The sequence below is a fragment of the Kosakonia sp. genome, assembly GCF_032052965.1.
Lineage (GTDB): Bacteria > Pseudomonadota > Gammaproteobacteria > Enterobacterales > Enterobacteriaceae > Kosakonia.
This window is the reverse complement of the sequence record NZ_DAMBVN010000024.1, coordinates 1-57671: the sequence shown is the minus strand read 5'-3', so window position 1 is coordinate 57671 and position 57671 is coordinate 1. Positions and strand designations below refer to the sequence as shown.

Here is a 57671-nt window from a genome sequence, read left to right as displayed (position 1 = left end):
ATGATCGAGGGCAATGCTGGTCACTACCGCCACATCGGCATCGACCATATTGGTGGCGTCAAGACGACCGCCCAACCCCACCTCGAGGATCACCACATCCAGTTGCGCCTGCTTAAACAGCCACAATGCAGAGAGTGTGCCGTATTCAAAATAACTCAGCGAGATATCTCCGCGCACGGCTTCAATTTCAGCAAAAGAGGCCGTATGGGCTGATTCATCCAGCTCCCCGCCCTGCACACGGACACGCTCGGTATAGCGGACAAGATGCGGTGAACTGTAAACCCCCACGCGGTAGCCCGCTGCTAATAGCACCGATTCCAGCGTCCGGCAGGTGGTGCCTTTGCCGTTGGTGCCTGCGACCGTAAAAACGAATGGCGCGGGGCGCAACACATCGAGACGTGCAGCCACCTGGCTTACGCGCTCAAGGCCCAGATCGATGGTTTTACTGTGCAGGTTTTCCAGATAAGAAAGCCACGCGGCCAGGGGCGACGTGGCTTGCGGAATACGTTTCGTTTCCATGGTGCCCGTTGGTATGTCCGGTTTGAAAAGCAAAAGGGCAGTGCCTGGTGGCCCTGCCCTTCGGTATTATCAGGCTTCGCCTTCCTGAGCGACCGGTGATGGGATCACCGTTCCGGTTTGTACGTCTTCCGGGTCTGGCGCAGGCAGATTCATCAGCTTCGCCAGAATGCGCGCCAGTTTCAGACGCAGTTCCGGGCGACGAATGATCATATCGATCGCGCCTTTTTCGATCAGGAACTCACTGCGCTGGAAGCCCGGCGGCAGTTTTTCACGCACGGTTTGTTCAATAACACGCGGGCCGGCAAAGCCAATCAGCGCTTTCGGCTCAGCAATGTTCAGGTCGCCCAGCATTGCGAAGCTGGCGGAAACACCGCCCATAGTCGGGTCGGTCAGAACAGAAATATAAGGCAGACCGCGCTCCTGCATTTTTGCCAGCGCCGCAGAGGTCTTCGCCATCTGCATCAGCGACATCAGCGCTTCTTGCATACGCGCACCGCCGGAAGCGGAGAAGCAGATCAGCGGGCAGTTATCTTCCAGCGCCTGCTCAACCGCACGCACGAAACGCGCGCCAACCACAGAACCCATTGAGCCGCCCATAAAGGAGAACTCGAATGCTGCAGCCACGACCGGCATGCCGTGCAGCGTGCCTTTCATTACCACCAGCGCATCTTTTTCGCCCGTTTCTTTCTGGGCAGACGCCAGGCGGTCTTTGTATTTTTTAGAGTCGCGGAACTTCAGCACATCTTTTGGCTCAAGCTCGCTACCCAGTTCCACCAGTGAACCTTCATCCAGCAGGCTATGCAGGCGATTACGCGCTGTCATACGCATGTGGTGGTCACATTTCGGGCAGACCTCAAGGTTACGCTCCAGCTCGGCGCGGTACAACACCTGGCCGCAGCTATCGCATTTTGTCCACACGCCTTCAGGAATGCTTGCCTTACGGGTGGGGGTAATGTTGCTCTTAATTCTTTCAATCCAGCTCATTGATAACCTTTATACATGAACCTGGTAGCCCATAAATGGTGCACATTAAAACATAACGGTTCGCAACTTGGGATAAAAAAGTGGTCGAACCGCCGTTGACTTCTTATTTTGCCTGCCGCGACGCGGCGCGACGGTGGCGTATTATCTCATACACACCGGGAAGTATAGACATCACGATGATTGCCACAATCAGTAGCTTAAGATTCTGCTGAATCGCCGGAATAGTGCCGAAGAAATACCCGGCGTAGGTAAACAGTAATACCCACAGCAGCGCTCCCACCACGTTGAACATGGCGAAATGGCGATATGACATATGCCCCATGCCCGCGACAAAAGGGGCAAATGTACGCACAATCGGTACAAAGCGCGCCAGAATAATTGTTTTTCCGCCGTGTTTCTCATAAAACTGATGCGTTTTATCAAGATAGCTACGACGGAAAATTTTTGAATTAGGATTGCTGAATAATCGCTCGCCAAACAAGCGCCCAATGGTGTAATTCACCGCATCGCCGAGAATAGCGGCAATTAACATCAACAACACCATGGTATGTACGTTCAGGTCGTTGGTTTCCAAAGACGCCAGCGCCCCGGCAACAAACAGCAGCGAGTCTCCCGGCAGGAATGGCGTTACCACCAGCCCGGTTTCGCAAAACAAGATCAAAAACAGAATGCCGTACACCCACATGCCGTATTGAGCGACCAGTTCTGCCAGGTGAACGTCAATGTGCAGGATGAAATCAATCAGAAAGCGTATTAAGTCCATGTGTGCTTATGCCTTTTTCATTTGCGACTAGTCCGCCAGGAACAGCGGGCCCATTGGCATGACGGGAAGGGCAAAATGCGATGGATAATCCACCGACACCAGATAGAGCCCTTCCGCTTTCGCCGTTGCTGCCGCCAGCGTTCTGTCCTTTACCGCCAGCAGCTCTGCTATCCAGCTCTCCGGCTGGTTGTGGGCGCCTACTTCCATCAGGCTGCCAACAATATTCCTGACCATATGATGTACAAAGGCATTGGCTTTGATATCGACCACCACATATGCGCCATGGCGACTGACGTTGATATGCATCAGATTGCGCCACGGTGTACGGGACTGACACTGCACCGCGCGAAACGAGGTAAAGTCATTCTCACCGATAAGACACTGTGCGGCACGGTGCATCCGCTCCGCATCCAGCGGATGATAATAGTGTGTCACGCCCTGGCCTAACACCGCCGGGCGCAGTCGATGATTATAAATGACGTAGCGGTAACGGCGGGCCGTTGCGCTAAAACGGGCATGAAAATCATCGGGCACATCTTTGACCCAACGCACCGCAATGTCACCAGGCAAATTCGCATTTACACCCAGTGTCCAGGCGGCATCTTTACGCCGGGCTGTGGTTTCAAAGTGCACCACCTGCCCGGTCGCATGCACGCCCGCGTCGGTACGCCCGGCGCAAAACACGGTGATTGGTTCATCCGCTACCTGCGAGAGCGCTTTTTCCAGCTTCTCCTGCACGCTGCGAACTTCCTGCTGACGCTGCCAGCCATAATATTTGCTACCGTCGTACTCAATGCCAAGAGCGATTTTGTACACCGGCGCTTTTAGCTCGTCCTGCATCAGTACAGATACTCCTGCACCAGTTTTTCGGCGATTTTTACCGCCATCAGCGCCCCGCCAAAACGAACGTTATCGGCAACGGACCAAAACTGGATCTGCTCAGGCATACCGTAATCATTACGTACACACCCTACAGAGAGATGGGCCTGGCCGGATGCATCGCCGACCTGCGTCGGGAACGCATTCTCCTCTGACAGCGCGATATCTTCAAAACGGCCGAACGCGTCCCGTGCTTCTTCAGCCGCCAGTGGACGCAGAGCTTCAAAGCTGACCAACTGCGCATGACCATAAAACACCGGAGACTGTACGCAGCTGGCAGAGATCATCAGGCCGTCATCCTGCAAAATTTTGCGCGTCTGATCGATGAGGGTACGTTCTTCACGCACACTGCCCTGGCTGTCTGCCAGCAACGGCAACATATTGAATGCCAGCTGGCGGCCAAAATAGTCATCTTCATCAATCGGAATACCATTCAGCAATTTCGCACTCTGCCCGGCGAGCGCATCCACAGCTTGTTTCCCGTTACGGGAAACAGACAGCATGGCGGTGACGCCAATGCGCGATAATCCGCCTTCGTCAATCAGCGGCTTCAGCGCCGCCAGCAACTGGCTGGTCAGGCTGTCCGGCACGGCAACGATATTGCGGTTACGGTAATCAGCCAGCACAAAGGGGTTAACATCCGGCATGACCAGCGGCACATCCGGCTCCAGCGCGAACAGACCGCTGGTGTCGATCACCAGACAACCCGCGTTGGTCGCTTCTTCAATATAGGTGGCAGAAGCCTGCGCCCCAGCGACAAAAAACGCCAGCTGCGCCTGCGTCCAGTCAAACTCAGCCGCATCTTCCACACGCACGGTTTTACCGGCGAAACGCAGGTTCTCGCCTGCGCTTTCACTGCGCGCCAGTGCGTAGAGTTCGCCTACCGGGAACTGGCGCTCCGCCAGCGTTTCGAGCAAGGCTTCTCCGACAGCGCCCGTTGCGCCAAGAACGGCAATATTCCAGCCTTCAGACATGGTGAATTACTCCAGAAAAAAGCGTCCTTGCCGGAGCATCCGGCAAGGAGCATTAAGAAGATATTAACGAACCGGGGTATAAACGGCGTTGAAACCCAGCTGGTTTAACAACGCGGCGGCGCTGGCGTCATCACACTGTACATACAAGGACGACCACTCGCGGCGCTCAAGATAATTTTTACGCAATTTATCGAACTCACCCGGTGTGCCCGCTACTTTTCGCAGCAATGCATCGTCGCGGCGCACATCATACACCAAATGAACCAGCCTTTTTAGCGTTGACTGATCGAGAGGGCCATGCAGCGTAATGCGCCCAAACTCCGGTGCCGGCAGTAGCGTGTCGAGCGCGACTTGCTGACGTTGACCAATAAATTCGCTATAAGCTTCAAACACCTGCGTGGTGCCGCGTGCTTTACCTTCGAGGGTATACCCGGCGATATGGGCAGTGCCAATGTCCACCCGGTTCAGTAGCTCAACATTGAGATCCGGTTCGGGCTCCCAGACATCAAGCACCACGTTCAGTGCCTGCCCCGCCTGTAATCGTTGCAACAGCGCGGCGTTATCCACTACCGGCCCGCGACAAGCATTAATCAGAATAGTGCCAGCCTGCAGACGAGAGAGCAGCGCATCATCTACCAGGTGCAGCGTTTTATACGGGCCATCTTTGAACAGCGGCGTATGGAAAGTCAGCACATCCGCTTCGCGCACCAGCGTATCCAGGCTGTGGAAGTCACCCGCGTCGCCGCGATCGGCACGCGGCGGATCGCACAGCAGCGTGCGGATACCCAGCGCCTCCAGTCGCGCCTGCAAGCGCCCGCCAACGTTACCCACCCCGACGATGCCCACCGTGCGATCGCGAAGCGCAAAACCATCGCGTTCTGCCAGCATCAGCAGTGAGGAAAATACATACTCCACCACCGCAATGGCATTACAGCCAGGCGCGGCAGAAAAGGCGATGCCCGCCTGCTGAAGAGCGGCTTCATCGACATGATCGGTGCCTGCCGTTGCCGTGCCGACAAATTTGATCCCCGTTCCCTGCAATAATGCCGCATCCACTTTCGTTACCGACCGCACCATTAATGCGTCGGCATCGGCCAGTTCCGCTACCGGGATCGGGCGACCAGGAACCGCCTTCACTTCACCCAGGCGACTAAAAAGATCGCGGGCGTAAGGCATATTTTCATCGACAAGGATTTTCACTTGAGTACCTGTTTGAGAACGGGAGTTGAGCGCGCAAGTGTGCCATAATCTGGCGGCCAGGCATACCCGCAATGCCGACTACCGCCACGCGAGAGTAAGAGGATTTTCATGATGCAACCCATTCAGGGTGCCCCCGCGCGCCCTCCCGGGCAAGAGCCGCTCCAGACAGGTAATGTTCCCGGCGAACAGCCTTTATCCAGCGTGCAGCGCACGGTTCTGGAACGACTGATTATTCGCCTGATCGCCCTGACGCAACAGCAAAGCGCAGAGGTGTGGGCCGGTGTGAAGCACGATTTAGGGCTGAAGAATGATGCCCCCTTGCTGTCCCGCCACTTTCCAGCGGCAGAGCAGAACCTTAATCAGCGTGTTGAAACCGCAACGCAGAACCACACCACACGCCAGGTCCTGACCCAACTGACAGAGCTGCTCAGTCAGGGGAATAACCGCCAGGCGGTGAGCGATTTTATCCGCCAGCAATTTGGCCAGACGGCGCTCAGCCAGTTGACGCCTCAGCAGTTAAAAACAGTGCTGACCATGCTGCAGAATAATCAGATCACCATTCCGCAGCCGCAACAGCGCCCGGCCACCGAGCGCCCGCTATTGCCCGCAGAGCATAACTCGCTTAACCAGGCAGTAACCAAACTGGCGGCAGCCACGGGAGAATCCGGGAAGCTTATCTGGCAATCAATGCTGGAACTCTCGGGGGTGAAGGCAGGGGAACTGATCCCGGCAAAACACTTCGCCCCACTGATGACCTGGCTGCAGGCCCGGCAGACGTTAAGCACGCACCCCGCACCCACGTTGCATACGATCCAGACGGTGTTAAAACAGCCGATGGATAATAGCGAAATGCGCAGTATCACCGAATATGCCCAGCAGACCTGGCAGGCGACGCCGCAAACGGTGCTAACCACTGCGCAGGTGCAGGATATTCTCAATCATGTCTTTTTACGCCGTACTGAGCGCTCGCCGGCTGCGCTGGAAATCCGCAATATCCAGCCGATTTACAGCCCGTTCGTTGCGCCCATTATGGAGACAATGAAAACGATCTCTACCCGTCCGGGCCTGTTCTTTATCGCCCTGTTAGTGGTGGTACTGCTGTTCTGGCTGGTTAGCTAAAAAAATGCCCGATGGCGCTAACGCGTATCGGGCACAGACGCTTTATGCATTGATACACGGCAAGCCGCTAAGGCCGATACGGCTTGCCGTGCAAGTCAGATATTCTCGCCGTTATGTTTAATCACGTCCTGATACCACCAGAATGATTTTTTGCGGCTGCGTTCCAGCGTGCCCTTGCCTTCGTTGTCTTTATCGACATAGATAAGCCCGTAGCGTTTTTTCATTTCACCCGTGCCTGCGGAGACCAGGTCAATACAACCCCACGGGGTATACCCCATTAAATCGACGCCATCTTCCACTACTGCTTTTTTCATTTCGCGGATATGGTTGCGCATATATTCAATACGGTATTGATCGTTGACGATGCCATCGCTTTCCGGCTGATCAATAGCGCCAAAACCGTTCTCGACAATAAACAGCGGGAGTTGGTAAAGATCGTAGAAATAATTTAACGAATAGCGCAGACCAACCGGGTCAATTTGCCAACCCCAGTCCGATGCTTTGACATACGGGTTTTTCACCAGGCTTTTCGTTTCGTCATAATCCAGTTGCGGATTATCTTCCATCGCTTTGGTAACGAAGGACATATAGTAGCTAAAGCCGATGTAGTCGACGCGACCGCGCGTCAGGATCTGCAAGTCCTCTTCGGTGATGTCGAGTTTAAATTCCCGGCGGGCGAAATAATTGAGTAAGTGCTGAGGGTAATAACCACGAACGTGAACATCGGTAAACCAGTAGCGCCGGTGCATCGCCACCACTGACATCATCATGTCGTTCGGATCGCAGGTTAACGGGTAAATTGGGCACATGGCGATCATGCAACCGATTTTAAATTCCGGGTTGATTTTATGCCCGGCCTCGACCGCCAGCGCGCTGGCCACCAGTTCATAATGCGCCGCCTGGTACATGATCACTTCACGATCTTCGCCGGGTTTATATTTCACCCCTGAGTTGGTAAACGGCGCAAAATCTTCATGGTAGTTGGCCTGGTTATTAATTTCGTTAAACGTCATCCAGTATTTCACTTTACCGCGATAGCGGGTGAAAACGGCATTAGCGAAACGCACAAAGAAGTCGATCAGTTTACGGTTGCGCCAGCCGCCATATTCGGTGACGAGGTGATAAGGCATTTCGAAATGGGAAAGCGTGATCACCGGTTCAATATTGTACTTCAGACACTCGTCGAACAGATCATCATAAAATTGCAGCCCAGCTTCGTTTGGCTCCAGCTCATCCCCTTTGGGAAATATGCGCGTCCAGGCAATGGAAGTACGGAAACATTTAAAACCCATCTCGGCGAACAGCCTGATATCGTCTTTGTAGCGATGGTAAAAATCGATGGCTTCATGGTTAGGGTAATTCTTACCGGGCAAGACGCCATCGGTAATCTCACGCGGCACGCCGTGCGCACCGGCTGTCATCACATCGGCAACGCTTACCCCTTTGCCGCCTTCCTGCCAGCCGCCTTCCAGTTGGTGCGCCGCGACCGCCCCACCCCATAAAAAATCCGCTTTAAACCCAGACATATCTCTCTCCTTTCGCAAATGGTGACGAAAGAATAAACAAGCCAGCGGTGACATGACATCACCGCTGTTCTGTTGTGTGAAACCGGTTGCAAAGAAAGTTATTGATTGCGATTTTCAGACATTATTTACGAGGCCGAAAGGCGATAACGGTTACCACTATCCCGGTTACGGCCGCGAGCGCCCCGGCCAGAAATACGGAAGGATAGCCGAGCGAGGTCGCCAGCAACCCCGTTAGCGGGCCGGTAAAAGCATACGAGATATCCTGAAACGCGGCATAACCGCCAAGCGCCGTACCACGTACTTGCGGCGGCACGCGTTTCACCACTTCCACACCCAGCGCAGGGAAAATTAACGAGCAACCGCTGCCGGTTAATGCCGCGCCAAGCAATGCCAGCCACGCACCGTGCGCCTGCCACAGCAGCACCAGCCCGACGGTTTCAATCACCAGCGAGGCTATTGCCACGCGCACGCCACCAAAGCGATCCGGCATCCAGCCAAACAAGATACGCATCAGCACGAATGCGCCGCCAAAAGCCGTGAGGGTAAAGCCGGCCATCGGCCAGCCGTTGCTGGCGAAATAAAGTGAAACAAAGGTGCCAATCACTGCAAAACCCACACCCTGTAACGCCAGGCCCAGTCCGGGCTGCCAGATAAGCCCCACCACACTCCATAACGACGGTCGGCTGTCGGAATGCGCCGGAACCTTGCGCACGCTGCCATTGAAGGCCCAGGCGACAAACGGCAGCAGAATCGTGGTAACCGCCAGCGCAGCGAAACCATAATGGCTATGGATCAGCAGCCCCAGCGGCGCTCCTGCGGCCAGCGCGCCGTAAATCGCCATTCCGTTCCATGACATCACTTTGCCGGAACGTGCAGGACCAACCAGCCCCATCCCCCAGGTCAGCGTGCCGGTCAGCAACTGGCTTTCGCCAAAGCCGAGGATCAAGCGCCCGACGACCAGTAAAGCGAATTTGGCCATCGGCTCTACTGGCAACAGCGCCGCCAGCAGCCAGGCCACACCAGCCAGCGCGCAGGCAAACATTCCCTGTAACGCCGAGCGCTTAGCGCCAAACTGATCGGCCAGTCGTCCGGCGTAACCCCGCGTCAGCACCGTTGCCAGAAACTGAATGCCGACAGCAATACCGACCATGGTGTTGCCATAGCCGAGTTCGTTGTGCACAAACAGCGGGATGACCGGTAACGGCAGTCCGACGGTCATATAGGTCAGAAACACCGCAAAAGCGATGCGAAACAGCGAGACATTCGCTGATGAAGAACTCATGGATTGTGTTTCTACAGACATGCATTACTCCATAACGCAGAGTAAGGCGGGAATTTGAAGTGCCACGCCCCCTCTACCTGAGTGCCAGGATTAAGGTGCGTTGGATAACGTTAAACGCTTACGCATTATCGTGATGATAATGTTGCGCAGGGAGTTTGCCTGTCGCGGCAACGGCTTGTCAACGGATAAAAAAAGGGAGCCTGCGGCTCCCTTTTCGATTTATTTACCGTTACTTCAGTTTACGCATAACGAGCGTGGCGTTGGTACCGCCAAAACCAAAGCTGTTGGACATTACAGTCGTCAGTTTGGCGTCAGTCGGTTTGGTAACGATATTCAGGCCAGCCGCCTGCTCATCCAGCTCTTCGACGTTGATGCTCGGGGCAATAAAGCCGTGTTCCAGCATCAGCAGAGAGTAGATCGCTTCCTGTACACCAGCAGCGCCCAGCGAGTGGCCGGTCATGGCTTTGGTCGCAGAAATAGCCGGGCTGTTATTGCCGAATACTTCACGAATCGCGCCCAGTTCTTTCACGTCACCGACCGGGGTGGACGTTCCGTGAGAGTTGAGGTAGTCGATCGGCGTATCCACACCGTGCATGGCCATCTTCATGCAACGGACTGCGCCTTCACCTGACGGTGCGACCATGTCTGCGCCATCGGAAGTTGCGCCGTAGCCAACGATTTCAGCATAAATATGTGCACCACGTGCCAGAGCATGTTCCAGCTCTTCAACAACAACCATACCGCCGCCGCCTGCGATAACAAAACCGTCGCGGTGCGCATCGTAAGTACGGGACGCTTTTTCCGGCGTTTCGTTGTATTTGGTGGAGAGCGCGCCCATCGCGTCAAACTCACAGGCCATTTCCCAGCACAGCTCTTCGCCGCCGCCAGCAAATACGATGTCCTGTTTGCCCAGTTGGATCTGCTCTACGGCATTACCGATGCAGTGCGCAGAAGTCGCACAGGCAGAGCTAATGGAGTAGTTCACGCCGTGGATTTTGAACGGCGTCGCCAGGCACGCGGATACCGCAGAGGCCATGGCTTTGGTCACGACATACGGGCCTACCGCTTTCAGGCCGCGCGGGCTGCGCATTGCGTCAGCGCCGAAAACCTGTGATTTGGAAGAACCGCCAGAACCGGCAATCAGGCCCACGCGCGGGTTATTCTGATAGACCTCATCTTTCAGGCCGGCATCTTCAATCGCCTGCTGCATGGAAAGATAGGAATAGATAGAGGCATCGTTCATGAAACGCACCACTTTACGGTCAATCAAACCCGTGGTGTCCAGTTTAACGTTACCCCAAACGTGGCTGCGCATGCCGGAATCTTTGAATTCCTGAGAGAATGTGATCCCTGAGCGTCCTTCACGCAGAGATGCCAGGACTTCCTGCTGGTTGCTACCAATGCTGGAAACGATGCCCAGGCCAGTAATCACTGCACGTTTCATTCAATACCCCTAAAGTCGCACTATTTAAGTTTCGAGTCGCAAGATAGCGTACACTTGTACGCCGAACAAGTCCGATCAGCCAATTTCCGATGAAATTTGCGCCTTTCCTTGACGACCGTTAAGATCGTGCCACTGCCTGATGGACGAGTAACTTACGTGAAACAAACCGCTATACAATCCGCCAACCTCGAATTCAACGCTGAGGGTACACCTGTTTCCCGAGATTTTGACGACGTCTACTTCTCTAATGATAACGGGCTTGAAGAGACGCGTTATGTTTTTCTCGGTGGCAACCAGCTTGAAACGCGTTTTGCGGAGCATTCCCGCTCGCTATTCATCGTTGCGGAAAGCGGGTTTGGCACCGGGCTCAACTTCCTGACCTTATGGCAGGCATTCGCGGAGTTTCGCGCTGTCCATCCCGACGCTACCCTGGAAAGATTACATTTCATCAGTTTTGAAAAATTTCCGCTGACTGCAGACGATCTGCGTAAAGCCCATGCCCACTGGCCGGAGCTGGCGCCTTGGGCGGCTCAATTACAGGCACAATGGCCGTTACCTTTTGCCGGGTGTCACCGTCTGATACTGGATGAAGGCCGCGTTACGCTTGACTTGTGGTTTGGCGATATCAATACGCTGACCCACGAACTGGATGATTCATTGAACCAGCGCGTAGATGCCTGGTTTCTGGATGGCTTTGCCCCCGCCAAAAACCCGGAGATGTGGACACCGGAGCTTTTTCAGGCAATGGCCCGCCTCGCCAGGCCTGGCGGCACGCTGGCAACCTTTACCTCTGCGGGATTTGTTCGTCGTGGTTTACAGGAGGCGGGTTTTGTCATGCATAAGCGCAAGGGCTTTGGCCGTAAGCGTGAAATGCTGACCGGAACACGGGAACAAATGGAGGCACCCGCGCTACGCGCACCGTGGTTTGCCCGTAGTGGAACAGTTACGCGCGAGGTGGCATTGATTGGCGGTGGTGTGGCCAGTGCATTGTTAGCGCTGGCGTTGTTACGACGTGGCTGGCAGGTGACGCTCTATTGTGCTGATGAGGACCCGGCAGAAGGGGCATCCGGCAATCGCCAGGGGGCGCTTTATCCGTTACTAAGCGCGCACGATCCGGCACTGGCACACTTCTTTCCTGCGGCGTTTACCTTTGCCCGCAGGCTGTACGACGCCCTGCCGTTAACCTTTGATCACCAGTGGTGCGGCGTGACGCAACTGGGATGGGATGAGAAAAGCCAGCGTAAAATAGACCAGATGCTGACGCTGGATTTGCCCCCAGCACTGGCACAGGCGGTGGATGCTAAAGCGGTACAGGCCATCACCGGCGTCGAAACACGGTGCGGCGGCATCACGTACCCGGCTGGCGGCTGGCTCTGTCCGGCGCAGTTAACGTCAGCGGCTATCGCACGGGCCTGCGAGCAGGGGTTGCAGGTCCACTATTTGCACGATCTGCAAAAACTCAACCACAGCGACAACGGCTGGATGTTGCATTTCCCCGGCGGTAAGATCCGCCAACACGCGGCGGTTGTACTGGCAAACGGGCATCGCATCCATCGGTTCCCGCAAACCGAGAAATTGCCGGTCTACCCCGTTGGCGGCCAGGTGAGCCATATTCCGACAACCCCCGCACTCGGCCAGTTACGGCAGGTACTTTGCTACGACGGTTATCTGACACCACAAAACCCGCATAACCATTATCACTGCATCGGCGCGAGTTATCATCGGGGGCAGGAACAGGCGGCGTATAGCGAGCAGGATCAACAGCAAAACCGCCAGCGCTTATTGGACTGTTTCCCGCAGGTTTCATGGGCACAAGAGGTGGATGTCAGCGCAGGTGAAGCCCGTTGTGGCGTACGCTGCGCCACGCGCGATCATCTGCCGATGGTGGGCAATGTCGCGGACTATGAGGCGACGCTTGCCGCCTACGCCCACCTTGCCGACGCGCCAGAAAATGCCATCAGCGCACCGGTTTATCCGGGGCTGTTTATGCTGGGCGCACTCGGCTCTCGGGGGTTATGCAGCGCACCACTGGCGGCAGAGATCCTCGCTTCGCAAATGAGCGATGAGCCGATCCCACTGGATGGCGAAACACTTGCGGCACTGAACCCGAACCGGTTATGGGTCCGGAAATTAATCAAAGGAAAAGCGGTGAAGTAAGGTTACAACAGGACCCGGCCAAGTTTGCCCAGTTCCCGTTTGAGGGCGCGTTCAATGTGCCCTGACGCGATTTTTTCGCTCTGTTCATCGGCCGCGAGCACGGCCGCCAGAAGCGCCACATTGCGGATGCTGGCACCGGTAAGATCGGTACGGACGGCGAGTTTGGCGAAATCCACATCATCTGCGACCTTCAGCGTTGCTGGCCATATTTTTTGCCACATCTGTTCGCGCAACTCCGCATCCGGATACGTAAAATGAGTGATGAACGTGAAGCGGCGGCTAAACGCGGTGTCAAGATGCCCACGATTGTTGGTGGCGAGGATCACTAAGCCGGGGTAATTTTCCAGCCGTTGCAGCAGGTAGGCAACTTCAATATTGGCATGGCGATCGTGCGCATCCTTGGTTTCACTGCGTTTACCAAACAGGGCATCTGCTTCATCAAAAAAGAGTACTCCGCTGTCAGCTTCCGCCAGATCGAAAACCTGCGACAGATTTTTCTCCGTCTCGCCAACGTATTTGCTGACCACCGTAGAGAGATCCACTTTGATCACATCTACCCCCAGGTGTTGGGCCAGCACTTCAGCGGCCAATGTTTTCCCGGTGCCGGAGTCGCCATAAAACAACGCGCTGATCCCCGTCTTTCCGCCGGTTTTGTGGGCAAAATGTTTAATGGTGACACTTTCTCGCAGCCGGATGGCGACCAGAATTTCGTTTAACTGTTTTTGCACCGAGGGCGACACCACCATATCGTCGAACCCGCGAACAGGCACAATGCGCTGTGCTAATTTGCCAAAATTTTTCCGCGAACGAAAAAGCAAGGTTTGACGCAGATCCTCAGTGTCCAGCGGCGCTGCCCGATCCCTGAGTTGCCGATAATAGTCTGCTTCCATCATCAATAATGGAATGTCCGCAGGATGAAACGCGTAACGCTCGGCCAGGGCCTGTAATGCCTGTTTATCCCGCTTATTATGTTGCGGTTCTGGCCAGCCAAGATGGAGGCTATGGGCTATTTCGGCAATCGTGGCATGGGGCACGGAAACGTGCACGCAGGCGACGGCCTGCAATGGAGGAAAATCAGTAAAGACGTCGGGTAAAATAAACACCGGTAAATGCGTCAGGGGCAGCAGTCTGTCCAGCGTATGGGCAACACGCTGGTTGACGGCCGAATCTGTAGACCAGTTTCCCAACAGTAAGGCGCAGTTATCCAGCAGGGCATCGCGAATGATCTCTGTCAGTGTCTGCCGTTGTTGCATCTCTGCAAGGGATGCCAGTTCGAGGATCTCAAGATGCAGCACACCCTGCAGGTACTTTGCCAATGTGTTGGCCAGATCTTGCGTTCTGCCATTACCCCCTGGTCCATCAAGTACGATAACGGGGGGGGTCTGGACGCCGGAGTCGAGACACAGACGGTAAATGTGCTCGCCCACCCAGGCAGGAAATTGCGAAACGCCCTGGGCTTCAATGTGGCGAGGATAAGGAAAACTGTATTTTGCCAGTGATCCATTGCCACAAAAGAAATGCCACACTGACTCGCTGACGGTATAAAACGTCAATGCCGTTTTGCTGCTGGTGATCGTCTTTTTATTCAATAAAGCAAACTGAAACAGTGGCGAGGCGGGGTGCAATGCCGACAACAATAGCTGATATTCCGTGCCGGAGGTGCCAAGCATTTGCAACAAGCGTTGCTGGCTTATGCCTTCTGCAATGCCGCTATCCGGCAAGGCCGCATAGTGATCGCTTAGTCTGGGCAACAGGCACGCCAGTAATATATCGCGCTCTGTTAGCGTTAAGTCGAAACGGTTTATCAGGTTGTTCATTCTCTGCGTCAGCGCAGCGCAGGATCCCGGCAAATGGCTGGCAGGCATTGATAACCACGCCGGTTCCCCCTGTAAAAAGGTCAACCGCGAGCCAACGCTTTCTGGCGGTAAGAAATACAGGGAAAAGTTGTCCGGTATTCTCCCCTCTCCCTGCCAGTACACGTGTTGGAAAAGCAGATCAATTCGCTCCAGGCTGTAATAAAAGTTGTCATCATCATTGCTCACACCCTGCGTGGACACACCGTCAGACCCGGAATAGAGAGACATAATATTTCCTTCAGGTTATGAAATGACAAAATAACAGAACAGGTATGAAGCGAAAATCCTGTGCGACTTTTATTAAAGCCAATCACTCTTCGTTCATATTTATTCACATAAAAAGGTTATTTAAGAATAGGGCAACAAGCATCCACTGACCAGCGTTTAAATAATGATGATTATAATAGGGTGGGTATCCTGAGGTTACAATTTTATGAGCAAGTCCCTTCTACATGGTTGACATATTGCGCAGTCATTTATTTTATCTAATTATTCAATGGAATAACAATCTGACATTTCTCTTCTCACCAGGCTTTTCTCACCTATGGAGATCCAGTTAACGTTATTTACATTACTGAATGCTGGCAATTTTCTGATGAATTAAGAACGAATCGTCCAATAAGAGAAATATACGCACAATCCTCCTGTGAATAATAAACCCGCCGACACGCTACCGCCCTCTTTTATTAAAAAGAGTAAGCCGATGAACGTCAAACTGTTAATGATATATAAACTTAGGCTTAGTCAGGTACAGAAGCAAAGCAAAGGGAGGGAATTAAGACATTTCACCTGCATATATTATGGTGAGATTGCACAGCGCCATAAAAAGCCAGCATACGAAGCGAAAAGAAGCATTCGTTATGAAGAGGGATACGGTATAAAACATCCCCTTACCCGGCGGGAAAGGGGATCCGCCTGTTAATGTGCTTTCGCCTGCTGGAACAGGTTGTCCCACATGCCGAGTACCAGCGCCTGATCGCGCGGCGACAACTCGCCGGCCTGGATTGCCGTTTCAAGGCTATTAGTGACTTTGGCATACACGGCTTCGTGCGAGTGGTCATCGCCACCTTCCAGGTCGGCTACCGCCAGCGTCAGGTGGCCTCGCAGATAACCGCCAGCAAACAGTTCATCATCACTGGCGTGCTCCACCATGTTGTCTATTAACGCCAGAATGCGTGATTCAAACTCCGCGATCATCTCTCTTCCTCTCTTGAAAACATGGCCTTACAAATCTTCCGGCCACGGGAACTGTTCTGCCGCAAGGGGCGGCGTTTGGTAATAATCCTGTAATGCTTTAATAAATCGCGCGGGACGTTCAGGGATGCCCTGATCAAGATAGTGCATGACCTGCGCGTGAACGCGACGCTGAAAAACAATGCGATCCGGTTCGAAGTCCCCTTCCAGGTTGTCACAGCTGACGTTAAACGGGAAACCCGCCGCAACGCAAAACAACCAGTCAAACGCCTGGGGTTTGACTTCCACATCTTCAAATTGCCCCTGGGTTGCCGCATCACGCCCGTCCGGGCAGTACCAGTACCCGAAATCAACCAATTTGCGGCGTTCCGCGCCGGCAATGCACCAGTGCGAAATCTCATGCAGCGCGCTGGCATAAAAACCGTGAGCGAAGACGATGCGGTTATACGGCACGTCCGCATCAGCAGGAAGATAGATCGGTTCGTCGTCGCCTTTAATCAGACGGGTATTAAAATCGCTGGCAAAACAGCCATCAAAAATATCAATTAACTGTTGGTAATGGTGTGTCATACGTTGAGCCCCAAAAACTGGAGGATCTCCTGGCCGTGACTGTCATAGAGAAGTTTGGCGCTCATCACCGCCGAGACAATCACAATCATCGGACGGATAAGCTTTTGCCCTTTACTCAGAACCAGACGCGAACCTAAGCGCGCGCCCAGAAATTGCCCGGCCAGCATCACGAAACCGGTCGCCCACACCACTTTGCCGCCAATAATAAACAGCAGTAGTCCACCGATGTTCGAGGTCGCGTTTAACACTTTGGCATGCGCGGTCGATTTCGCCAGGTTAAACCCGGCCAGCGTGACAAACGCCAGTGCGTAAAACGACCCGGCGCCGGGGCCGAAAAAGCCATCATAGAAACCGACACAGCCCCCTGCCACCAGTGCAAAAGGCAAGCCGTACAGCCGGCGCTGACGATCCTCTTCCCCCAGTTTGGGCATTAGCAGGAAATAAAGACCGATGCAGATCACCAGAATGGGCAGGATCTGGCGAAGTACATCCGATTGCACATACTGCACCAGCAACGCACCGGTGGTGGATCCAATAAAAGTCATCAGAATATTGAGTTTCTGATCGGCAATATTGACGACTTTGCGGCGAATAAAATAGAGCGTCGCAGAGATGGAACCGCCGCAAGCCTGCAGCTTGTTGGTGGCCAGCGCCTGCGCCGGAGACATCCCCGCCGCCAGCAACGCGGGCACCGTGAGCAGCCCGCCGCCACCGGCCAGTGCATCTATAAACCCGGCCAGCAGAGCGACAAAAAAAAGCGCCACCATGACCAGTGGCGACACCATAAAAAGTTGTTCAATGGTTTCCATTACAATGCGTGCTCATCCAGTAGAGCCTGGCAAGACGGCGGCAATGGCGGCGGCGTCTTTTTCTCAGGCGGGGTGCTGCCCGGCTTCGCCGGTTCAAACCAACTCTGTAATTCCGCGCCGCAACCGTCGCCTGGCGGCGGCAGAGGCTGATCTTCACACTCAAGGCTGTCTGCCGGGCAACGCAGGCGCACATGCATATGCGCCCGGTGCTGGAACCACGGACGCACTTTACGCAGCCAGTCACGATCGGTTCCGGCATCCTGGCAGAGTTGCTGTTTAATAGCCGGGTTGACGAAAATACGCGTCACGTCGTCATCCTGCGCCGCCAGTTTGATCAGGCTGCTGATTTCCGGTTTCCACAGCGCCTGCACCACCTGTTTTCCGTCGCGCGAAACCAGATCCAGCGCCTGCGGTTTGAGCAGTTGCGCTGCGCTCCAGCGTGCTTTCGGTAGTTGCAGAAAGATATCGACATCCAGCCCGGATTGATGACTGGCATGACCGCCATTAAAACGCCCGCCCGCTGGCATGCCCATATCGCCCACCAGCACGGTGCCAAGCCCCAGATTATGCACCTGCGTACTCAGACGCTGAATAAACAGGACCAGGTCCGGATGACCGAAATAGCGGCGCTGGTCAGTACGCATGACCTGATAAGTGTCCGACTGGAGCGGCAACGCCTGCGCGCCAACGATACAGCCATTAGCAAAGGCGCCGATGGACTGTGGGGTACCCTCGACGGGGTGAGTCAGTTTTTGCCAGGGTGTCGCCGCCGTCGCGGCGGCGCTTATCAGCAGCGCAAACAGCGCTATTGCCGTTTTGTTCATCGTTTACCAGCGTGGAAGAGTGGTCGTAACATCGGCGTTCTGCGCGCGCTGGCGCAGGAAGTGATCCATCAGCACAATCGCCAGCATCGCTTCGGCGATTGGCACCGCACGAATGCCCACGCACGGATCGTGACGGCCTTTCGTGATCATCTCCACTTCTTCGCCAAAGCGATTAAGCGTCCGCCCCGGAACGGTAATGCTGGAGGTCGGTTTCAGTGCAATATTGGCTGTAATTTGCTGACCGCTGCTAATACCGCCCAAAATGCCGCCTGCGTGATTGCTCTGAAAACCCTGTTTGGTGATTTCGTCACGGTTTTCGCTTCCGCGCAGTTTCACCACCTCAAAACCGTCGCCAATTTCAACGCCTTTGACTGCATTAATGCTCATTAGCGCGTGAGCGATATCGGCATCCAGGCGGTCAAATACAGGCTCACCAAGACCAGCGGGTACTCCGTCAGCCACGACAGTCACTTTCGCGCCGATGGAGTCGCCCTCTTTTTTCAGGCCGCGCATCAGTTCATCCAGCGCGTCGATTTTAGCGGGATCCGGGCAGAAAAACGGATTCTGTTCAACCTGCTCCCAATCCTTGATCTCCAGCGGAATGTCGCCCATTTGGGTCAGGCAACCGCGGATAACGATGCCGAATTTCTGCGCCAGGTATTTTTTGGCGATGGCCCCTGCGGCAACACGCATGGCGGTTTCACGGGCGGAAGAACGACCGCCGCCGCGATAATCGCGCACGCCATACTTCTGCTCATAGGTGTAATCGGCGTGCCCCGGACGGAACAGGTCTTTAATGGCGCCGTAATCCTGCGATCGCTGATCGGTATTTTCGATCAGCAGGCCAATGCTGGTCCCGGTGGTTACCCCGTCAAACACGCCGGAGAGGATCTTCACCTGATCCGGCTCGCGACGCTGCGTGGTATAGCGGGATGTTCCCGGACGACGACGGTCCAGATCGTGTTGCAGATCCGCTTCGCTCAGGGGAATACCAGGCGGTACACCATCGACAATACAGCCCAGCGCCAGGCCGTGCGATTCGCCGAAAGTGGTTACGCGAAAGAGTTGTCCAATTGTGTTTCCTGCCATCACGGCTCCGTTGTCGTTGTCGTTGTCGTTGTTGGTGTTGAGCGTTGATTTAATCTTTATAAATGCTGAAATGTTCCTGCGCTGCGATGAGTTGCGCTTTGGTCAGCATGAAAACGCCGTCCCCGCCGTTGTCGAACTCCAGCCAGGTAAACGGCACATCCGGATATTGTTCAATCAGATGTACCATGCTGTTGCCGACTTCACAAATCAGGATACCGCTGTCGGAAAGATAATCCGGGGCGCAGGCCAGAATTCGGCGCGTCAATTTCAGACCATCGCTACCGGACGCCAGACCCAGTTCAGGTTCATGGCGGTATTCCGACGGCAGGTCGGACATATCGTCTTCATCCACATACGGCGGGTTAGTCACAATCAGGTCGTATTGCACTTTCGGCAACTCGCGGAACACATCAGAACGGATCGGCGTGACATGATGAATCAAACCATGCTCTTCAATGTTGTGTTCTGTCACCGCCAGCGCATCGGTGGAGATATCTACGGCGTCGACTTCCGCCTCCGGGAAAGCGTAGGCGCAGGCAATAGCAATACAGCCGCTGCCAGTACACATATCCAGAATATGCTGCGGCTGCGTCTGGATCAGCCCGGCAAAACGGTTATTGATCAGCTCACCAATCGGTGAACGCGGCACCAGAACGCGCTCGTCAACGTAGAATTCGTGCCCGCAGAACCAGGCTTTATTCGTCAGGTAGGCTACCGGAATGCGCTCGTTAACACGGCGTATAACTCGCTCGACAATACGGTGGCGCTCGCTGGAGGTCAGGCGCGCATTGCGCATCTCTTCCGGGATATCCAGCGGTAAATAGAGCGTCGGCAGCACCAGTTGCACAGCTTCATCCCACGGGTTATCCGTACCGTGTCCGTACCAGATATTGGCGGCGCTAAACCGGCTGACTGCCCAGCGCAGCATGTCCTGAATGGTGTGCAGCTCATTCACTGCTTCTTCAACGAAAATTTTATCCATATTATCCCCCAGGTACATGCTCGCAATAAATTCGGCGGCTAGTTTGCCATGAAGACGGCGATAAATCAGCATCGTCACGCGCTGGCGCGCGGTAAAAATGCATTTTGCTACACCTGAGCCGCTGCGAGTCGGGTACACTGAAGGAAATAAGAGATGAGATGCGCAAATGAAAAAGAAACCATCGCTTAGCGAGGAGGAGCAGGCGCTGTTCCGGCAACTAATGACCGGGACGCGGCAGATCAAGCAGGACACTGTGGTACACCGCCCGACGCGCAAAAAAATCAGCGACGTGCCAGTAAAACGGCTTTTGCAGGAGCAGATCGATAACAGCCACTATTTTTCCGATGAGTTTCAGCCATTACTGAACCGCGAAGGGCCGGTGAAATATGTGCGCGAAGATGTCAGCCATTTTGAGCTGAAAAAGCTTCGTCGCGGTGATTATTCGCCGGAACTGTTTCTTGATCTTCATGGGCTAACGCAGATGCAGGCGAAACAGGAGCTGGGTGCGCTGATTGCCGCCTGCCGTCGCGAACATGTGTTTTGCGCCTGTGTGATGCATGGCCACGGTAAACATATTCTGAAACAGCAAACACCGCTATGGCTGGCGCAGCACCCGCATGTCATGGCCTTCCATCAGGCACCGAAGGAGTATGGCGGTGACGCTGCCGTGCTGGTGCTGATTGAAGTAGAAGAGTGGCAGCCGCCAGAACTCCCCTGAACCAGAAATGACAAGAGCCGCAAAAAGCGGCTCTTTATTACCATGGTCCGGCGGATCAGATGGCTTTGCGCATCTTCAGGTTGCAGGGACTCATTTGCCAGTCAAACACCCCTTTGCCGTTCTCGTCCAGCGTCACGCAGGCGATAGCGGAAGTGGTAAACATCGGCGGCGCTTCACCCGGGCAGAGCTCAGACACCAGGTAACCCACCAGCGGCAGGTGAGAAATCACCAATACCGACGAAGTCCCTTCATTTGCCAGCGCCTGCAAATAAGCGCTTACAAGGCCAACATCGCCACAAGGCGTCAGTTCCGGCAGGACATCCACGTTGTCAGGCAGGTTTACGCATTCACCAACCTTTTCCAGCGTCTGCTCAGCACGTAAAAAAGGGCTGACCAGAACACGTTCAACATCCACTTTTTGGCCTTTCAACCAGGTTGCCATAAGACGGGATTCGTCGCAGCCACAAGGGGTTAAGGGACGAACCGAGTCACTGGCTGCATCGAGGGCAGCGTCGCCGTGACGCATGATAAAAACTTGCATATTGCACCGCTTTTGTTAACCAGAATCATTGATCGTTCCACTACGAAACCCTTTCGCAACTACGGGAAAGACCAATGGCCGGGCATTGTGCCTGATTCATTCGCTGAATGAAACGCTGTTTTTTACCTCAATGGCGTAAGTATAGTCAATCACTGTTTACAAAATAACCGCGAACGCCATGAGCTTTAACAGATTTACTTTTTTTTAGACCTTAGCTTACAGATTCAGTTTCCTGTTGCGCAGAGAAATTTTCTCCCTGCTCCGCCATCTGCACCAACCGCGCACACGGCGTGAAACGCGCGCCGAATTGCGTCTCCAGCCGCTGCAGCGTTGCGACAATATCGCGTACACCGACCTGCTGCATATAGTGGAACGGCCCCCCTAAAAAGGGGGGGAATCCAATACCGAACACCGCACCAATATCGCCGTCGCGCGTGCTGCGGATCACCTGCTCATCGAAGCAGCGTGCAGCCTCGTTAAGCATTAACATCACGCAGCGTTCCGCGATTTGTGCCGCCGCTAATCTGCCACTGTCAGACGCGCCGATCAGGCTGTAGATCGCCGGATCAGGTTGTTTTTTGCTTTTACGCCCTTTCGCCGGGTAAAGATAGAAACCGCGTCCATTTTTTCTGCCTTTGCGATCGTCGTTCAAGATTGCGCTGACAACACTTGCAGGCGCGCTAAACCGCTCGCCGTAAGCCGCCTCCAGCACCGGAATGATCTTTGTTCCAGTATCTATGCCGACTTCGTCCAGCAGTTGAATAGGCCCGACCGGAAAACCAAACTTCACCAGCGCCTGGTCGATAGTTTCAATCCGTTCCCCTTCATGCAGCAGCCGGATCGCCTCGCTGATATAAGGCGCGAGAATACGGTTTACGTAAAAACCCGCTTTATCCGCCACCACAATCGGCGTTTTACCCTGTTTTTTCGCCAGCTTCACAATAGTGGAAATGGTCTGTGGATGCGTTCCCGCATGCGGGATCACCTCCACCAGCGGCATCTTCTCCACCGGGCTGAAAAAATGTAATCCGATCACATTTTGCGGACGAACTGCATGGGCGACGATATCACCAATGGGTAATGACGAGGTATTGGACGCAAACAGGGTATGCGGCGCGCAGTGGGCTTCCACTTCCGCCACCATTTTTTGCTTCAGCGCCAGATCTTCAAACACGGCTTCGATTACCACGTCACGCTGGGCAAATCCTCGGTAATCCAGCGAGCCGGAGATCTTCGCCATTTGCGCGTCACGCTCCGCCGCTTTGATATGGCGACGGCGTACTTTTTTATCCAGTTCTTGCCAGCTGTATTTCAGGGCATGGTTAATCCCCTTCGCATTAATATCTTTAATGCGAACGGGCAATCCCCCTTTGCAGGCGGTGACGTAGGCAATCCCACCGCCCATCAATCCCCCCCCCAGCACGCCCACGGTTTCTAACGGCCCCGGCGGCGCGTCGCTGCCAGGATCTTTTTTCACCTCTGTACTGGCGAAAAAGAGATGACGCAACGCCCGCGATTGCGGCGTCATTGCCAGTTGCCCAAAGGCACGGGCTTCTGCGTCATAACCGCTGCTGCGCCCCTGCGCCAGCCCCGTTTCCAGCACCGACAAAATACGCGGTGCGGCAGGGTAATTGCCCTGCGTTTTCTGTTCTGTTTTCTTCGCCACCATGCGAAACAGCAGCGAACGGGCCAGCGGCCCGGCAAGAATACGCTCCCGCACCGGGAGATGTCGGCTGGCAGGACGCTCCTGTTTTGCCAGCCCGGCGGCGGCCTCCAGCAGGATCGACTGCGGAACGACATCGTCCACCAGCCCTGCTTTTAATGCCTGACGCGCGCGAAGCTGCTTCCCGGTCAGGATCATTTCCAGCGCGGTACTGATGCCCACCAGCCTGGGTAGGCGTTGCGTGCCGCCTGAGCCCGGCAGCAGACCAAGCTGAACCTCAGGCAGGCCGAGCACCGTTTTTCCATCATCAGTACAAATACGACGGTGGCAAGCCAGCGCCAGCTCAAGTCCCCCACCCAGGCATGCACCATGAATCGCGGCGATAACCGGGATCGCCAGCGCATGGATCTCCGCCATAATCTGCTGCCCTTGTCGGGCCAGATCTTCCGCCTCTTTTGCGCTATTGCAGCGGGCGATCATATTGATGTCCGCTCCGGCAATAAAGTTATCTGGCTTAGCAGAGATAAACACGACACCGCGCAGCGATTTGTTGTCGCGGATCTGTTTCAGCATCGTGCGGACTTCAGCGCCGAATTCTGTTTTCAGCGTGTTCATCTTTTCATCAGGTACATCAATGGTGATAACGGCAACGTTGTCGGGGCGCACACTGAGCGTAAATGCGGATATCTTCTCCATTATTCAGTCTCCAGAACCATTGCCGCACCCAGCCCGCCTGCCGCACAGGCAGTGACCAGACCAAAACCGCCGCCGCGGCGATGCAGCTCATGCAGCGTTTGCGTGATCATGCGCGCCCCCGTAGCAGCAAACGGATGCCCATAAGCAATTGAGCCACCCAGCACGTTAAACTTGCTCTCGTCCACTTCGCCGGTGGCCTGAGCGCGCCCAAGCACCTCGCGGGCAAATCTGTCGCTTGCCATTAACTGCAGATTGCTGAGGGTTTGCGCGGCAAAGGCTTCATGCATATCCAGTAGGGTCAAATCCGCCATGGTCAACCCGGCGCGTTCAAGCGCCAGCGGCGTCGCCCATGCCGGGCCAAGCAGCATGTCCTGTTGCACGGCGATGGCGGTAAACGCATAGCTGCGCAAATAGCCGAGCGGCGTCAGGCCCAGCTCTTTTGCCCGGGATTCAGTCATCAGGATCACTGCGGCGGCACCGTCGGTCAGCGGCGTACTGTTTGCTGCCGTCACCGTACCATGACGACGATCGAACGCCGGGCGCAATTTCGCGTAATCTGCCAGTGTCGACTGGGTACGCACGTTATTGTCCTGCGTTACCGGATCGCGAAACGGCGGAGCATAAGCGGTCATCACCTCATCGGCCAGTTTTCCCTCCGTCCAGGCTTGCGCCGCAAGCTGGTGCGAACGGTGCGCCAGCGCATCCTGCTGTTCACGGGTAATGCCATACGTTTTCGCCATCTGTTCAGCGGTGTCACCCATTCGCAACCCGGTGGAATACTCCGCTACCGCAGGCGGAACGGGCAGCAGATCGCGCAGGCGCAAGCGTGAAAAAAGCTTTAGTTTTTGCCCCATGGTACGGGCTTTATTGGCGTCGACCAGCGTACGCGCCAGCGTTTTACTGACGCCAATCGGCAGTACAGAAGAGGAGTCCGCTCCGCCAGCTATACCCGCGCGGATGGTACCTGTAAGCAGACTTTCAGCAACATTCGCTACCGCCTGGAAACTGGTCGCACAGGCACGGCTGACGCTGTACGCATCGGTATGCACATTCATGCCCGTACCGAGCACAATCTCGCGGGCGATATTGGGGGCTTCCGGCATTTGCACAACTTGGCCGAAGACCAGTTGTTCTATCACATCGGGTGGGATTTCGCTGCGCGCCAACATTTCTGCTACGACCATTTTGCCGAGATCGATAGCCGGTACACCGTGAAAAACGGTCGCCTGGCGGGCAAAAGGCGTGCGTAGCCCGCTGACAATGGCAATGCGGTCGCCCTGACGGGTGACAAGCGGTAATGCCTGACTCATAACACTCCCCTGTTAACAGCGTAACGCTTTAAGTGGTCTGACCTGATAACAGTCTTAACCAAATTTTTACATTTAGCCAATGGGGGGAGAAAAAAAATGGGAGCTAAGGCACAGAGAAACTTAATAAAACGCTCCCGCAGGACGGGAGCGCAGGCGGGAAGCTTAACGCAGGCCGAGCTGGAAAATCAGGGTTTCCGCTTCGCAGGCAAACACAAAATCGATGTCCAACTGCACGCCGCCATCCACCTCGGTAAAGGAGGACGTGATTTGGCACGGATCGGATTCAACGGTACGTGCGCGTGCGCTCAGGGCAGACAGCGTTTCTTCCGCGTCAGCACGGTTTGCGAACACACGGCTGTAAGAGGCGGTGCAGTCGGAGTTGTCCATAATGGTGCCAACATCCATACAGCAGCAAACCGGGGTTTCATCAGCACTGCATTTACTCATGGTAGATTTCCTCTGAATTCGCACCCAAGGTGCCAGATAAACGATGTGTTTATTTTACGCCCCGTGGATTCGGCTCTCCAGTTGTTAATGGAATGAATGACCATAAGTGACCGAAATCACACTTAAAAATGATCTAAAACAAAAATGTTCGAATCGACTGATTAACACTGGCCGCAATTTTGCCACGCAGATCCCGTTTCGAAGATCACAATTGAAAAAACTTATATACAACCTTGCAACATTCCCTCTGGTCAGACCTATACTTCCGCCACTGGTCTGATTTCTCTGATGTACCTCAGACCCTACACTTCGCGCTCCGTTACGACATGTAACATAGTTTGAATAAAAATAACTCGATTTCGAATGAGGTTATGGTCATGAGCCAGAAAACCCGTTTTACCAAGTCTGCTCTGGCAGTCGCAGTGGCAATCGTCTCTACCCAGGCCTGGTCCGCAGGCTTTCAACTCAATGAGTTCTCGTCTTCTGGTCTTGGCCGTGCCTATTCCGGTGAGGGCGCGATTGCAGATGATGCAGGAAACGCCAGCCGCAACCCCGCACTGATTATGATGTACGATCGACCGATGTTCTCGGGCGGTGCGGTGTTCGTCGATCCGGACGTCAATGTGAAGGGCCGTTCCGCCATTGGTAACGATGCCAGCCAGGACAATATCGCGCCGACGGCGTGGGTGCCAAACCTGCACTTTGTGGCGCCGATTAACGACCAGTTTGGCTGGGGTGCGTCTGTCACCTCCAATTATGGTCTGGCTACCGAGTTCAACGATAGCTACACAGCCGGCTCCATGGGCGGTAAAACGGATCTCGAAACCCTCAACCTGAACCTGAGTGGTGCCTATCGCCTGGACAGCCACTGGAGCTTCGGGCTTGGTTTTAATGCCGTTTATGCTAAAGCCAAAGTTGAACGTTATGCTGGCGACCTGCCACAGATGGTAGATGCTCAAACAGGCGGTGTGTATAACTTATCTCGTGCCATTCCGGCCAATACACAAATTGCGCGCCTGAAAGGTGATGAATGGGGTTATGGCTGGAACGCAGGTATTTTGTACGAGTTGGATAAAAACAACCGCTACGGTTTTACCTATCGCTCAGAAGTTAAAATTGACTTTGATGGCGATTATCGCAGCAACCTGCCGTTAGCCGTTAACACGCTGGCCCCGAGATTAGGTCTTAGCACTCTGCCTTATGCGACTGCCGGGTCCACGATTAATGGCGCACTGACACTGAATCTGCCGGAAATGTGGGAGATCTCGGGTTACAACCGTATCGACCCGCAGTGGGCTATCCACTACAGCATGACCTACACCAGCTGGAGCCAGTTCCAGGAACTGAAAGCCACCGGCAGCAATGGTCAGACGCTGTTCTATAAAGATGAAAGCTTTAAAGATGCGTACCGCATTGCGTTAGGCACCACCTACTACATGGACGATAACTGGACCTTCCGCGCCGGTATTGCCTATGACGACAGCCCGGTTCCTGCAGATAAACGCTCCATTTCTATTCCGGACCAGGATCGTCTGTGGCTGAGCACCGGTGCGACTTACGCCTTCAATAAAGATGCGTCCGTCGACGTCGGCGTTTCGTATATGCATGGTCAGAAAGTGAAGTTCACCGAAGGCCCTTACACCTTCGAATCCAGCGGCCGTGCATGGCTGTATGGCATGAACTTTAACTACGGGTTCTGATAAACAGGCAGCAATAAAAAAGGTGAGCTTCGGCTCACCTTTTTTTATTGATGTCGCGGTTACTCGGCATCGATATCTTTCAAATCGCCCTCGATTGCTTTCGCGTTCGGGTTCTCCTGCGGCTTCAGCTTGCCGCCATTGGCGATAAAATCGTGGCGCTGGAAGTAGGCTTCACGCACCAGAATATACGGATCAGAAGACTGGCGCAGCAGACCATCGGAATCCAGAAGTTGCGCGCGGGATTCAACCCCTTCAAGTGTCCATTTACCGACGGAGAGCGGCCAGGTCAACCAGGAAAGCACCGGATAGAGTGTATCCACGGCATCGCCGCCATCTTCACGCAGGGTAAAGCTACCGTAGAATGGCAGTTGCATGTACGGGCCGTAACCCATGCCGTAATGACCCAACGTGCTGCCGAAGCGGTGCGGTTCGACACGCTGCAGTTTTGTATTCGACATCCCGGCGACATCCATAAAGCCGCCCATGCCCAGCAGGGTGTTCAGGAAGAAACGGGTGAAATGCACCATCCCCTGGTAGGGATCGCCCTGTAAGAAGAAGTTCGCCATGATTGCCGGTTCTTCAAGGTTGCTGGTGAAGTTGCTCAAACCGTTACGCGCCGGTTGCGGCACATAATCACGCCAGGCAACGGCAACCGGTCGAACGACATACGGATCCAGCACATTGAAGTTGAAGTTGTACATGGTGCGGTTAAACCCTTCGAACGGGTCGGAACGCCCCTGCGACTCTCCGGAACCGGAACTGGCGCAGCCGACCAGCACAGAGGTCGCCAGCGCAAGGGCCGACAGGCGGTATTTCATAGGTGTCTCCCTGAAGAATATGGCTATTGATGAATGCCATCCATAACGGCGCAACGGCAAATGCCTGCAACATGCCACGCATTGTATCAGCGCGTCTTATGATGTCTACGCGGCGAACGCCCCTCATTTCAGCATAGCGCGCATTCAGTAGCGCGCTGCGTTAACCATTTTATACAGGCTAAATCCGCCGCGTATCACCATTGTTGCTGTTGATGGCACTTTCAGACGATACCGCCAGAGCGCGCGCCAGAAACTCGCTACGCTTGATGATATCTGCACGTTAAGAGTGAGGTAGTTGTGGAGCGTATCGAAGAAGAGAAAATCGGCGGCAAGCGCAAGGAAATTGAAGTCGAGAGCGATGAAAAAAAGCGCGGCGAAGACATTGAACTGGACGAAGACCGCCTGCCTTCACGCGCGATGGCCATTCATGAACATATTCGACAGGACGGCGAAAAAGAGCTGGAACGCGATGCCATGGCGCTGTTCTGGTCGGCAATCGCCGCCGGCCTGTCGATGGGCGCCTCGCTGCTGGCAAAGGGCATTTTCCACGTCCAGTTAGAGGGTGTCCCCGGCGGATTTTTACTGGAGAATTTGGGCTACACCTTCGGTTTTATTATTGTCATTATGGCGCGCCAACAGCTGTTTACTGAAAACACCGTCACGGCGGTACTGCCGGTAATGCAAAACCCCGGTTGGGTCAATTTTGGTTTAATGGCGCGACTCTGGGGCGTTGTGCTGCTGGGCAACCTCATTGGCACGGCCATTGCCGCATGGGCGTTTGAATACATGCCAATTTTTGATGAACAGACGCGCGATGCGTTCGTCAAAATCGGCATGGATGTAATGAAAAACACGCCACTGGAAATGTTCTCCAACGCCATCATCTCAGGTTGGATTATCGCCACCATGGTTTGGATGTTCCCGGCGGCAGGTTCGGCCAAGATAGTGGTGATTATTCTGATGACCTGGCTTATTGCGCTGGCGGATACCACTCACATTGTGGTGGGTGCGGTAGAAATCTTCTATCTGGTGTTTAACGGCACACTTCACTGGAGCGAATTTATCTGGCCATTTGCCCTGCCGACGCTGGCTGGCAATATCTGCGGCGGGACATTTATTTTCGCCCTGCTTAGCCACGCACAGATCCGTAACGATATGATCAATGCTCGCAAAGCAGAGCAAAAGCGTCAGGCCGCCAGCAAAGAAAAAGAGGCATAAACGGCGACAGTTTAATCACTTGACGGCAGGCAAGCTTAACGTGGGGCCTAAATAACGTTATACTCCTGCCGTCTTGTCCCCTTAGTTAAATGGATATAACGAGCCCCTCCTAAGGGCTAATTGCAGGTTCGATTCCTGCAGGGGACACCAGCGTTTCCTGTTGTTAATTAACCCGCCTTTTTGTATTTCTTCCACAACGTATCAACTCAGCTCTTTGGTGTGGCAATGTGTGTCGCGTTCCCCCTGACCGGTTGAGTCAGTTCAAGGTTAAACGTTTTTATCTCATCATCCGTGAAAATACCTTCAACACTAAAATCCATTGCCTGCGAAAGCATGGTCGCCGTCAGGTTGTCGACCAGTTCCTGCAAGAACATATCGTCTTCGGTTGAACGCCGTGTTCTGCTACCGGTTGCCAGGGTAACCACCCAGTGCCCGGTTTTCTCATCACCCACCCACTTAAATTTGAAACTGTTAAGCAACTCATTAATCAGTACGACCAGTGAGTCTGCGTTATTCATTTTGGCATTGGCCCGCTCCATCGCCAGAAATATGACCCTGGCCTGCGCTATTGCACGGTCCAGATTGTTTAAAGGAGGAAGTTCATTGGCAAGATATTCTGCCGATGTTTGCGATGTCCGGCCTAAGGTCGCATGCGGGCTTATCGTTTCCCAACTCGATTGGCCAAATCTAAAATGGTGTTGCTTTGAATTCGGGAATTTCTTGCCAAGATCGGCGATATAGCTGTAATCCTCCGACCCAACAGCATGGTGAGTCATTTCATGAAGCAGCGTGTTTTTTATGCCTTTCTCATCTAAAACATTGGGGAAAACGAGCATGATACGTGCTGTAGGATCTCTTTCGTAAACAAATGCCACCGTTGGCTCTACAGCCCCCTCTTTTTCTGTAACAGGAATTACACGGCTAAGTTTTGTCTCTTTAACATGATAATGCGCCTGCTGATAAAGCCGACGCGATAACTCATCAAGCCGTTGATAGGATTCTCCAAGAATGGATGAATTGGGCGTGTTTAAATGTCTGGCCAGAACCACAAGGGCCGCGTTGCGCAATTCTGGCGACGTTCTTGCTTGTTCAAGCAGCGCAGACAGTTGTTGAGCCCGGACAAAGGCTTTATTAAAAGCAGCATCAACTCTGTCTATATTTTTTGAGGGTATAATTTTACCCCACCATTTTTTCCCCACATTTGCTTTATACGTTAAGAAATCAGGCGCTGCGATGTTAAAACCACTGTTCTGTAATTCGTAGGTGTAAAACTCCGTCAGACTTTTTATCCTGGAGGGATCTCTGAGGTTAAGCGCCAGATCATTAAGAATTGGCCTGAATTGCGTAATATCCGGGCCAATATCTTTCAGCAAGGCGGCATATCGCATGGTCAAATCGCCTTGTGACAAGTTAACAGGTATATCGGCAAAGAAGGGGAGATTTTTTAGCGAAGACTGTAACTGCGGGTTTTCTTTTAATGCCTGGCGGATAGCAGCTGAAAGAGAGGTTTCTGCCTCTGCGCCTTTTTCCGCGCCAAGGGTTTTCTCAAAAAATGTCTGCATATCATCAAAATCCAGCCCCGTATTTTTAACCGCATTTTTATATTCTTGCGAGGTGTAAATCAGTACACCTTCGACAGGGTAATCTTTTAGCGGCAAATTACCGGCCGCTTCGGTCATCGGCTCAAACTCATTAAATAATTCTGAAAAATCCGCGTCGCCCTTAACGTCATAATAACCTGTCACTGCATCTGTTTGCTCACTCTTTTTAATGACTGTTCGCAACCACTCATCTTCATCAAAATAAATATAGGAGAATTCATTGTTATCGGAAAACATCTGTACGACGACACGGTCCTGCCCTCTTCGTCCCTGAACGAAATACTGGTTAATAATGTCATCTGCCGTACTGCCTTTCGTCCAGCGAGTAAGGATGCGAATATCCGATTTAAACCCCAGCTCTCTCATTTTGCTGATGACTTTTTTGGCAACTTTCGATTGCTTCAGCAGGTTTTCTCCCGCTGGACTGCTTGCACCCGCGCCAGTATTTGTCTGTTGTTTTGATGACCCGGCAACCGGTTCTGTTTTGTCTGGTGGTTTTGCTTTCCCGGAAGGACGCGCAGCGTCCGTTTTTTTAAGCGCCTCAACCAGGTTATCCAGATCGCTGCGGGCTTGCTTGCTGATGGCTTCCACCGTTTCCGGTACCTGGCGCAATCGCCGTATGCCCGTGCTGGACAGCACCTGCATCATTTTTTCCTTCACTAACCGGTACAGGTCGGGCAATGTCTCCTTCACCGCCGTGTTCCCGAGCCGCGCCAGCCGTCGTGTGCTTGCCACCAGCCCGCCTATTGCAGGCCCAACCAGATTGCCGCCCAGTTCAAACGCTGTTGCCATCACCATAGAACGGATATACAGTTCTTGCTCTTCCTTATCATCTGCCAGCGATGCGAGTATGGCAGTGGGCAAAACTTCGCCCAACAAGGTCACCGCCAGCGATGCCGCTACCCACATCATTGAGGAGCCGCCCAGCATAACGCCGCCAACCATAAGCATTGCCCCGGTTATAATGGCCAGCGTATTAATCAATTCAAATGCAACAGCCCGTTGATGTTCCGCAGACGAGTAAATCAAATCATCATAAAGTTCCGTCAGATCCTTACGATGCATATCAATAAGCTTATCGAACAGCGCATCCGGCGTTTTCGCGGAGGTGGCAAAAGGCGGGTAATAATCCGTTGAGGATTCTTCAGCAATCATATCCATAGCGTATGCTGGCGCATCATAATGTTCAGCACGGTAGCCATAATGGTCAGTCACTTTCGCCAGTGACTTCCCGACACGGGTCGTACGGTGTTTCTCCATAAACGCCTTGAGTGAGGGATTCTTTTCAATCACTACGCCAGGAGCAATTCTTCTGTTGCTTCCCTCTTTATGGACTTTGAGAGAAAAACCTGGCCACGGCACCTCATAATAATCATTGTTCCACAGCGACAGCAGTACCCCGATTTTCTTTTGCCCTGGCACCCGGGAAGGCGAAACCGGTATAAAAATCACATCTGCCAGGGTGCTTCCGTGCCACTCGACGCTTTCTGCGTTTGTTTCCCCTTTAAGATAACGCTCGACCGCATCGACATAACGCTGATGGTACTCATCCTGGGACGCATGCGGGATGCGGCCTTTTCTGCCAATATAAGCAAGCGCCGATCGCAACCCCATGAATTTATAGACTCGTTTCGCCTTTTGCCCGCCTTCAGCTTTATCGGGATCAAACTGTTCCTTGATACGCCACTCAACATAATTACCAAGATTGCCCAAACGCTCTTTCAGAGCATAGGGAAACGAAGAGGGCCAGATAATTAAATCGTTGGTATAGGATGCCCCGTAATCCCTTCGCGGCACTCCCCTTGCGATATCAAGCAGCGTGTAGCTACGACCCGGAATAGTGGTGGATACTTTGCCCTGTGCCTCCATCCCGGGCATGGCTTTAACGACCATGTCCCGGGATTTTAGGGTCGATTGATCGGACCATTTTTCCGCCAACCCATGCATCCTTAACGATTCCCTCACAAAGGCGCCCATATAGCGGTCGGGGTGGAGGATGTTCTCCCCCAAAAAACCGGTCAACTCTGCTATCTGTCGATCCAGTTTCGTTTTCAGCTTATCCAGCATGTATCTCTCAGTGCTGAAACGCTCTGGCATCGGTGGCGCTTTTTCGGCCTGTTGACGGATGTCTTCCCAGTCAACGCCCGCCAGCATCGGATGTTCGGGCAGTGCTGTGGTTAAGTCATCAGGCTGTGCGGTGTTATTCTCTGGTACAGTAAGCGGCGCTGGGGTTGTCTCGCTGGTGTGTCTCACTTCCATTGCCCGTAACAGCGGCAACGCCTCCACTATCGACTCGTTATACAGTTCGAAATATTTCGTCTGCGTTTGTTCATCCCAGAGCAGAAAAATATGCTCTTTAATTATCTTATTTAATTCCTCATCCAGTACCGCAAAATCATATGCGGCAACCCTGTCGCCATTCTCCAGGGCGTATAACAGACGTTTAACCGTCAGGAGACTCCATGAGGTATAGAGCGTAACCAGGTTCACGTTACCCGTATCGTCCCGAATAAGATCCACCAGGCTAGTCAGCATAAGTTTGAGATACGCCGGAAACGTTCCGGAAAATCGCGAGCGATCAATAAGATCAACATAAGACAGGCTGTACTGCCCAAAGAACACTTCAGCGTCCGGAATATCGGTAGGAAATGACCATGACGAATTTTTCATGATCTCCGCCGTCGGCCTCTCGGCGCTGTAGGTGGTCAACTTAGCCGTACGCTGCGCCAGTTTTTTACTTTTAGCCGAATAATCCTTCAGCTCATTCTCATCCATCGCTTTGCCATCCCAGTCAGCATTCAGCTTACGGGTCAGCGCTTCAAGGCGCTGTACAAGCACTTCTTCATCTCTGGCCTCCTCCACATTCATATGAAGCAGCCCCGTCCCCCAGTCATACAGTGCCCTGCGGTACAGCTGGAGATAATAACGCCCCAAATGTAACCAGCGCTCATCGGGTAATGCTGCAGACTTCGCGCTGGAATGGGGATCGTAGATGCTTGCAATGGACTCCTCTTTAATCTCCTGTTGAAACGCTTCTCTGAAGGTTTCAACTTTCAGCTCATCCATTCTCGTGAACCACGCGTCCGCTAATGGAAAGCTCTCTCTGGGGGCATACAGACTGCCCCGTTCACCGGCTTTTGGACCGGTGCTGAGCATCAAAAATATCGATTGTGCTAAGGTGCCATTTTGGGCCGCTTTATACTCTTCTGCCCAATATGCGCTTCGGGACTCGGCTTCAGTGGTCACGTTGACCGACGTGGGTGCTTCAGTGGTTGTCGGGGAGGGTTGATCCACCACCTTTTCCTCGCCAGGAGCATGCGAAACCAGGGGTTCTGTGATCAGAAGTGACCTTTTGGCGCGAATTTTCATGGGTGAGTGAGAGGTGTCTTCACCCAGGGTTGTACCTTCCGACTCCAGGCTGACAATATCACCGCGGCTGAGTGCGGGTAGAGTCATGTCCTCTTCCGCCAGTTCCGCGACGATAGCTTCCAGCTCTGCAATGTCTCTGGCATTAAAGGGTGAGGTTATTTCAGTCGGTGGGGCAGTGTTTCGCTTCGGAAATAGCGCGCCTATCAGTTCCCGCTCATCCTCTGTTAACATGCCGCTCAGTTCAGCCAGGCGTTCGTACGCGGCAGCGTTTTCATCCTCTTTACTGTCCGGGCCGAACATTGAGTACCATGCCCAGCCCAGTCCGCCAAGTATGGCTGTGGCCCCCACCGTCTGCGCCACCCGTCGCGGGGTTATTTGGGCTGCCGCTGCCGCCATCATTAAGCCCGATATGCGGACCAACTCGCTAAGACGATCGCCGGGGCCTGGCACTGCCGCCTGCACAGCGGCACCAGCCCCGCCCAGTATCGTCAGGGCAGTATGTTCTGGCACAGGGTGCCCACTGGCAGATGAGGCTCCGGACTCCTGCTTGGTAGCTGCGTCCTCCGACAGAACCAGCTCACCACCGGAGGAGGTGACTCCGGACGCCTGCCAGGCGGTGACGGGTTTCGGCAGAAGCAGCTCACCGCCGTAGGAGGTGGCTCCGGACACCAGCCCGGTGGCAACCTCCTCCGGCAGAAGCAGCCCACGGCCGGGCTGCTCTGTCATCTCATTGCTTTCGTGCGCCTCGTTGTCTTCGTAAGCATCATTGTCATCGTATACACGCCGGAACAACGCATAGTTGCCCACCGCTGGCTGAAACTCCATCCCGAAGACATGCTGAGCATACAACATCAGCGTAACGCGCTCAGCCAGATTCCTCGCCCTGAAAACGGGCAGTGGCGGCAGAGGCTGCGCTGCGGCTTCATAAGCCAGACGGGCGTCGCGTGCATCAAGTTCATAGCGGATCCACTCCTCCACTGAATCGAAGCCGGGGATCCCCACAGGCCTTTCCGCCCCCGCCCTTCGGCCTCGTTTATGGCTCCGCTCACCGCGCTTCTTCTGGTGGGCATATTTCGCTCTTCTGACTTTTTCGTAGGGAGGTGAATGCCTGGGCATGCTGCTTTCCTCTGATGGCAGATCAACAAAGGGTTAAGGCAGGGGGGAATACATAGAATTAAAAGTAGCTATCTCTGGGAATTAGCATCCGGGCTGTGCCGCAAATTGGGATATTTCATTGAGGATAATCTGCCGCGCTACACACCAGGGGGATGCTCCTCTGATGTGTAGCACAACCCTCTACGTTAAATTGATTACCTCTGGCTGGGCAACACGCCTGGCAGCAGTGGCGTCAGGTGACACGCAGCAAGAAGTGCCGTGGCGGCTTCGATATCGGGGGCAAAATAGCGGTCTTTATCATAGTGCGGAACCTGTTCGCGCAGCAGATGGCGCACCTGCTCCAGTAAGGGACTACTGGTTAACCCTTCGCGCATATCCAGCCCCTGGCACGCGGCCAGCCATTCAACGGCAATTACCCCGCGGGTGTTGGCCGCCATCTCCCATAACCGGCGACCCGCAGCCGGAGCCATCGATACATGGTCTTCCTGGTTTGCCGAAGTGGGCAGGCTGTCCACACTGTGTGGGTGCGCCAGGGCTTTGTTTTCGCTTGCCAGCGCCGCTGCCGTCACCTGAGCAATCATAAAGCCGGAATTCACGCCGCCGTTTTTGACCAGGAATGGCGGTAATTGCGACATATGGCTATCCATCAGCAGCGCAATGCGCCGCTCCGCCAGAGCACCGATTTCTGCAATGGCCAGCGCAATATTATCCGCTGCCATGGCCACCGGCTCGGCATGAAAGTTACCGCCCGAGATCACTTCATTTTCGGCAGCAAACACCAGCGGATTATCCGACACCGCATTGGCCTCGGTCAGCAGCACATCCGCCGCAGAACGTAACTGCGTCAGACAGGCTCCCATCACCTGAGGCTGGCAGCGTAATGAATAGGGATCCTGCACTTTATTGCAGTTGTGATGTGACTGCGAAAAAGCACTCTCTTCCGTCAGCACGTGGCGATACAGCGCAGCCGCGTCAATTTGCCCACGTTGCCCGCGAACTTCGTGAATGCGCGCGTCAAAAGGACGGCGGGATCCCAGCGCCGCTTCCGTAGTTAACGCACCGCAAACCACCGCCGAAGCAAAAAGATCTTCGGCCTCAAACAGGCCGCGTAAGGCAAAGGCGGTAGAAGTTTGGGTGCCGTTTAACAACGCTAGTCCCTCTTTTGCCGCCAGTGTCAACGGCGTCAGTCCGGCCTGCTTTAACGCCTCCGTCGATGGCAACCATTTCCCCTGCCAGCGGGCTTTACCTTCGCCCAGCAGCGTCAGCGACAGATGGGCAAGCGGGGCCAGGTCGCCGGATGCGCCCACCGAACCTTTTGCCGGGATCCAGGGGTAAACCCCGGTGTTAACCATCGCCACCAGCATCTGGATCACTTCTAAACGGATGCCGGAAAATCCACGCGCCAGGCTGTTGATCTTCAGCACCATGATCAGCCGCACCATTGCGTCATCCAGCGGTTCACCCACGCCAGCAGCATGAGAAAGTACAAGCGAACGCTGCAGGTTTTCCAGATCTTCAGTCGCAATGCGCGTTTGCGCCAGTAACCCGAAACCGGTGTTAATGCCATACGCCGTGCGCCCTTCAGCCATAATGGCATTCACGCAGGCGACACTGTCATTAATGGCAGCAAACGCCCCTTCGTCCAGCGTCAGGCGGATCGGCTGGCTGTAAATGTCGCGCAGTTGCGCCAGGGTCAGTGTGCCGGGAGTCAGAGTGAAATTTTTCATGCTTTGCGATGCCCCTGCGTTGCGGCGACCATAGGAAGATTAAGATGTTGTTCTGCCGCGCAGGCGATAGCAATATCGTAGCCTGCGTCAGCATGGCGCATCACGCCCGTTGCCGGATCGTTATGCAATACCCGCGCAATACGCGCAGCAGCCTCGTCGGTGCCATCACAAACAATCACCATGCCAGCGTGTTGTGAAAAGCCCATTCCGACACCACCACCATGGTGCAGCGACACCCAGGTCGCGCCGCTGGCCGTGTTGAGCAAGGCATTGAGCAACGGCCAGTCGGATACCGCATCGGATCCGTCACGCATGGCTTCAGTTTCACGGTTCGGGCTGGCAACAGAGCCGGAATCAAGGTGATCGCGCCCGATAACAATCGGCGCTGGGACTTCGCCATTACGCACCATTTCATTAAACGCCAGCCCCAGTTTTTGACGCCACTCCAGCCCTACCCAGCAAATGCGCGCCGGTAATCCCTGGAAATGAATACGTTCTCGCGCCATATCCAGCCAGTGATGCAGGTGTTTATCCTCTTTAATGATCGCTTTCACTTTGGCATCGGTTTTGTAGATATCTTCGGCATCACCGGAGAGGGCAACCCAGCGGAAGGGACCGATACCCCGGCAGAACAGTGGGCGAATATAAGCCGGGACGAAGCCGGGGAAATCAAACGCATTGTCGACCCCCATATCTTTTGCCATCTGACGGATATTGTTGCCGTAATCAAAAGTCGGAATGCCCATCTGGCTGAAAGCCAGCATCGCGCTCACATGTTTCGCCATGCTTTGCTTCGCGGCCTGCACCGTTCCCTGCGGATCGGCTTGTGCATTCCGCTGATACGCCTCCCAGGTCCAGCCTTCGGGCAGATAACCGTGCAAAGGATCGTGGGCGCTGGTCTGGTCAGTTACCATGTCCGGGCGAATACCGCGCCTCACCAGCTCGGGCAGGATCTCTGCGGCGTTAGCGCACAGCGCAATCGACACGGCCTTACCCGCAGTGGTGTATTTTTCAATACGCGCCAGCGCATCATCCAGCGAGGTCGCCTGCTCATCGACATAGCCAGTACGCAGACGAAAATCGATACGGCTCTGCTGGCACTCAATGTTCAGCGAACTGGCACCCGCCAGTGTTGCCGCCAACGGCTGTGCGCCGCCCATACCGCCCAGACCGGCGGTCAATACCCAGCGCCCTTGTAGATTGCCCTGATAGTGCTGGCGGCCCGCTTCGACAAACGTCTCATAAGTACCTTGAACAATCCCCTGGCTGCCGATGTAGATCCAGCTTCCGGCGGTCATCTGGCCGTACATCGCCAGCCCTTTTGCATCCAGTTCGTTAAAGTGTTCCCAATTTGCCCAGTGTGGTACCAGGTTGGAGTTGGCGATCAGCACGCGTGGGGCATTCTCATGAGTTTTGAACACGCCGACCGGTTTACCAGACTGCACCAGCAGCGTTTCATCCTGCTCCAGCTCTTTCAGTGCAGTGACGATGGCATCAAAACATTCCCAGTTCCGCGCTGCGCGGCCGATCCCCCCATAGACCACCAGTTGATGGGGGTTTTCTGCCACCTCCGGGTCGAGGTTATTCATCAGCATGCGCAAGGGGGCTTCGGTGAGCCAGCTCTTTGCATTCAGCGTTGTGCCCCGCGGTGCGCGGATGGTTTGCTGGCGGTAGGGGGTGTTCGACATCGTTATTCTCTCCTGAAAAAACGGGTAGCGTCTCTAAACACATATACTTGTCTATACAATTACGCGCAAGCCAGGTTTTAACAGAAAAGATACAAATTTATTATATTGCGTCAGCAATCACGCTTTAGCTGACGCACAGGATCAGGAACAGAAATGACCTTGTAAACGGTAGCGTGCACCGGGGAAAAGCAGGCTGGCGTGAGAGACGATATGCGAGGTGGACCAGGTGCGGCGACGGATCAACAAACAGGGATCATGCTCGTTAATGTGCAGTAACCGGCACTCTTCCGCCGTGCCCTGCACTGCTTCCACGATGTGTTCGCCTTCAGTAAGCGGCGCAATTAACGACAAATAAGCATGGGCGGTGGTATGCGTGTAATCCTGTCGCAAATAGTCCGGTACCACGCTCGCATTCACACAGCGATCTTCTATCTGCACCGGGATCTCATTTTCGAAATGCACCATCCGCGAATGAAAGATCCGCGCACCCTCTTCAAGCTCCAGCGCGGCCGCCTGAGTGAGGTCTGCGCGGGTTTCTTCCAGCAGCAACACCTCACAACGGTGCTGATGGTGACGGGCGGCGATCTCATCCGCAATGCTGCGAATTTCAAACAACGCCGACTGCCCTTTTGGCTCAGCCACAAACGTGCCGACCCCCTGCAAACGCACCAGCAGGCCTTCATCGGTCAGTTCACGCAGCGCCCGGTTAATGGTCATGCGGCTAAAACCAAACTGCGCCACCAGTTCGGCCTCGGAAGGGATGCGATCGTGCGGCCGCCAGGTGCCGTCGATAATTTTCGCGCTGATAGCCTGCTTCACTTTTTCATAAAAAGGCAGTGGCGCACTGGCGGGAGCAGGTCGGGGACGGGGCGAAAATATCACTCGGCGGTTCCTTATTTCAGCAATTAAGGGCATGGGTGCCCGATGATACCGTGATTGAAAGGGCGGCGATCATCCCTGCCACCAATGCACAATCTGCCATGCCAGTCGCGCCGCGACTTTCGCAGCCAGCCCCTGGGTGTCGAACTGTGGATTAAACTCCACCAGATCCACCGCCTGCAGTTTGCCACTGCGACACAGCGGTTCAACAATACGTATTAACAATGGCAATGGAACACCGAGCGCTGCCGGTGCGGAAACCGCTGGCATCTCATTGCCGGGCAACACATCCAGATCGATCGTTAAGTAAATCCTGTCGCAGCTGGACAGCATACGGTGGATTTCCGGCAGAACTTGCTCGACAAACTTGTTCAACACGTCGATATCTTCGATCACCGACACCTTGCGCAAGGCAGCCTCGTCCCACAACGCCTGGGTATTGGCGGCCCGGCTAACACCGATACAGCTATAGATAAATTCGCGATTCTGCGCTTCGCAATGCACCGCCAGCTGGCGAAACGGCGTGCCGGAACTGGCGCGCGGAGCATGACGTAAATCGAGATGCGCGTCCAGATTGATGATGCCGACCCGCTCATTGGGGAAGGCATCCAGTACTGCCGAACCGTGGCCAAACGCGGTTTCATGACCACCGCCAAACACCAGAGTGCGCATTCGCGACCGCTGACAAGCCAGCACCGCGTCGTACAGCTCCTGTTGCGCTTCTTCAAGCTGCTCGGGCTGGGCGCGTACCGATCCCATTTCCACCAACTGGCTGTGCCCGCAAAAGCTCGCCATGGGTGCCAACGCCTGACGTAACACATCCGGCCCCTGCGCAGCACCTGCCCGCCCCTGATTGCGTTTGACCCCTTCGTCACATTCAAAGCCGAGCAACGCTATCTTGCCGCGATGAAGCCGTGGGGAAAACTCGCCATCGTTAACGATGGTTTGAAATACGCGCAATGCATTCGCCGCTTCGGCGCTGTCATCACGCCCCTGCCACATCGTCTGCGCAACCGGATGCCAGAGCATCATACTGTCTCCTCGCCACGAAAAATACGTTGATAAAGAGGATTGCGTCCCGGTTCGTAGACCATCTCCACCGGGTGTTCAGCGTCCCAGATGACAAAATCCGCCCAGTAACCCGCCGCCAGCTGACCATGGGTATGCTGACGTCCTAAGGCCTGCGCCGCGTTCCGCGTCACCCCCGCCCAGGCCTCTTCCGGCGTCAGGCCAAACTGCACGCAGGCCATATTCATCGCCAGATGGAGACTGGCAAACGGGCTGGTACCCGGATTAAAGTCCGTTGCCACCGCCATCGGCACCTGCTGCTGACGCAGCAAGGCAACAGGCGGTTTACGGGGTTCATTCAGGAAATAGAATGCACCAGGCAACAGGACAGCCACGGTGCCACTTTCCCGCATGGCGGCAACGCCCGCCTCACTGAGATACTCCACGTGATCGGCAGAAAGTCCCCGGTAACGGCTGACCAGTTCTGCCCCGCCCAGCGAAGAGAGTTGTTCTACATGCCCCTTGATGGGGATGCCTGACTCACGCGCGCGGTGGAAAACCCGCTCAGTTTGCGCCAATGAAAAGCCCACGTTTTCGCAAAAAGCATCGACCGCCTCAAACAGACCCTGTTGCCACAACGAGGGCATAATGTCGTCGCATACCTGCCTGATGTAATCATCTGGCTGCCCTTTATATTCTGGCGGCGTTGCATGTGCGGCCAGCAACGTGCGGCTGATCTCCACCGGATAAGACTGCGCCAGCGCCCCGGCGACACGCAGCATTTTGGCCTCGTTCTCCCGATCAAGCCCATACCCGGATTTGATCTCAACGGTGGTGACCCCCTCCCGCAGCAGACGCGCCAGGCGCTGCTCTGCCAAAGCAAAAAGCCCGGCTTCGCTGCTCTGACGTGTCGCCCGCACCGTCGCATTAATGCCGCCGCCCTGGCTGCTGATCTGCTGATAAGAGACGCCATTTAACCGCTGCTCCCACTCTTGTGCACGGTTGCCGCCGAAAACAAGGTGGGTATGGCAGTCGATTAAACCAGGGGTGATCAACCTCCCACCAGCATCAACGCTGTGCGCGATGTGCGCGGGTAAATCGGCCTGCGGCACAATCGCCCGGATGCGGCCATGACGGACAATCAAGGCATGATTATCTATAAAACCATAGGGTTGTGCTTGCGAGGGGGCCATCGTCGCCAGACGCGCATTGCGCCAGACACGATCTTCTGCGGTCAGTTCAGTCATCGTCTTCGCATGTCATGGGTTGTATAGACATTTATTTTCATAATGCGCAGATTGTCAACATGGCTTCGCCGCTACAGTCGCGTTTTGTTTATCAGGTCAAACATACCTTCAACCCGGGTCATGCGAGAAAGCACCCCTCTTTTTTGCATGTCATTTTTGTTTCACTCCGATGACCTGATCGTCCTGGTTTATGCAGAGTGTGAGCACGTTCAAAAAATTAGCCTTATAATTCAAGCGGAAATGAAGCGTTTCAGCAGCGAAAAATTTCGTCGCTGAAGGACAATTTATTTAGCAATGAAAGTAATGTGTCGCCAAAGCCCGACACACTGTAACTTACTAAAATTAAATAGAAAAAAGGCTCTTGTAAGGGTAAAAAATTAAGCGTACATTAGCGCCGTCTGGTGATGATTCACCCAAGATCCTGAGATGGAGCTGTGGCCGGAAGGGAGAAAATTCTCATTTTCGCTTTGGCGTAGTTTCACCTCTCTATACTCAGTCCTGTTATGGTCATAGATGCATACGGAAGTATGCGGAGCGATGAACGTGAAATATTTCTTTATGGGCATTTCGATGATGGTCATTGTATGGGCCGGTACTTTTGCCCTGATGATCTGACCTGAGCGATTAATGCAGTAGAAAAAAGGAGCCTTGCGGCTCCTTTTTTCAGGGTTCGATATCTTCCGCTGCGGTTTTGGGCACCGAGGGGAGCAAGCCATCGGCCCGGAACATGGACTTAATACCCCGCACCGCCTGACGGATACGATCGCGGTTTTCAATCAGCGCAAAACGCACATGGGTATCACCATAATCGCCAAAACCAATCCCCGGCGACACGCATACTTTGGCGTCTTTCAGTAATTTTTTGGCAAACTCCAGCGATCCCATCGCGGCATATTGCTCTGGAATTTTCGCCCAGACATACATCGACGCTTTGGGCGTGTCGACCATCCAGCCTGCTTCATGTAACCCTTTCACCAGCACATCGCGACGGCGTTTATACTGCGCGGCAATATCACGTACGCACTGCTGATCGCCTTCCAGCGCGGCAATCGCCGCGACCTGTAACGGGGTAAACGTGCCGTAATCATGGTAGCTCTTGATACGCGCCAGCGCGCTGACCAGCACAGGGTTACCGACCATAAAGCCAATACGCCAGCCGGCCATGTTGTAACTTTTCGATAGCGTGAAAAATTCAACGGCCACATCGCGCGCGCCCGGCACCTGCATTATCGACGGCGCTTTCCAGCCATCATAAACAATGTCGGCATAAGCCAGATCGTGCACCACCAGCACATCATAGCGTTTCGCCAGTGCAACCACTTTTTCAAAGAATTCGAGTTCTACGCACTGTGCCGTGGGATTGGAGGGGAAGCCGAGGATCATCATCTTCGGTTTCGGGTAACTTTCGCGGATCGCCCGCTCCAGCTCATTAAAGAAATCGACACCTTCTACCAGCGGAACAGAACGTACCTGCGCACCGGCAATGACCGCACCATAAATATGGATGGGGTAGCTGGGATTCGGCACCAGCACCGTATCGCCATGATCCAGCGTGGCCAGCATCAGATGCGCCAGCCCCTCTTTCGAACCGATAGTGACGATAGCTTCCGTTTCCGGATCAATATCCACCTGGTAGCGTTCTTCGTACCAGCGAGAAATCGCCCGACGCAAACGCGGGATACCGCGCGAAGTCGAATAACCATGCGTGTCCGGGCGCTGCGCCACGGTGCAAAGCTTCTCAACAATGTGTGGCGGCGTGGCGCCGTCCGGGTTACCCATGCTGAAATCAATAATATCTTCGCCGCGCCGACGCGCAGCCATTTTCAATTCAGCTGTGATATTAAAAACATACGGGGGGAGACGATCGATACGCGTAAAACGACGTTCAGGACTGAAGTCAGCCATAGATTCCTCGGAGTAACGTTAGCGCCCGGACCGTCCGAGCGACGTCGCCGCATGTGCAGCGTGTTAAGAACATATCCCGAATAATTTCCTGCTGTCGAGAGGGAAAGAAAAAAATAGTGTGCGGATAAAAAAGCGGAAGAGGATGAGCTGAGGGAAGAAGACTTTCAGCCTCGTTATTACCTGAATAACTTTTTAACTTAACAAGTTGATAGCAATATAATTACGCGTAATTTTCATTAACCCGACGTGTTCGCGCATGCTCTTTTAGCGTTTATTAATCCCCTTTTGGAATCATGGTTTTTCCCTATTCACAGAATACACTCCCTGACTGGTCATCCGGGTCACAGTTTTTTATCATAGCTTTTTGACGCCTTTCACATGAGTCACCCGTGCACGAAATATTCGACATGCTGCTGGCGGTTTTCGATCGCGCGGCGTTGATGCTGATCTGCCTGTTTTTCCTGATCCGTATCCGCCTGTTTCGCGAGCTGCTGCATAAAACCGCCCACTCGCCTAAAGAGCTACTGGGCGTCACTGCCATCTTCTCCCTGTTCGCGCTGTTCAGTACCTGGTCTGGCGTACCGGTTGAAGGTTCACTGGTTAACGTCCGTATTATTGCGGTGATGTCTGGCGGTATTCTGTTTGGTCCGTGGGTAGGGATCATTACCGGCATTATTGCGGGTGTGCACCGTTATTTGATTGATATGGGCGGCGTGACGGCAGTCCCCTGCTTTATCACCAGTATTATCGCCGGGATCATGTCCGGGATGATCCACCTGAAAGTGCCGAAAGCGCAGCACTGGCGCGCCGGTATTATCGCCGGGATGATCTGTGAAAGCCTGACCATGACGCTGGTGGTGCTCTGGGCACCGACCACCGCGCTGGGTCTCGATATTGTGTCTAAAATCGGCGTGCCGATGATCCTCGGCAGTGTGTGTATCGGGTTTATTGTGCTGCTGGTACAGAGCGTGGAAGGTGAAAAAGAGGCGATGGCCGGGCGCCAGGCCAAGCTGGCGCTGGAGATTGCCAATAAAACATTGCCGCTGTTTCGTAACGTGAACAGCGAGTCGCTACGTCAGGTGTGCGATATCATCCGCCGCGATATTGATGCCGATGCCGTCGCCATCACCAACGTCGACCACGTACTGGCATATGTCGGTGTCGGGGAAGATAACTACCGTGACAGCGACGACATTATCAGCCCGACCACGTATCAGGCGATCAGCACCGGTGAAATCATCATAAAAAACAACGATGAAGCGCACCGAACACCCGAAATTCACTCAATGCTGGTGATCCCGCTGCGTGAGCAGGGCATCGTGACTGGCACGCTGAAAATTTACTATTGCCACGCCCACCAAATCACCTCATCCCTGCAGGATATGGCAGTCGGTTTATCGCAAATTATATCGACGCAGCTGGAAGTTTCACGCGCAGAGCAGCTGCGTGAGATGGCAAATAAGGCAGAATTACGCGCCTTGCAGAGCAAAATTAACCCGCACTTCCTCTTTAACGCGCTGAATGCCATTTCGTCGTCGATCCGCTTGAATCCGGATACCGCCCGACAATTGATCTTCAATTTGTCGCGTTATCTGCGCTATAACATTGAATTAAAAGACGATGAGCAGATTGATATCAAGAAAGAGCTGTACCAAATCAAAGATTACATCGCCATTGAGCAGGCGCGCTTTGGCGACAAACTGACGGTGATTTATGACATTGATGAAGAGGTAAGCTGTGTGATCCCAAGCTTACTGATCCAACCGCTGGTGGAGAATGCCATCGTGCACGGTATTCAGCCCTGCAAAGGCAAAGGCGTGGTCACCATCAGCGTGGAAGAGTGTGGCAACCGGGTGCGGATCGCTGTGCGTGATACCGGTAACGGCATAGCCCCGGAAATGATTGCCCGCGTCGAAGCCGATGAGATGCCAGGGAATAAAATTGGCCTGCTTAATGTTCACCAGCGGGTGAAACTGCTCTACGGTGAGGGGCTGCATATCCGCCGTCTGACGCCGGGAACAGAAATTGCGTTTTACGTACCGCGCCAGCCGTCGCCCTCACCGACTATGGCCGCGCTGTTGCCCTAACAGGAGAAGTCAATGAAGGTCATCATTGTTGAAGATGAGATCCTGGCGCAGCAAGAACTGAGCTGGCTGATCAAAGCCCATAGCCAGATGGAAATTGTCGGGACGTTTGATGACGGTCTCGACGTCCTGAAGTACCTGCAACACAACAAGGTCGACGCGATTTTTCTTGATATTAATATCCCCTCACTGGACGGGGTACTGCTGGCGCAAAATATCAGCCAGTTCGCGCATAAGCCGTTTATTGTTTTTATTACCGCGTGGAAAGAGCACGCGGTCGAAGCTTTCGAACTGGAAGCCTTCGACTACATTCTTAAGCCATACCAGGAATCGCGCATCATCAGTATGCTCCAGAAGCTGGAAAGCGCCTGGCAGCAACAAGCCGGTATGGCCGCCAGCCCGCAACAGCGGGAAAACGCGACCATTAATCTGATCAAAGACGAGCGGATTATCGTCACCAGTATTGACGACATTTATTATGCAGAAGCGCACGAGAAGATGACGTTTGTCTATACGCGACGGGAATCTTACGTGATGCCAATGAACATCACGGAGTTTTGCAGCAAACTGCCGGCAGCGCACTTCTTCCGCTGTCACCGCTCATACTGCGTGAATCTGGATAAGATCCGCGAGATTGAACCGTGGTTTAACAATACCTATATTTTGCGGCTGCGCGACCTGGAGTTTCAGGTGCCTGTCAGCCGCAGTAAAGTTAAAGAATTCCGGCAGTTAATGCATCTTTAGAGATAGTAACCTAACGTCTGGCGCAGGTGGGCACCCGCGCCTAACAGCCCCGGATTATCATGCACGATCAGATAGACCGGAATATCCTGCACATAGGATTTGAAACGCCCTTTATCTTCAAAGCCGCCGCGAAAACCGGACGCTGTAAAGAAATCAAGGAAACGCGGCACAATACCACCGGCGATATAGACGCCGCCAAAAGTCCCGAGGTTAAGCGCCAGGTTACCGCCAAAGCGGCCCATAATGACGCAAAACAGGGACAGCGCGCGGCGGCAGTCAATGCAGCTGTCTGCCAGAGCGCGCTCGGTGACATCTTTCGGTTGCAGATTTTCCGGCAGACGGCCGTCGGATTTAACAATAGCCCGATAGAGATTGACCAGCCCCGGCCCGGAAAGCACGCGCTCCGCAGAAACGTGACCGATTTCGGCACGCAGTTCTTCAAGAATAATGCCCTCTTCTTCGCTGTTAGGGGCAAAATCCACATGGCCGCCCTCACCCGGCAGGCTCACCCAGCGCTTATCCACATGCACCAGATGGGCCACTCCAAGCCCGGTGCCCGCACCGTAAACCGCGATCGGTTTGCCCTCGACCGGCGCTGCGCCGCCGAACTGGATCAGGTGATCGTTTTTCAGCATCGGGATAGCCATCGACACCGCAGTAAAATCGTTAATGATTTCCAGATGCGCGAAGCCCAGGTTTTTCTTCATTTCAGCAATGGAGAAGGCCCAGGTGTGATTAGTCATTGCTACCCAGTCACCGGTGATCGGACAGGCGATAGCGATACACCCGTCTTCTACGGTAACGTTGTGCTCATCAAGGTAGACACGCACCACCGCTTCCAGGCTGGGGTAGTCGAGGCCGGAATAGGTTTTGGCACGAGAGATGTCGCCGCTGTCGACATCGCACAACGCTAATCGCGCGTTGGTGCCGCCTACGTCGCCCACTAAAGCATATTTTGTCATTCTTTTACGGCTCCGCTAAAGTCAAAATAAATCTTTGGCACACTGTAAATTCAAGGCGCTGTAACAACAACGACGATAACACGAGTGCCCCAGGATAATCGATCTTCGTCACAGATTCCCCCAGGGTTCCGCCCTGCAGGTAATAAAGGAAATAGGTATGCTCCATCCGCGAGCCAGAACAATGTTATTGCTGGCGCTGCCCGCGCTGACCATTGGCGTGGCATCCAGCCTGGTGTTACTGCTGGTGATGAAAATCGCCGCCCTGCTGCAATCGGTGCTGTGGAGCGGTATCCCCTGGCGACTGGGCGTTGACCCCGACACACCACTGTGGATCCTGCTGGTCCTGACCCTTACCGGGGTAGCCGTAGGGTTAGTGATCCGCTTTAGCACAGGCCACGGTGGCCCGGATCCGGCTACCGAACCGTTGATTGGCGCACCGGTTTCCGTGACTGCGCTACCCGGCCTGCTGCTGGCACTGCTGCTTGGGCTAGCAGGCGGGGTCAGCCTCGGGCCGGAACACCCGATCATGGTAATGAATATCGCACTGGCCGTGGCGCTGGGAGGGCGGGTTTTCCCGCGGGTTGCACCGCTGGACTGGACGATTTTAGCCTCTGCCGGCACGCTTGGCGCACTGTTTGGTACGCCGGTCGCCGCCGCACTGATCTTTTCCCAGACATTAACAGCCAGTAACGATGTACCGCTGTGGGATCGCCTGTTTGCCCCGTTAATGGCGGCGGCGGCTGGCGCACTGACCACCAGTGTGCTGTCGCATCCCCATTTTAGTTTACCGATCGCACATTATCCGCAATTGCATCTTGTCGACATTCTCAGCGGTGCCGTAGTGACCTTGTTTGCCATCGCGCTGGGAATGGTAGCTGTATGGTGTCTGCCGCGTCTGCACCGCCTGATCCAGCAGTTGAAAAATCCGGTACTGGCGCTGGGAATAGGTGGTTTTCTGCTCGGTATCCTTGGCATTATCGGCGGCAATATTACGCTGTTTAAAGGGTTGGACGAGATGCAACAGTTGGCCTTTGCCCAGACATTTACCGTCAGTGATTACCTGCTTTTCGCGCTGGTCAAATTGGCAGCGCTGGTGGTGGCTGCCGCCTGCGGTTTTCGCGGTGGGCGGATCTTCCCCGCGGTATTTGTGGGTGTGGCGCTGGGGTTGATGCTGCACGCGCATGTGGATGCGGTTCCTGCGGCGGTCACGGTCTCCTGCGCAGTGCTGGGCCTGGTGCTGGTCGTCACACGTGATGGCTGGCTGAGTTTATTTCTTGCTGCTGTCGTGGTGCCCGATACCACCCTGCTGCCGCTGCTCTGTATCGTGATGCTGCCCGCCTGGCTGCTGCTTGCCGGGAAACCCATGATGATGGCTCCCCGGCGTGACAACGATCACTGATTGTTGCGCGCTTCCAGAGCATGCGTCACATCGCGCAGTAAATCTGGCAGATCGATTTTGGGCAACATTACTTCAATCAGTGCCAGGCGGTGATGATGTGCAGCGGCTTCCAGCGCCTCGGCTAACTGTACCGTTTCACTGACACGCCAACACTCTGCCTGGCAATCGTGACTCAGGGCATGCGGAATGTGGGTCCAGTTCCAGCGGGCAATATCGTTATAGCGCTGCTGTGCGCCATGAATCGCCCGCTCCACGGTATAGCCGTCGTTATTGAGCACAACAATAATGGGGCGTAAATTGTCGCGCAGCATCGACCCCAGCTCCTGAATAGTCAGCTGCGCGGCACCGTCACCGGTAAGCAGGATCACCCGCCGTTCCGGATATGCCGTCTGGGCACCAAAGGCCGCGGGCAAACAAAAGCCGATGGAGCCCCATAGCGGCTGCACCAGGAAGTCCACCCCGGCAGGCAGGCGTAACGCCGCTGCGCCAAAGGCCGCTGTTCCTTGATCGGCAAGGATAATGTCGCCGGGGCGAATAAAGTCCTGCAGCGTTTGCCAGAAAGCAGCTTGATCCAGCGTTCCCTGGTGCCTGTGCTGGCTGGGGTTATTTTCCCGCGCCTTTTTCTGCAAGGCACAGCGCGGATTATTGCGACATACCGAAGTCAGAGTGCTGACCGCATCCTGCATTGATAAACCACTGAACCAGGTTTCACCTACCCGTGCCGCGAACGGTTGGATGTCGATAGTCCGTTCTGGCGGCAATTGCTGTGTGAATCCTGCGGTCAGTGTGTCGCTAAAGCGCGTACCGACACAAATTACCGTATCGGCGTCCTCTATCGCTTCGCGAACTGCCGCCGGGCTTGCCGCGCCACTGTAAGTACCCACAAACCCCGGCTGCGTTTCATCAAACAGGCCTTTCCCCATTAACATCGTGGCGTGTGGCAGTGGAAAATCGCGCATCCAGCACTGCAGCATTTTCTGAACGCCAAAACGCTGCGCCAGAAAATCTGCCAGAAGCGAGAGTCGCTGGCTTCCCGACAGCCGTTCCTCAACATGGCGACGAAAGGCCGCCAGTCGCGTTTCGTTGCCGGGTATGGCGGTCGTAGTGATAACGTTTACAGGCGGGGTTGCCGGCATTTTTGCCACGTCTGCAGGTAGCATCAGATAACCCGGGCGTGACGCTGTCAGCATGGCACGGATCACCCGGTCAATCTCATAGCAGGCGTTTTGCGCCGTCAGCACCGCGCGCGCTGTCGTCACCGGCTCACTCATACGCCAGAAATGGCTAAAATCGCCGTCGCCTAACGTATGGTGCAGTAATTCTCCCCGTCGCTGCACTCCGCTACAGGGCGCGCCAACAATGTGCAGTACTGGCACATATTCTGCGAAACTCCCGGCGATGCCATTGATTGCACTCAGTTCACCCACACCAAAAGTAGTCAGCAGCGCCCCCGCGCCCTGGCAACGCCCATAACCGTCCGCCGCATAGGCAGCATTGAGTTCGTTAGCGCAGCCCACCCAGTGCACCGCCGGATGTTGAATGACATGGTCGAGAAATTGCAGGTTATAGTCGCCAGGCACCCCAAAAAGATGATGGATGCCACAGCCTGCGAGCCTGTCCAGCAGATAGTCGGCAACAGAGTAATCGGTTTGCATTACAGTGATCCTTCTGAAATCCGGGTTTTATCTGAGTATTGGGGAACTGTGATGAGAGTCCAGGATATGCGCCATATTTAAGGTGGCAAGCAAGCTTTACGATGGCGAGCGGTGTAAGCTCAGTCGGTCATAAATGTAAACGCATACACTGTAAAGAAATCAATCGTTGAAGGGGCACCGGCATGGTTTATCAGGCGAGTTCTACGCGTTACGAAAAGATGGTCTGGCGTCGCTGCGGTAACAGCGGCCTGAAACTCCCGGCAATCTCGCTCGGGCTGTGGCACAACTTCGGCGACGCGACCCTGCTGGAAAACAGCCGGCAGTTACTGCGCCATGCCTTCGACCAGGGCATTACCCATTTCGATCTGGCGAATAATTACGGGCCGCCGCCCGGTTCAGCAGAAAAAAACTTCGGGCGTATTTTGCAGGAGGATTTTCTGCCCTGGCGCGATGAACTGGTCATCTCCAGCAAAGCAGGTTACACCATGTGGGATGGCCCTTATGGTGACTGGGGTTCACGCAAATATCTGATCGCCAGCCTCGATCAAAGCCTGCGCCGGATGGGGCTGGATTATGTTGATATCTTTTATCACCATCGCCCGGATCCAGAAACGCCGCTGCAAGAAACCATGCGCGCACTCGACCATCTTGTCCGCCAGGGCAAAGCGCTGTATGTCGGTCTGTCCAATTACCCGGCAGCACTGGCGCGTCAAGCCATCGACATCCTCAATGATTTGGGTACACCGTGTCTCATTCATCAACCCAAATATTCGATGTTTGAACGGTGGGTGGAAGAGGATTTATTGGATCTGCTACAGGAAAAAGGCGTGGGCAGCATCGCCTTCTCACCGCTCGCGGGCGGGCAGTTAACAGACCGCTACTTGCAGGGCATCCCGGCGGATTCTCGCGCCGCCAGCGGCAGCCGTTTCCTCAATCCGGAGCAGATCACAGAAGAGAAACTGGCGACCGTGCGCGCACTCAATGCGATTGCAGAACGGCGGGGACAGAAGTTATCGCAGATGGCGCTGGCATGGGTGCTGCGTGGCGACAAAGTGACCTCTGTGCTGATTGGGGCCAGCAAGACCAGCCAACTGGACGATGCTGTTGGCATGCTGGCGAACCGCCACTTCAGCGCCGCAGAGTGTGAAGAGATCGACGCGGTGCTTAGCGGCGTAAGGTAGACCATTTTAGCAAAAAGTGCTCCCATTCATGATTTCGGAGTTGCGCCACTAATACGGGATATTACCGCCCCGTAATATTGTTGTAACAGGCCGTTTCGGCCCCGATCGTGAAGGAGAAGAGTATGTTCAGGTCACTGATTCTGGCAGCCGTGTTAATGGCTGCCGCGCCGCTGGTCGCGAATGCTGGCGAAATCACCCTGTTGCCGTCTGTAAAATTACAAATTGGCGATCGCGATAATTACGGTAACTACTGGGACGGCGGACGCTGGCGCGACCGCGATTATTGGGGTCGCAATTACGAATGGCGCGGCAACCGCTGGTATAAACACGATCGCGGCTGGCATCGCGGCTGGGATAAACGCGACGCCTATGAGCGCGGCTATCGCGAAGGCTGGCGCGACCGTGACGACCACCGTGGACCAGGCCGCGGGCACTGGCGTCACCACTGAGAATAAAAAAAGGAGCGCATGCGCTCCTTTTTACTGTTCCCGTTTTAAATCCCGGCAATAGTTCCAATTAATAACCAGCCATTCAGGCATACGACCAGCGCCACAATTACCCAACCGGTCCGCTTAACCAGCACGCTGTTAACCAGCTCGCCCATCAGCTTGCGGTCGCTGGTGAACACCAGCAACGGCACCAGAGCCAGCGCAATACCAAAGCTCAGCAGCACCTGGCTCATCACCAGAATCTGCGTTGGATCCAGCCCCAGCCAGATAACAATAAACGACGGCATCATAGTAATGGTACGGCGTACCCAGAGCGGAATATGGAAACGCACAAACCCTTGCATCACTACCTGCCCGGCCAGCGTACCGACCACCGTCGAAGACAGCCCTGCTGCCACCAGACTCAAACCAAAAGTGGTCGCCGCCGCATGGCTGAGTAGCGGCTCCAGCGTCAGGTAGGCCTGGTCAAGATCGGCAATACCGGTATGGCCGTTGAAGTGAAACGCGGCGGCGGCAGTCGCCATCATCGCAAGGTTCACAAAACCGGCAATGGTCATGGCGATGCCAACATCCCATTTGGTGGCGGAATAACGCTCGCGCTGTGTCCCCTGATGCATGTGCTGCGTCAGCGAGGAGTGCAGGTAAATTACGTGCGGCATAATGGTCGCGCCCAACACGCCTGCGGCAAGAAACACCGCTTCTGTACCTGGCAGGTTAGGGATGACAATCCCTTTCGCCAGCGCCGCCAGTTTTGGCTGCGAGAACACCAGTTCAACAATATACGCCGCAGCAACAAACAGCAGCAGCCCGCCAATCACCTTCTCCAGCGGTTTTTGCCCGCGCCGTTGCAACATTAAAATCAGGAACGTGGCGATACCGGTAAGCACGGCTCCTTGTAACAGCGAGACGCCAAGGATCATTTTGAAGCCGATGGCCGCACCAATGAATTCGGCAAGATCGGTGGCCATGGCGATGATTTCCGCCTGCACCCAATAGAACCAGACCAGTGGGCGTGGATAGTGGTCACGGATCTGCTCTGCGAGGTTTTTGCCGGTGGCAATGCCGAGCTTGGCTGACAGCAACTGGATCAGCATCGCCATCAGGTTTGCCCAGACCACAACCCATAGCAGCTGGTAGCCGAAACTCGCCCCCGCCTGAATGTTGGTGGCAAAGTTACCGGGATCGATATAGCCAATCGCCGCAATGAACGCCGGTCCCATTAACGCGAACCTGAGTTTGCGCGCTGCACGCCCATTGCTATTCTCAACGCGACTACTGTTCATTTTTCGCCCTTAAATATAGCCTTTGCTATGTTTGATGCTACCAAAATGAGAATGATTATCAAGAGCATTTAAATGGGTTTGCTTGATTTCTCTGATAGCCAGAAACAATAGAAGGGCTGAATGTTCAGGATGGTGACGGCGACAACAGCATCTGCCGCAGCGTTATGTTAAGAGTTTAGCATGCGATGCAACTTTTCACTCCTTTACTTAACATAACAGAAATGTATGTTGGATCACTAATTTTGAGTCTGGTCACAGGTCATTAATATAGTGTGTGTTTGATCTCGTTTTCTTTTGGCTTGTTACATAGAATGTGCACGAAATTTCTACCCGTCTCATATTTGGAGCAAATATGTCCCGCGTTCTGCACTTTGTCCTGGCGCTTGCTGTTGTGGCGCTGCTTGCCTTGCTCGTAAGCAGCGATCGCAAGAAAATCCGCATCCGCTTTGTTATTCAATTGCTGGTTATTGAAGTTCTGCTGGCCTGGTTCTTCCTGAACTCGGATATTGGCCTCGGCTTCGTAAAAGGCTTCTCCGAGATGTTTGAAAAACTGCTCGGCTTTGCCAACGAAGGCACGAACTTCGTATTCGGTAAAATGAATGATGAAGGCCTGGCGTTCTTCTTCCTGAAAGTGCTCTGCCCGATTGTGTTTATCTCTGCACTGATCGGTATTCTTCAGCATATTCGCGTGCTGCCAATCATTATTCGCGCCATCGGGACGGTGCTGTCTAAAGTGAACGGAATGGGCAAACTGGAATCCTTTAACGCCGTAAGTTCGCTGATCCTTGGTCAGTCTGAGAACTTCATCGCCTATAAAGATATTCTCGGCAAAATGTCACGCAACCGCATGTACACCATGGCGGCGACAGCCATGTCCACCGTGTCAATGTCCATCGTGGGTGCCTACATGACCATGCTCCAGCCGAAATACGTCGTTGCGGCGCTGGTGCTGAACATGTTCAGTACTTTTATTGTGCTGTCGCTGATCAACCCCTACCGCGTGGAAGAGAGCGAAGAAAACCTGCAGATGGCAAAACTGCATGAAGGTCAGAGCTTCTTTGAAATGCTGGGTGAATACATTCTGGCGGGTTTCAAGGTTGCGATTATCGTTGCAGCAATGCTGATTGGTTTTATCGCGCTGATTTCGGGTCTGAACGCGCTGTTTGCAGCGGTTCTGGGTATCTCCTTCCAGGGCATTCTGGGCTATATCTTCTATCCGATTGCCTGGGTACTGGGCGTACCGACTCACGAAGCGCTGCAAGTGGCGAGCATTATGGCCACCAAACTGGTATCGAACGAATTCGTGGCGATGATGGATCTGCAGAAAATTTCTGCGACTCTCTCGCCGCGCGCAGAAGGTATCCTGTCGGTGTTCCTGGTCTCCTTCGCTAACTTCTCCTCCATCGGCATTATCGCTGGTGCGATCAAGGGCCTGAACGAAGAGCAAGGTAACGTGGTGTCCCGCTTCGGTCTGAAACTGGTATATGGCTCCACGCTGGTGAGTGTGTTGTCTGCCGCTATTGCGGCACTGGTTATCTGATGTGATGACCGAATAGCGCCATGTGCATTCGGTCTGAATAATCCATCACCACCTCCCCAGGAGGGGTGATGGGATGGCAATAAAAAACCGGGATAATCCCGGTTTTTTTATGCCTGCGCAAGCGGGTGTGGTTTGCCGACTAAGTAGCCCTGCAAATAATCAACGCCGGATTGCAGCAACAGCGCACGCTGTGCTTCATTTTCGACATACTCGGCCACAACCGTCAGCGACTGCCCCTTTGCCAGCTCACATATCGCTTTCACAATCATTGCGTCCTGCGCATTTTGCAGAATGTCCCGCACAAAAGACCCATCAATTTTAATGATATCGGCCTGTAACCGCTTCAGACGTTCAAAATTGGCGTAACCGGTCCCAAAATCATCGATAGCAATCTTAAAACCCGCCTGCCGCAACTGCTGTATGTTATGCGCGCTCACTTCAGAGTGCGATAACGCCTGCTCCTCTGTGATTTCAATAATCACCGCCTGCGGCGGCACGGCATAGCGCGTAAACAGCGAGAGCATGTGGGCGACAAAATCATGCTGCATCAATGTTAGCGGCATCAGGTTGACGGAAAAGTGCGCGCAACCGTGTTTGTCCGGGTGTGCCTGCATCCACTGCAATAAACGTTCGACGACCTGCATATCAAAGCGGCTACTCAAATTAAACTGAGCAATCACCGGAATAAACTGGTCTGGTGTAAGCAGCTCGCCATTACAGCGCAAACGAGTGAGGATCTCCTGATATCCCTGCCCCTGCGCATTGACTATCGGCTGACCATACAGCACGATGTCGTTGTCATCCAGCGCGCGTTTTACTTTATTCAATAACAACACCCGGTCGGTGGTATGGTCAGTCACTTCCTGCAAGCTGTTCGTCAGTGCCAGTACCTGGTGCACGGCGCAGGCCTGTTCTGAAAGCCAGCTTAACTGCCCCAGTGTATGGTGCAGATCTTTTTCTCCTTCATGCTGTACGCCCCAGGAAACACCAAACTCAATATCCAGCGCAACGGTGTTCCAGTAGATACGGCGACTGTTCAGGTAATGCATCATATGCTGCAAGCGTGCAGAGATTTCAGGCCCATTCAGTTTCAACAATAATTCGTTACCGGGCAGTTGAAACAATTGTTCACCGCCCAGCAATAGCGGCTGCAGTTCCCGGGTCACGCTGCGTTTCACATGCACACGCATCATCAAGCCATAATGCTGGCTCAGAAGTTCCACGTTTTTCAAATACAGGCAGCAAAGTGTGCTGGAAGGCTGCAACTCCAGCGCTTTTTCCAGCGCCCGAAGATTGGGCAGACCGGTCAACGGATCGGTCATTGCCTGCGACTGCCAGCGCTGTTTAAGCCATTCACTTCGGTTATAGATCTGCATCATGTAGAGCATCGAAATGGTGAAGCAAATCAACACCGATAACACAAATGCCAGCGAATAGTCGGTTCGTACGCCGTGCAGAAAGTTGTTGTTGTACAGCATCAAAACAAACGCTGCGCCACCCCAGCTCAACATAATCAGCGGATGACTGATACGACTGATAGCAAAGGTGAAAAGAATAAAAATAACCGGCACAAGATAACCCGCTAAATAATCAGATTTATAAGGCAGGCAAAGAATAATAACCGTAGTAATTAATATCGCGAACCAGGAAAGCATAAAGCCACGCTTCTCTTTTGTTAACCATGGCTTAATACTACGGAGCCAGAATGCGCGACCAAACCGGGGGTTAATCATCATCCGCAGTGGATAATAGAAAATCATTGTAAATATCAGTACTGCGGAAATCAGACTCTGGATATCAATAATGGAGTAAATAGCCGACGTTGAATTAAAAAAGCCTGATAAATTAACCGGATAATTAAACCATGCGCCCGCAATATACATACAACATTTCATGCCGACGGGCGCAATAAACCCCATCCATAAAATGCGTACCCCCATATCCCTGTTGGGCATGCCATGACGCCAACGCGCACCAAGGCGCCAGCGCACAACCGCACAAGCCACCAGCACCGAGAAAACCTGGCAAAATAACAGCACTGCCGCTTCAGTAAAGGCTAAATGTAAAAATATATCGTTTATCAGCGCAAAGCCAATAACAACGGGAAATATGCCGTGGCGGCCAAATAGCAGAATGATCGCCAGCATTACGCTTAACGGCAACCATGCCAGGTATATATCACTGCCATTAACGAGAGTACGGGGCGAAATAATTCGAGAAAGTGTCACAGCCACCAGACACAAAATTAACGCGAGCAGGAACTTACGCGTAACGTTGTAATTTCTTGTTTTCATCAAGGTTAATTAATTGTTCCTGGTGTACGCGAAAAGGTGGGCGAATAATAGGTTTATTCGCAATGTGAATCAACTTCCCTGACGCACAAATACCCTTAGGTGTTCTTAATTTTCACAACCTAAGAATCGTTAACGCGTGTTGAAAAGGGTTTACAGAAAGTCAGAAACAAAAAACCCCCGCGTAAACGCGAGGGTTCGAAATGTTGGTGGAGCTAAGCGGGATCGAACCGCTGACCTCTTGCATGCCATGCAAGCGCT

At 54.1% G+C, this 57671-nt stretch carries 44 protein-coding genes and 1 tRNA gene (1 of these 45 running past the window's edge); 13 read left to right on the top strand and 32 right to left on the bottom strand.

The window, feature by feature from the left end:
• The 6 genes from folC to pdxB all read right to left on the bottom strand — a co-directional run.
• Positions 1–519: the 5' end (the start) of a bifunctional tetrahydrofolate synthase/dihydrofolate synthase gene (folC, locus tag RTX30_RS20800; protein WP_312692406.1), read on the bottom strand. Its footprint begins 750 nt before the window's first position; the window shows 519 of its 1269 coding nt (coding positions 1–519); its start codon is at positions 517–519; the stop codon falls past the left edge of the window.
• A gap of 69 nt (positions 520–588) precedes the next feature.
• Entirely contained in the window at positions 589–1503 is a 915-nt protein-coding gene (accD, locus tag RTX30_RS20795) for an acetyl-CoA carboxylase, carboxyltransferase subunit beta (protein WP_312692404.1), read from the bottom strand.
• A gap of 103 nt (positions 1504–1606) precedes the next feature.
• Positions 1607–2266, bottom strand: coding sequence for a DedA family protein (locus RTX30_RS20790; RefSeq protein ID WP_312692402.1), 660 nt, complete (start codon positions 2264–2266; stop codon positions 1607–1609).
• Positions 2267–2293: 27 nt separating this feature from the next.
• Entirely contained in the window at positions 2294–3106 is an 813-nt protein-coding gene (gene truA / locus RTX30_RS20785; RefSeq protein ID WP_312692400.1) for a tRNA pseudouridine(38-40) synthase TruA, read from the bottom strand.
• On the bottom strand, positions 3106–4119 hold the full coding sequence (locus RTX30_RS20780) for an aspartate-semialdehyde dehydrogenase (protein ID WP_312692398.1): 1014 nt from the start codon (positions 4117–4119) through the stop codon (positions 3106–3108). The genes truA and RTX30_RS20780 overlap by 1 nt, the downstream gene beginning before the upstream one ends.
• A 63-nt stretch (positions 4120–4182) precedes the next feature.
• Entirely contained in the window at positions 4183–5319 is a 1137-nt protein-coding gene (gene pdxB / locus RTX30_RS20775; RefSeq protein ID WP_312692396.1) for a 4-phosphoerythronate dehydrogenase PdxB, read from the bottom strand.
• 111 nt (positions 5320–5430) lie between these two features.
• Between pdxB and flk the strand changes: the two genes are divergently transcribed.
• Positions 5431–6438 carry a flagella biosynthesis regulator Flk gene (gene flk, locus RTX30_RS20770; protein ID WP_312692419.1) on the top strand — a complete coding sequence of 336 codons (1008 nt, stop codon included), beginning with the start codon at positions 5431–5433 and terminating at the stop codon, positions 6436–6438.
• A 95-nt stretch (positions 6439–6533) separates the two neighbouring features.
• On the opposite strand, the gene RTX30_RS20765 is transcribed toward flk, so the two are convergent.
• From RTX30_RS20765 to fabB, 3 genes are all read right to left on the bottom strand, one after another.
• On the bottom strand, positions 6534–7964 hold the full coding sequence (locus tag RTX30_RS20765; RefSeq protein ID WP_312692394.1) for a 6-phospho-beta-glucosidase: 1431 nt from the start codon (positions 7962–7964) through the stop codon (positions 6534–6536).
• Positions 7965–8085: 121 nt separating this feature from the next.
• Positions 8086–9267, bottom strand: a complete 1182-nt coding sequence (locus RTX30_RS20760; protein ID WP_312692392.1) for an MFS transporter — start codon at positions 9265–9267, stop codon at positions 8086–8088.
• Positions 9268–9475: 208 nt separating this feature from the next.
• The gene (fabB, locus tag RTX30_RS20755; protein ID WP_312692390.1) at positions 9476–10690 is read right to left on the bottom strand and encodes a beta-ketoacyl-ACP synthase I; all 1215 of its coding nucleotides are present in this window, start codon (positions 10688–10690) and stop codon (positions 9476–9478) included.
• A 156-nt stretch (positions 10691–10846) separates the two neighbouring features.
• On the opposite strand from fabB, the gene mnmC reads away from it, so the two are divergent.
• Positions 10847–12847: a bifunctional tRNA (5-methylaminomethyl-2-thiouridine)(34)-methyltransferase MnmD/FAD-dependent 5-carboxymethylaminomethyl-2-thiouridine(34) oxidoreductase MnmC gene (gene mnmC / locus RTX30_RS20750; protein WP_312692388.1), complete on the top strand. Its 2001-nt coding sequence runs from the start codon at positions 10847–10849 to the stop codon at positions 12845–12847.
• 2 nt (positions 12848–12849) lie between these two features.
• Here the strand turns inward: mnmC and RTX30_RS20745 are convergent, their stop codons facing one another.
• The 7 genes from RTX30_RS20745 to prmB form a co-directional block, all read right to left on the bottom strand.
• Positions 12850–14931 (bottom strand): ATP-binding protein, encoded by a 2082-nt coding sequence (locus tag RTX30_RS20745; protein ID WP_312692387.1) that lies wholly within the window; start codon positions 14929–14931, stop codon positions 12850–12852.
• 690 nt (positions 14932–15621) lie between these two features.
• Positions 15622–15900, bottom strand: a complete 279-nt coding sequence (locus RTX30_RS20740) for a YfcL family protein (protein ID WP_312692386.1) — start codon at positions 15898–15900, stop codon at positions 15622–15624.
• A 27-nt stretch (positions 15901–15927) separates the two neighbouring features.
• Positions 15928–16467, bottom strand: a complete 540-nt coding sequence (locus RTX30_RS20735; protein WP_312692384.1) for an elongation factor P hydroxylase — start codon at positions 16465–16467, stop codon at positions 15928–15930.
• Positions 16464–17276: a sulfite exporter TauE/SafE family protein gene (locus RTX30_RS20730; RefSeq protein WP_312692382.1), complete on the bottom strand. Its 813-nt coding sequence runs from the start codon at positions 17274–17276 to the stop codon at positions 16464–16466. The genes RTX30_RS20735 and RTX30_RS20730 overlap by 4 nt, the downstream gene beginning before the upstream one ends.
• Positions 17276–18100, bottom strand: coding sequence for a penicillin-insensitive murein endopeptidase (mepA, locus tag RTX30_RS20725; protein WP_312692380.1), 825 nt, complete (start codon positions 18098–18100; stop codon positions 17276–17278). The genes RTX30_RS20730 and mepA overlap by 1 nt, the downstream gene beginning before the upstream one ends.
• A gap of 3 nt (positions 18101–18103) precedes the next feature.
• On the bottom strand, positions 18104–19189 hold the full coding sequence (gene aroC / locus RTX30_RS20720; protein WP_312692378.1) for a chorismate synthase: 1086 nt from the start codon (positions 19187–19189) through the stop codon (positions 18104–18106).
• A 49-nt stretch (positions 19190–19238) separates the two neighbouring features.
• A complete protein-coding gene (gene prmB, locus RTX30_RS20715; protein WP_312692376.1) occupies positions 19239–20171 on the bottom strand; it encodes a 50S ribosomal protein L3 N(5)-glutamine methyltransferase in 933 nt (310 codons plus the stop codon).
• A 166-nt stretch (positions 20172–20337) separates the two neighbouring features.
• Between prmB and smrB the strand changes: the two genes are divergently transcribed.
• Positions 20338–20889 (top strand): endonuclease SmrB, encoded by a 552-nt coding sequence (smrB, locus tag RTX30_RS20710; protein WP_312692374.1) that lies wholly within the window; start codon positions 20338–20340, stop codon positions 20887–20889.
• A 55-nt stretch (positions 20890–20944) separates the two neighbouring features.
• On the opposite strand, the gene sixA is transcribed toward smrB, so the two are convergent.
• The 4 genes from sixA to RTX30_RS20690 form a co-directional block, all read right to left on the bottom strand.
• On the bottom strand, positions 20945–21430 hold the full coding sequence (gene sixA / locus RTX30_RS20705) for a phosphohistidine phosphatase SixA (RefSeq protein WP_312692372.1): 486 nt from the start codon (positions 21428–21430) through the stop codon (positions 20945–20947).
• Between the two features lie 211 nt (positions 21431–21641).
• Complete coding sequence (fadJ, locus tag RTX30_RS20700; RefSeq protein WP_312692370.1) at positions 21642–23789, bottom strand: fatty acid oxidation complex subunit alpha FadJ; 2148 nt, start codon at positions 23787–23789, stop codon at positions 21642–21644.
• Positions 23789–25099: an acetyl-CoA C-acyltransferase FadI gene (gene fadI, locus RTX30_RS20695; protein WP_312692368.1), complete on the bottom strand. Its 1311-nt coding sequence runs from the start codon at positions 25097–25099 to the stop codon at positions 23789–23791. The genes fadJ and fadI overlap by 1 nt, the downstream gene beginning before the upstream one ends.
• Positions 25100–25261: 162 nt before the next feature.
• Entirely contained in the window at positions 25262–25546 is a 285-nt protein-coding gene (locus RTX30_RS20690; RefSeq protein ID WP_312692366.1) for a YfcZ/YiiS family protein, read from the bottom strand.
• Between the two features lie 377 nt (positions 25547–25923).
• Here RTX30_RS20690 and fadL point away from each other — a divergent pair, with 377 nt between their 5' ends.
• On the top strand, positions 25924–27246 hold the full coding sequence (fadL, locus tag RTX30_RS20685; RefSeq protein ID WP_312692364.1) for a long-chain fatty acid transporter FadL: 1323 nt from the start codon (positions 25924–25926) through the stop codon (positions 27244–27246).
• Between the two features lie 59 nt (positions 27247–27305).
• On the opposite strand, the gene mlaA is transcribed toward fadL, so the two are convergent.
• Positions 27306–28064: a phospholipid-binding lipoprotein MlaA gene (mlaA, locus tag RTX30_RS20680; RefSeq protein ID WP_312692362.1), complete on the bottom strand. Its 759-nt coding sequence runs from the start codon at positions 28062–28064 to the stop codon at positions 27306–27308.
• A 297-nt stretch (positions 28065–28361) separates the two neighbouring features.
• Here mlaA and RTX30_RS20675 point away from each other — a divergent pair, with 297 nt between their 5' ends.
• Positions 28362–29282, top strand: coding sequence for a formate/nitrite transporter family protein (locus RTX30_RS20675; protein ID WP_312692360.1), 921 nt, complete (start codon positions 28362–28364; stop codon positions 29280–29282).
• A 75-nt stretch (positions 29283–29357) separates the two neighbouring features.
• Positions 29358–29432: transfer RNA gene (locus RTX30_RS20670), tRNA-Arg, on the top strand.
• A 56-nt stretch (positions 29433–29488) separates the two neighbouring features.
• On the opposite strand, the gene RTX30_RS20665 is transcribed toward RTX30_RS20670, so the two are convergent.
• From RTX30_RS20665 to hutI, 6 genes are all read right to left on the bottom strand, one after another.
• Positions 29489–35368 (bottom strand): hypothetical protein, encoded by a 5880-nt coding sequence (locus RTX30_RS20665; RefSeq protein WP_312692358.1) that lies wholly within the window; start codon positions 35366–35368, stop codon positions 29489–29491.
• A gap of 194 nt (positions 35369–35562) precedes the next feature.
• Positions 35563–37095, bottom strand: a complete 1533-nt coding sequence (hutH, locus tag RTX30_RS20660) for a histidine ammonia-lyase (RefSeq protein ID WP_312692355.1) — start codon at positions 37093–37095, stop codon at positions 35563–35565.
• On the bottom strand, positions 37092–38783 hold the full coding sequence (gene hutU / locus RTX30_RS20655) for a urocanate hydratase (protein ID WP_312692353.1): 1692 nt from the start codon (positions 38781–38783) through the stop codon (positions 37092–37094). Before hutU ends, hutH begins: the two co-directional genes overlap by 4 nt.
• 141 nt (positions 38784–38924) lie before the next feature.
• Positions 38925–39662: a histidine utilization repressor gene (locus tag RTX30_RS20650; RefSeq protein ID WP_312692417.1), complete on the bottom strand. Its 738-nt coding sequence runs from the start codon at positions 39660–39662 to the stop codon at positions 38925–38927.
• A 72-nt stretch (positions 39663–39734) separates the two neighbouring features.
• A complete protein-coding gene (hutG, locus tag RTX30_RS20645; RefSeq protein ID WP_312692351.1) occupies positions 39735–40694 on the bottom strand; it encodes a formimidoylglutamase in 960 nt (319 codons plus the stop codon).
• Positions 40691–41917, bottom strand: coding sequence for an imidazolonepropionase (hutI, locus tag RTX30_RS20640; RefSeq protein ID WP_312692350.1), 1227 nt, complete (start codon positions 41915–41917; stop codon positions 40691–40693). Before hutI ends, hutG begins: the two co-directional genes overlap by 4 nt.
• Positions 41918–42460: 543 nt before the next feature.
• On the opposite strand from hutI, the gene ypdK reads away from it, so the two are divergent.
• Complete coding sequence (gene ypdK, locus RTX30_RS20635) at positions 42461–42532, top strand: membrane protein YpdK (RefSeq protein WP_134318594.1); 72 nt, start codon at positions 42461–42463, stop codon at positions 42530–42532.
• A 48-nt stretch (positions 42533–42580) separates the two neighbouring features.
• Here ypdK and alaC read toward each other — a convergent pair whose 3' ends face one another.
• The gene (gene alaC, locus RTX30_RS20630; protein ID WP_312692348.1) at positions 42581–43822 is read right to left on the bottom strand and encodes an alanine transaminase; all 1242 of its coding nucleotides are present in this window, start codon (positions 43820–43822) and stop codon (positions 42581–42583) included.
• Positions 43823–44211: 389 nt separating this feature from the next.
• Between alaC and RTX30_RS20625 the strand changes: the two genes are divergently transcribed.
• Together RTX30_RS20625 and RTX30_RS20620 are read left to right on the top strand one after the other, a co-directional pair.
• Complete coding sequence (locus tag RTX30_RS20625) at positions 44212–45909, top strand: sensor histidine kinase (RefSeq protein WP_312692346.1); 1698 nt, start codon at positions 44212–44214, stop codon at positions 45907–45909.
• 12 nt (positions 45910–45921) lie between these two features.
• Entirely contained in the window at positions 45922–46650 is a 729-nt protein-coding gene (locus RTX30_RS20620) for a LytTR family DNA-binding domain-containing protein (protein ID WP_312692344.1), read from the top strand.
• Here RTX30_RS20620 and glk read toward each other — a convergent pair.
• On the bottom strand, positions 46647–47612 hold the full coding sequence (gene glk, locus RTX30_RS20615; RefSeq protein ID WP_312692342.1) for a glucokinase: 966 nt from the start codon (positions 47610–47612) through the stop codon (positions 46647–46649). The genes RTX30_RS20620 and glk overlap by 4 nt on opposite strands.
• Positions 47613–47769: 157 nt before the next feature.
• Here glk and RTX30_RS20610 point away from each other — a divergent pair, with 157 nt between their 5' ends.
• A complete protein-coding gene (locus RTX30_RS20610; protein WP_312692340.1) occupies positions 47770–49011 on the top strand; it encodes an ion channel protein in 1242 nt (413 codons plus the stop codon).
• Here RTX30_RS20610 and RTX30_RS20605 read toward each other — a convergent pair.
• Positions 49005–50666: a thiamine pyrophosphate-binding protein gene (locus tag RTX30_RS20605; protein WP_312692338.1), complete on the bottom strand. Its 1662-nt coding sequence runs from the start codon at positions 50664–50666 to the stop codon at positions 49005–49007. The two genes, RTX30_RS20610 and RTX30_RS20605, sit on opposite strands and share 7 nt — an antisense overlap.
• 182 nt (positions 50667–50848) lie before the next feature.
• Between RTX30_RS20605 and mgrA the strand changes: the two genes are divergently transcribed.
• Both mgrA and ypeC read left to right on the top strand, forming a co-directional pair.
• Positions 50849–51847 carry an L-glyceraldehyde 3-phosphate reductase gene (gene mgrA / locus RTX30_RS20600; RefSeq protein ID WP_312692336.1) on the top strand — a complete coding sequence of 333 codons (999 nt, stop codon included), beginning with the start codon at positions 50849–50851 and terminating at the stop codon, positions 51845–51847.
• Between the two features lie 122 nt (positions 51848–51969).
• Entirely contained in the window at positions 51970–52296 is a 327-nt protein-coding gene (gene ypeC, locus RTX30_RS20595) for a DUF2502 domain-containing protein YpeC (RefSeq protein WP_312692334.1), read from the top strand.
• A 44-nt stretch (positions 52297–52340) separates the two neighbouring features.
• Here the strand turns inward: ypeC and RTX30_RS20590 are convergent, their stop codons facing one another.
• A complete protein-coding gene (locus tag RTX30_RS20590) occupies positions 52341–53579 on the bottom strand; it encodes an Nramp family divalent metal transporter (RefSeq protein ID WP_312692332.1) in 1239 nt (412 codons plus the stop codon).
• Positions 53580–53931: 352 nt separating this feature from the next.
• Here RTX30_RS20590 and RTX30_RS20585 point away from each other — a divergent pair, with 352 nt between their 5' ends.
• Positions 53932–55119: a NupC/NupG family nucleoside CNT transporter gene (locus RTX30_RS20585; RefSeq protein ID WP_312692330.1), complete on the top strand. Its 1188-nt coding sequence runs from the start codon at positions 53932–53934 to the stop codon at positions 55117–55119.
• A 107-nt stretch (positions 55120–55226) separates the two neighbouring features.
• Here the strand turns inward: RTX30_RS20585 and RTX30_RS20580 are convergent, their stop codons facing one another.
• Positions 55227–57413, bottom strand: a complete 2187-nt coding sequence (locus RTX30_RS20580; protein ID WP_312692412.1) for an EAL domain-containing protein — start codon at positions 57411–57413, stop codon at positions 55227–55229.
• Positions 57414–57671: the final 258 nt, after the last annotated feature.

Bases quoted from the DNA above. Each gene is read 5' to 3' on its own strand.
- fabB (WP_312692390.1), bottom strand. From the start codon at position 10,690: ATGAAACGTGCAGTGATTACTGGCCTGGGCATCGTTTCCAGCATTGGT.
- mlaA (WP_312692362.1), bottom strand. From the start codon at position 28,064: ATGAAATACCGCCTGTCGGCCCTTGCGCTGGCGACCTCTGTGCTGGTC.
- fadI (WP_312692368.1), bottom strand. From the start codon at position 25,099: ATGAGTCAGGCATTACCGCTTGTCACCCGTCAGGGCGACCGCATTGCC.
- hutI (WP_312692350.1), bottom strand. From the start codon at position 41,917: ATGACTGAACTGACCGCAGAAGATCGTGTCTGGCGCAATGCGCGTCTG.
- ypeC (WP_312692334.1), top strand. From the start codon at position 51,970: ATGTTCAGGTCACTGATTCTGGCAGCCGTGTTAATGGCTGCCGCGCCG.
- fadJ (WP_312692370.1), bottom strand. From the start codon at position 23,789: ATGGAGAAGATATCCGCATTTACGCTCAGTGTGCGCCCCGACAACGTT.
- RTX30_RS20585 (WP_312692330.1), top strand. From the start codon at position 53,932: ATGTCCCGCGTTCTGCACTTTGTCCTGGCGCTTGCTGTTGTGGCGCTG.
- RTX30_RS20765 (WP_312692394.1), bottom strand. From the start codon at position 7,964: ATGTCTGGGTTTAAAGCGGATTTTTTATGGGGTGGGGCGGTCGCGGCG.
- RTX30_RS20760 (WP_312692392.1), bottom strand. From the start codon at position 9,267: ATGTCTGTAGAAACACAATCCATGAGTTCTTCATCAGCGAATGTCTCG.
- prmB (WP_312692376.1), bottom strand. From the start codon at position 20,171: ATGGATAAAATTTTCGTTGAAGAAGCAGTGAATGAGCTGCACACCATT.
- RTX30_RS20580 (WP_312692412.1), bottom strand. From the start codon at position 57,413: ATGAAAACAAGAAATTACAACGTTACGCGTAAGTTCCTGCTCGCGTTA.
- RTX30_RS20790 (WP_312692402.1), bottom strand. From the start codon at position 2,266: ATGGACTTAATACGCTTTCTGATTGATTTCATCCTGCACATTGACGTT.
- RTX30_RS20590 (WP_312692332.1), bottom strand. From the start codon at position 53,579: ATGAACAGTAGTCGCGTTGAGAATAGCAATGGGCGTGCAGCGCGCAAA.
- RTX30_RS20605 (WP_312692338.1), bottom strand. From the start codon at position 50,666: ATGCAAACCGATTACTCTGTTGCCGACTATCTGCTGGACAGGCTCGCA.
- RTX30_RS20620 (WP_312692344.1), top strand. From the start codon at position 45,922: ATGAAGGTCATCATTGTTGAAGATGAGATCCTGGCGCAGCAAGAACTG.
- mepA (WP_312692380.1), bottom strand. From the start codon at position 18,100: ATGAACAAAACGGCAATAGCGCTGTTTGCGCTGCTGATAAGCGCCGCC.
- hutU (WP_312692353.1), bottom strand. From the start codon at position 38,783: ATGTCGAACACCCCCTACCGCCAGCAAACCATCCGCGCACCGCGGGGC.
- RTX30_RS20690 (WP_312692366.1), bottom strand. From the start codon at position 25,546: ATGAGTAAATGCAGTGCTGATGAAACCCCGGTTTGCTGCTGTATGGAT.
- hutH (WP_312692355.1), bottom strand. From the start codon at position 37,095: ATGAAAAATTTCACTCTGACTCCCGGCACACTGACCCTGGCGCAACTG.
- RTX30_RS20780 (WP_312692398.1), bottom strand. From the start codon at position 4,119: ATGTCTGAAGGCTGGAATATTGCCGTTCTTGGCGCAACGGGCGCTGTC.
- aroC (WP_312692378.1), bottom strand. From the start codon at position 19,189: ATGGCAGGAAACACAATTGGACAACTCTTTCGCGTAACCACTTTCGGC.
- RTX30_RS20730 (WP_312692382.1), bottom strand. From the start codon at position 17,276: ATGGAAACCATTGAACAACTTTTTATGGTGTCGCCACTGGTCATGGTG.
- hutG (WP_312692351.1), bottom strand. From the start codon at position 40,694: ATGATGCTCTGGCATCCGGTTGCGCAGACGATGTGGCAGGGGCGTGAT.
- RTX30_RS20745 (WP_312692387.1), bottom strand. From the start codon at position 14,931: ATGTCTCTCTATTCCGGGTCTGACGGTGTGTCCACGCAGGGTGTGAGC.
- smrB (WP_312692374.1), top strand. From the start codon at position 20,338: ATGAAAAAGAAACCATCGCTTAGCGAGGAGGAGCAGGCGCTGTTCCGG.
- accD (WP_312692404.1), bottom strand. From the start codon at position 1,503: ATGAGCTGGATTGAAAGAATTAAGAGCAACATTACCCCCACCCGTAAG.
- fadL (WP_312692364.1), top strand. From the start codon at position 25,924: ATGAGCCAGAAAACCCGTTTTACCAAGTCTGCTCTGGCAGTCGCAGTG.
- sixA (WP_312692372.1), bottom strand. From the start codon at position 21,430: ATGCAAGTTTTTATCATGCGTCACGGCGACGCTGCCCTCGATGCAGCC.
- flk (WP_312692419.1), top strand. From the start codon at position 5,431: ATGCAACCCATTCAGGGTGCCCCCGCGCGCCCTCCCGGGCAAGAGCCG.
- RTX30_RS20740 (WP_312692386.1), bottom strand. From the start codon at position 15,900: ATGATCGCGGAGTTTGAATCACGCATTCTGGCGTTAATAGACAACATG.
- glk (WP_312692342.1), bottom strand. From the start codon at position 47,612: ATGACAAAATATGCTTTAGTGGGCGACGTAGGCGGCACCAACGCGCGA.
- RTX30_RS20735 (WP_312692384.1), bottom strand. From the start codon at position 16,467: ATGACACACCATTACCAACAGTTAATTGATATTTTTGATGGCTGTTTT.
- alaC (WP_312692348.1), bottom strand. From the start codon at position 43,822: ATGGCTGACTTCAGTCCTGAACGTCGTTTTACGCGTATCGATCGTCTC.
- RTX30_RS20665 (WP_312692358.1), bottom strand. From the start codon at position 35,368: ATGCCCAGGCATTCACCTCCCTACGAAAAAGTCAGAAGAGCGAAATAT.
- RTX30_RS20610 (WP_312692340.1), top strand. From the start codon at position 47,770: ATGCTCCATCCGCGAGCCAGAACAATGTTATTGCTGGCGCTGCCCGCG.
- mgrA (WP_312692336.1), top strand. From the start codon at position 50,849: ATGGTTTATCAGGCGAGTTCTACGCGTTACGAAAAGATGGTCTGGCGT.
- truA (WP_312692400.1), bottom strand. From the start codon at position 3,106: ATGCAGGACGAGCTAAAAGCGCCGGTGTACAAAATCGCTCTTGGCATT.